The 57,671-nt window shown below is 73.3% G+C and carries 48 protein-coding genes (1 of these 48 only partly in view); 17 read left to right on the top strand and 31 right to left on the bottom strand.

The window, feature by feature from the left end:
- Positions 1-72 precede the first annotated feature (72 nt).
- The 9 genes from ACFZCF_RS17845 to ACFZCF_RS17805 form a co-directional block, all read right to left on the bottom strand.
- A complete protein-coding gene (locus tag ACFZCF_RS17845; RefSeq protein WP_388443968.1) occupies positions 73-621 on the bottom strand; it encodes a methylated-DNA--[protein]-cysteine S-methyltransferase in 549 nt (182 codons plus the stop codon).
- A 25-nt stretch (positions 622-646) separates the two neighbouring features.
- The gene (locus tag ACFZCF_RS17840; protein WP_388443965.1) at positions 647-1,447 is read right to left on the bottom strand and encodes an MGMT family protein; all 801 of its coding nucleotides are present in this window, start codon (positions 1,445-1,447) and stop codon (positions 647-649) included.
- The gene (locus ACFZCF_RS17835; RefSeq protein ID WP_388443962.1) at positions 1,444-2,034 is read right to left on the bottom strand and encodes an RNA polymerase sigma factor; all 591 of its coding nucleotides are present in this window, start codon (positions 2,032-2,034) and stop codon (positions 1,444-1,446) included. Before ACFZCF_RS17835 ends, ACFZCF_RS17840 begins: the two co-directional genes overlap by 4 nt.
- A gap of 52 nt (positions 2,035-2,086) precedes the next feature.
- The gene (locus ACFZCF_RS17830) at positions 2,087-2,863 is read right to left on the bottom strand and encodes a BTAD domain-containing putative transcriptional regulator (protein WP_388443959.1); all 777 of its coding nucleotides are present in this window, start codon (positions 2,861-2,863) and stop codon (positions 2,087-2,089) included.
- A 228-nt stretch (positions 2,864-3,091) separates the two neighbouring features.
- On the bottom strand, positions 3,092-4,312 hold the full coding sequence (gene metK, locus ACFZCF_RS17825; protein WP_388443956.1) for a methionine adenosyltransferase: 1,221 nt from the start codon (positions 4,310-4,312) through the stop codon (positions 3,092-3,094).
- Between the two features lie 34 nt (positions 4,313-4,346).
- A complete protein-coding gene (locus tag ACFZCF_RS17820) occupies positions 4,347-5,762 on the bottom strand; it encodes an adenylosuccinate lyase family protein (RefSeq protein WP_388443954.1) in 1,416 nt (471 codons plus the stop codon).
- Complete coding sequence (locus tag ACFZCF_RS17815; protein ID WP_391287198.1) at positions 5,759-7,714, bottom strand: FAD/NAD(P)-binding protein; 1,956 nt, start codon at positions 7,712-7,714, stop codon at positions 5,759-5,761. The genes ACFZCF_RS17820 and ACFZCF_RS17815 overlap by 4 nt, the downstream gene beginning before the upstream one ends.
- A gap of 48 nt (positions 7,715-7,762) precedes the next feature.
- Positions 7,763-8,776, bottom strand: a complete 1,014-nt coding sequence (locus ACFZCF_RS17810) for a methyltransferase (RefSeq protein WP_388443948.1) — start codon at positions 8,774-8,776, stop codon at positions 7,763-7,765.
- Positions 8,777-8,778: 2 nt separating this feature from the next.
- On the bottom strand, positions 8,779-10,497 hold the full coding sequence (locus ACFZCF_RS17805; RefSeq protein ID WP_388443946.1) for a class I adenylate-forming enzyme family protein: 1,719 nt from the start codon (positions 10,495-10,497) through the stop codon (positions 8,779-8,781).
- A 227-nt stretch (positions 10,498-10,724) separates the two neighbouring features.
- Between ACFZCF_RS17805 and ACFZCF_RS17800 the strand changes: the two genes are divergently transcribed.
- The gene (locus ACFZCF_RS17800) at positions 10,725-12,413 is read left to right on the top strand and encodes an FAD-dependent monooxygenase (RefSeq protein ID WP_391287197.1); all 1,689 of its coding nucleotides are present in this window, start codon (positions 10,725-10,727) and stop codon (positions 12,411-12,413) included.
- A gap of 193 nt (positions 12,414-12,606) precedes the next feature.
- Complete coding sequence (locus ACFZCF_RS17795) at positions 12,607-13,392, top strand: BTAD domain-containing putative transcriptional regulator (RefSeq protein WP_388443940.1); 786 nt, start codon at positions 12,607-12,609, stop codon at positions 13,390-13,392.
- Here ACFZCF_RS17795 and ACFZCF_RS17790 read toward each other — a convergent pair.
- The 3 genes from ACFZCF_RS17790 to ACFZCF_RS17780 form a co-directional block, all read right to left on the bottom strand.
- Entirely contained in the window at positions 13,294-14,832 is a 1,539-nt protein-coding gene (locus tag ACFZCF_RS17790; RefSeq protein ID WP_391287196.1) for an MFS transporter, read from the bottom strand. The two genes, ACFZCF_RS17795 and ACFZCF_RS17790, sit on opposite strands and share 99 nt — an antisense overlap.
- A 622-nt stretch (positions 14,833-15,454) precedes the next feature.
- A complete protein-coding gene (locus ACFZCF_RS17785; RefSeq protein WP_382801041.1) occupies positions 15,455-16,261 on the bottom strand; it encodes an SDR family NAD(P)-dependent oxidoreductase in 807 nt (268 codons plus the stop codon).
- A gap of 124 nt (positions 16,262-16,385) precedes the next feature.
- A complete protein-coding gene (locus ACFZCF_RS17780) occupies positions 16,386-17,012 on the bottom strand; it encodes a cupin domain-containing protein (protein ID WP_391287195.1) in 627 nt (208 codons plus the stop codon).
- 223 nt (positions 17,013-17,235) lie between these two features.
- Between ACFZCF_RS17780 and ACFZCF_RS17775 the strand changes: the two genes are divergently transcribed.
- The gene (locus tag ACFZCF_RS17775) at positions 17,236-18,909 is read left to right on the top strand and encodes an FAD-binding oxidoreductase (RefSeq protein WP_388443931.1); all 1,674 of its coding nucleotides are present in this window, start codon (positions 17,236-17,238) and stop codon (positions 18,907-18,909) included.
- A gap of 60 nt (positions 18,910-18,969) precedes the next feature.
- On the opposite strand, the gene ACFZCF_RS17770 is transcribed toward ACFZCF_RS17775, so the two are convergent.
- Positions 18,970-19,632: a class I SAM-dependent methyltransferase gene (locus tag ACFZCF_RS17770; RefSeq protein ID WP_388443928.1), complete on the bottom strand. Its 663-nt coding sequence runs from the start codon at positions 19,630-19,632 to the stop codon at positions 18,970-18,972.
- Between the two features lie 205 nt (positions 19,633-19,837).
- On the opposite strand from ACFZCF_RS17770, the gene ACFZCF_RS17765 reads away from it, so the two are divergent.
- From ACFZCF_RS17765 to ACFZCF_RS17755, 3 genes are read left to right on the top strand one after another with little or no spacing between them, the layout of a single operon-like run.
- Positions 19,838-20,404, top strand: coding sequence for a flavin reductase family protein (locus ACFZCF_RS17765; RefSeq protein WP_388443926.1), 567 nt, complete (start codon positions 19,838-19,840; stop codon positions 20,402-20,404).
- 26 nt (positions 20,405-20,430) lie between these two features.
- A complete protein-coding gene (locus ACFZCF_RS17760; RefSeq protein ID WP_388443923.1) occupies positions 20,431-22,011 on the top strand; it encodes a 4-hydroxyphenylacetate 3-hydroxylase family protein in 1,581 nt (526 codons plus the stop codon).
- Between the two features lies 1 nt (position 22,012).
- Positions 22,013-23,236, top strand: a complete 1,224-nt coding sequence (locus ACFZCF_RS17755; RefSeq protein WP_391287194.1) for an MFS transporter — start codon at positions 22,013-22,015, stop codon at positions 23,234-23,236.
- A gap of 79 nt (positions 23,237-23,315) precedes the next feature.
- Here the strand turns inward: ACFZCF_RS17755 and ACFZCF_RS17750 are convergent, their stop codons facing one another.
- The 4 genes from ACFZCF_RS17750 to ACFZCF_RS17735 form a co-directional block, all read right to left on the bottom strand.
- Positions 23,316-24,197, bottom strand: coding sequence for a bifunctional transcriptional activator/DNA repair enzyme AdaA (locus tag ACFZCF_RS17750; protein ID WP_388443917.1), 882 nt, complete (start codon positions 24,195-24,197; stop codon positions 23,316-23,318).
- 82 nt (positions 24,198-24,279) lie between these two features.
- Positions 24,280-25,665, bottom strand: coding sequence for a class I adenylate-forming enzyme family protein (locus ACFZCF_RS17745; protein WP_388443914.1), 1,386 nt, complete (start codon positions 25,663-25,665; stop codon positions 24,280-24,282).
- Between the two features lie 66 nt (positions 25,666-25,731).
- The gene (locus ACFZCF_RS17740) at positions 25,732-26,841 is read right to left on the bottom strand and encodes a 3-dehydroquinate synthase II family protein (RefSeq protein WP_388443911.1); all 1,110 of its coding nucleotides are present in this window, start codon (positions 26,839-26,841) and stop codon (positions 25,732-25,734) included.
- Positions 26,838-27,644 (bottom strand): 2-amino-3,7-dideoxy-D-threo-hept-6-ulosonate synthase, encoded by an 807-nt coding sequence (locus ACFZCF_RS17735; protein WP_388444923.1) that lies wholly within the window; start codon positions 27,642-27,644, stop codon positions 26,838-26,840. The genes ACFZCF_RS17740 and ACFZCF_RS17735 overlap by 4 nt, the downstream gene beginning before the upstream one ends.
- A gap of 217 nt (positions 27,645-27,861) precedes the next feature.
- Between ACFZCF_RS17735 and ACFZCF_RS17730 the strand changes: the two genes are divergently transcribed.
- The gene (locus tag ACFZCF_RS17730; RefSeq protein WP_391287193.1) at positions 27,862-29,544 is read left to right on the top strand and encodes an FAD-binding protein; all 1,683 of its coding nucleotides are present in this window, start codon (positions 27,862-27,864) and stop codon (positions 29,542-29,544) included.
- A 116-nt stretch (positions 29,545-29,660) separates the two neighbouring features.
- Positions 29,661-31,169, top strand: a complete 1,509-nt coding sequence (locus ACFZCF_RS17725) for an FAD-dependent monooxygenase (protein WP_388443905.1) — start codon at positions 29,661-29,663, stop codon at positions 31,167-31,169.
- 18 nt (positions 31,170-31,187) lie between these two features.
- On the opposite strand, the gene metF is transcribed toward ACFZCF_RS17725, so the two are convergent.
- A complete protein-coding gene (gene metF / locus ACFZCF_RS17720; protein ID WP_391287192.1) occupies positions 31,188-32,087 on the bottom strand; it encodes a methylenetetrahydrofolate reductase [NAD(P)H] in 900 nt (299 codons plus the stop codon).
- Positions 32,084-33,067: a PfkB family carbohydrate kinase gene (locus ACFZCF_RS17715; protein WP_391287191.1), complete on the bottom strand. Its 984-nt coding sequence runs from the start codon at positions 33,065-33,067 to the stop codon at positions 32,084-32,086. Before ACFZCF_RS17715 ends, metF begins: the two co-directional genes overlap by 4 nt.
- A 223-nt stretch (positions 33,068-33,290) precedes the next feature.
- Here ACFZCF_RS17715 and ACFZCF_RS17710 point away from each other — a divergent pair, with 223 nt between their 5' ends.
- Positions 33,291-33,593 carry an Ada metal-binding domain-containing protein gene (locus ACFZCF_RS17710; RefSeq protein WP_388443896.1) on the top strand — a complete coding sequence of 101 codons (303 nt, stop codon included), beginning with the start codon at positions 33,291-33,293 and terminating at the stop codon, positions 33,591-33,593.
- Positions 33,590-34,120: a hypothetical protein gene (locus tag ACFZCF_RS17705; RefSeq protein ID WP_391287190.1), complete on the top strand. Its 531-nt coding sequence runs from the start codon at positions 33,590-33,592 to the stop codon at positions 34,118-34,120. The genes ACFZCF_RS17710 and ACFZCF_RS17705 overlap by 4 nt, the downstream gene beginning before the upstream one ends.
- A 36-nt stretch (positions 34,121-34,156) precedes the next feature.
- Here the strand turns inward: ACFZCF_RS17705 and ACFZCF_RS17700 are convergent, their stop codons facing one another.
- The 3 genes from ACFZCF_RS17700 to ACFZCF_RS17690 form a co-directional block, all read right to left on the bottom strand.
- On the bottom strand, positions 34,157-37,084 hold the full coding sequence (locus ACFZCF_RS17700; protein ID WP_391287189.1) for a LuxR C-terminal-related transcriptional regulator: 2,928 nt from the start codon (positions 37,082-37,084) through the stop codon (positions 34,157-34,159).
- Positions 37,085-37,286: 202 nt separating this feature from the next.
- Entirely contained in the window at positions 37,287-38,153 is an 867-nt protein-coding gene (locus ACFZCF_RS17695; protein WP_388443889.1) for an alpha/beta hydrolase family protein, read from the bottom strand.
- Positions 38,154-38,302: 149 nt separating this feature from the next.
- A complete protein-coding gene (locus ACFZCF_RS17690) occupies positions 38,303-38,782 on the bottom strand; it encodes a winged helix-turn-helix transcriptional regulator (protein WP_391287188.1) in 480 nt (159 codons plus the stop codon).
- A 93-nt stretch (positions 38,783-38,875) separates the two neighbouring features.
- On the opposite strand from ACFZCF_RS17690, the gene ACFZCF_RS17685 reads away from it, so the two are divergent.
- Together ACFZCF_RS17685 and ACFZCF_RS17680 are read left to right on the top strand one after the other, a co-directional pair.
- Complete coding sequence (locus ACFZCF_RS17685; RefSeq protein ID WP_391287187.1) at positions 38,876-39,691, top strand: LLM class flavin-dependent oxidoreductase; 816 nt, start codon at positions 38,876-38,878, stop codon at positions 39,689-39,691.
- Positions 39,688-40,128 (top strand): deaminase, encoded by a 441-nt coding sequence (locus ACFZCF_RS17680; RefSeq protein WP_391287186.1) that lies wholly within the window; start codon positions 39,688-39,690, stop codon positions 40,126-40,128. Before ACFZCF_RS17685 ends, ACFZCF_RS17680 begins: the two co-directional genes overlap by 4 nt.
- Before the next feature lie 224 nt (positions 40,129-40,352).
- Here ACFZCF_RS17680 and ACFZCF_RS17675 read toward each other — a convergent pair whose 3' ends face one another.
- The gene (locus tag ACFZCF_RS17675) at positions 40,353-42,338 is read right to left on the bottom strand and encodes an FG-GAP-like repeat-containing protein (protein ID WP_391287185.1); all 1,986 of its coding nucleotides are present in this window, start codon (positions 42,336-42,338) and stop codon (positions 40,353-40,355) included.
- 483 nt (positions 42,339-42,821) lie between these two features.
- Here ACFZCF_RS17675 and ACFZCF_RS17670 point away from each other — a divergent pair, with 483 nt between their 5' ends.
- Together ACFZCF_RS17670 and ACFZCF_RS17665 are read left to right on the top strand one after the other, a co-directional pair.
- The gene (locus tag ACFZCF_RS17670) at positions 42,822-43,253 is read left to right on the top strand and encodes a hypothetical protein (RefSeq protein ID WP_391287184.1); all 432 of its coding nucleotides are present in this window, start codon (positions 42,822-42,824) and stop codon (positions 43,251-43,253) included.
- Positions 43,254-43,526: 273 nt separating this feature from the next.
- The gene (locus ACFZCF_RS17665) at positions 43,527-43,805 is read left to right on the top strand and encodes a transposase (protein ID WP_391287606.1); all 279 of its coding nucleotides are present in this window, start codon (positions 43,527-43,529) and stop codon (positions 43,803-43,805) included.
- A gap of 87 nt (positions 43,806-43,892) precedes the next feature.
- Here the strand turns inward: ACFZCF_RS17665 and ACFZCF_RS17660 are convergent, their stop codons facing one another.
- The 7 genes from ACFZCF_RS17660 to ACFZCF_RS17630 all read right to left on the bottom strand — a co-directional run bounded on the left by ACFZCF_RS17660 (position 43,893) and on the right by ACFZCF_RS17630 (position 50,583).
- Positions 43,893-44,420, bottom strand: a complete 528-nt coding sequence (locus tag ACFZCF_RS17660) for a hypothetical protein (RefSeq protein WP_391287183.1) — start codon at positions 44,418-44,420, stop codon at positions 43,893-43,895.
- A gap of 221 nt (positions 44,421-44,641) precedes the next feature.
- Positions 44,642-45,541 carry a GNAT family N-acetyltransferase gene (locus tag ACFZCF_RS17655; protein ID WP_391287182.1) on the bottom strand — a complete coding sequence of 300 codons (900 nt, stop codon included), beginning with the start codon at positions 45,539-45,541 and terminating at the stop codon, positions 44,642-44,644.
- A 449-nt stretch (positions 45,542-45,990) separates the two neighbouring features.
- Positions 45,991-46,371, bottom strand: a complete 381-nt coding sequence (locus tag ACFZCF_RS17650) for a hypothetical protein (RefSeq protein ID WP_391287181.1) — start codon at positions 46,369-46,371, stop codon at positions 45,991-45,993.
- 246 nt (positions 46,372-46,617) lie between these two features.
- Complete coding sequence (locus ACFZCF_RS17645) at positions 46,618-47,493, bottom strand: IS982 family transposase (RefSeq protein WP_391287180.1); 876 nt, start codon at positions 47,491-47,493, stop codon at positions 46,618-46,620.
- Between the two features lie 125 nt (positions 47,494-47,618).
- A complete protein-coding gene (locus ACFZCF_RS17640; RefSeq protein WP_391287179.1) occupies positions 47,619-48,128 on the bottom strand; it encodes a DinB family protein in 510 nt (169 codons plus the stop codon).
- Between the two features lie 171 nt (positions 48,129-48,299).
- Positions 48,300-49,064: a restriction endonuclease gene (locus tag ACFZCF_RS17635; protein ID WP_391287178.1), complete on the bottom strand. Its 765-nt coding sequence runs from the start codon at positions 49,062-49,064 to the stop codon at positions 48,300-48,302.
- A 619-nt stretch (positions 49,065-49,683) separates the two neighbouring features.
- Positions 49,684-50,583, bottom strand: coding sequence for an oxygenase MpaB family protein (locus tag ACFZCF_RS17630; RefSeq protein ID WP_391287177.1), 900 nt, complete (start codon positions 50,581-50,583; stop codon positions 49,684-49,686).
- Positions 50,584-51,478: 895 nt separating this feature from the next.
- On the opposite strand from ACFZCF_RS17630, the gene ACFZCF_RS17625 reads away from it, so the two are divergent.
- The 3 genes from ACFZCF_RS17625 to ACFZCF_RS17615 all read left to right on the top strand — a co-directional run bounded on the left by ACFZCF_RS17625 (position 51,479) and on the right by ACFZCF_RS17615 (position 57,365).
- Positions 51,479-52,660: a glutamate--cysteine ligase gene (locus tag ACFZCF_RS17625; RefSeq protein WP_391287176.1), complete on the top strand. Its 1,182-nt coding sequence runs from the start codon at positions 51,479-51,481 to the stop codon at positions 52,658-52,660.
- Between the two features lie 218 nt (positions 52,661-52,878).
- Entirely contained in the window at positions 52,879-54,663 is a 1,785-nt protein-coding gene (locus tag ACFZCF_RS17620; RefSeq protein WP_391287175.1) for an N-acetylglutaminylglutamine amidotransferase, read from the top strand.
- Positions 54,664-55,211: 548 nt separating this feature from the next.
- Positions 55,212-57,365: an alpha/beta fold hydrolase gene (locus ACFZCF_RS17615; protein ID WP_391287174.1), complete on the top strand. Its 2,154-nt coding sequence runs from the start codon at positions 55,212-55,214 to the stop codon at positions 57,363-57,365.
- Between the two features lie 173 nt (positions 57,366-57,538).
- Here the strand turns inward: ACFZCF_RS17615 and ACFZCF_RS17610 are convergent, their stop codons facing one another.
- Positions 57,539-57,671, bottom strand: partial view of a DNA topoisomerase IB gene (locus ACFZCF_RS17610; protein WP_391287173.1) — the final stretch only. 878 nt of this gene lie beyond the right edge of the window; only the last 133 of its 1,011 coding nucleotides appear in the window; its start codon lies beyond the right edge, outside the window; it ends in the stop codon at positions 57,539-57,541.

The following is a 57,671-nucleotide window of genomic DNA, read 5'->3' as shown; positions in this document are numbered from 1 at the left end:
GTCGGCTCCGCGGTCGTGGTCGGGTACGGAGGCGGGCGCCGGATGCGGGGTCGTGCTCCGGCGCCCGCCGGTTCAGAGGGCGGGCGAGGGCGTGCGGCCCGACTCCAGGTCGAGCAGGAACCGCTTGGCCTCGACCCCGCCCGCGTAACCGGTCAGGCGCCCGCCCGAGCCGACCACCCGGTGGCAGGGCAGCACCACGCAGAGGGGGTTCGCGCCGAGCGCGGTGCCGACCGCCCGCGCGGCCCGCGGCCGCCCGAGCGCGGCGGCCAGCTCGGCGTAGGTGCTCGTCTCGCCGTACGGGAGGATGCCGTCCAGCCGCTCCATGGTCGTGCGGCTGAACGGTGTGGCCAGACGCAGGTCCATGCGCACGGTGAACGCGCGGCTGAGGCCGCCGAGGTACGCGTCGAGCTCGCGGCGCGTCTCCTGGAGGATCCGCAGCTGGGCCGAGGTGGCGGCCTCCCCTGCGTCCACGGCGGCGAGGCCCGCGCGGGCGATCCGGGCCTCCGCCCGCTCGCGGTCGTCGAAGGCGCACAGCACCAGCGCGTCGTCGGTGGCCGCGAGGGTCAGCAGGCCCAGCGGGGTGTCGTGCGTGGCGAGTGCCGCGGTGACGGGGATACGCATGGGGGACCTTTCTGTGGTGCGCCGGTCAGACGGTGATGGGCCGGCAGCTCTTGCAGGCTCGGTAGCCCGCCTCGCGGGCGTCCTGAGCGGTGCGGAAGGGCACCCGGTGCGCGGGGGTGATGCGGCGGGCGTGCGCGCAGGTCGGGTGGCAGTAGATGTAGGTGGTGTCGCTGCCGAGGAACACCGTGCCCGCCCGGGACAGCTCCGCCACCCGGCGCATGTCGATCTGCTCGGCCCGACGGAGGGCCGAGCCGACCCTCGGCAGGTACGCGGCGTCGCACGGCGATCCGTTGTCGTGCGTGACCCGGTGGCACGGGATGAGCACGGCGACCGGATTGGCCGCCAGGGCGCGCAGGACCTCGGAGGTCGAGGGCGGGACCTCGGTGCGGGTCTCGCGGGCGATCCAGCCGAGCGGCCGCAGCTGCCCCGCGGGGATGCTCCGTACGGCCTCCAGGACCGCGCGCTGCTGCTCCGGCAGACCGGACAGGTCGATCGGCAGCCGGTGGGCCCGGCCGGTGCGCAGCGCGGGCACGACCCCGGACAGCGGCCTGCCTCCCGGGATCGCCGAGCGGCCGGTGCGCGCCCGGTGCAGTTCCTCGAAGCCCGTCGTGGTCAGACCCGCCGAGTCCAGGGCGGCGCCGGTGACGGCTCGTGCGCCGGCGGCGACGAACAGTCCGCCCGCGGCCGTGTCGAGGCGCACGTACGTGTCGTAGTGGTCCTGGGAGATGCCCGCACGGCGCAACACGCGCAGCGCGAAGTCCTCCGGTGCCGGGGTCGTGAGTTCGGGCAGACGCCGGGTGACGGCGTCGCCGTCGCTTTCGTTCATGTCGTCACCTCCTTCAGTGCCGGTGGCTCCGGCGCGAGCAGCCGCCGCAGGCCGGCGAGACCGCGGGAGACCTGTGCCTTCGCGGTGCCCACCGCGCAGCCCTGTACTTCGGCCACCTCTGTGTAGCTCATTCCGATCACATGGTGGAGCACGACCGGTATGCGGTGGTGCTCGGGTAACGCCGACAGGGCCGTGACCAGGCGTGACCTGTCCTCCGCGGTCGCCGCGCGTTCCTCCGGGCCGGGGTTGAGGTCCGGCCAGACGTCCATGGTCTCCTCCACGGGGAGCCCGGCGGTGGCCGGACGCCTGGTGCGCGTGCGGACGTGATTGCGCCACACGTTCGCCGCGATGGTCATGAGCCACGCACGCGGACGCAGTTCGCGACGGCGTGCGGGGGTGTACTCCCGCAGTGCCGTGTAGGCGCGCAGGAAGGTGTCCTGGCCCAGGTCGTCCGCCTCCGCGGAGGAGCCGGAGACCCGGTACAGGAACGCGTGGACCGCCCCGGCGTGCACTCGGACCAGCTCGGTGAAGCCGGCTTCGAGGTGCGCCGCCAGGAGTTCGGTCAGCTGCTCGGCCTTGTCGTCCATCACTGAGAGAAACACCGTCCCGGGCCAGGGTGTTGCGGACGTGGGTGAGCGGTTATCCGCGGACGACCGGAGCGTCCAGTTCCGAGCTGCCGACCACGACCGCCTGGTACAGGCGCCACATGCGGGGGACGGGCTCGATCCCCAGGGAGTCGCCGAGCGCCCGGCGCAGGCCGTGGAAGACGTCGCCGGCGCGCTGGTGCTCCCCGGAGCGGTACAGCGCCACCATCAGTTGCGCGTGCATGTTCTCGTGGGTGGGGTGGCGGGCGGTCAGGGCGCTCAGCTCGTCGACGAGCTCACGGTGCTTGCCGAGGGCCAGGTCGGCCTCGATGCGCTGTTCCAGGACGCCTTGCCTGGTCTCCGCCAGTTCCGCCAGGTGCGGCGAGCTGAGGGGGCCGGTGCGGACGTCGGACAGCGCGGGTCCGCGCCACTGCGCGAGGGCCAGGGAGAAGAGCTCCGACGCGGTCCGGTGGTCCCCGGCGGCGGCCGCTTGGCGTCCCCGGCGGGTCAGGTCCGTGAACCGGTGGCGGTCGAAGCCGGCCGGTTCGAGGGCGAGCTGGTAGCCCTGGTTCCTGGTGAGGAGGAGGTGGCTGTGGTCCCGGTGGGGACCGCGCAGGGCCTGCCGGATGTGGAGCACGTAGGTCTGCAGCGTGGACATCGCGCTCTTGGGCGGTGTCGACCCCCACAACTCGGTGATGCAGTCGCCGGCCCGCACCATCTGGGGCATGTGCAGCATGAGGAATGCGAGGAGCTGGCGCGGTTTCGGAGCGCTGGGAACGAGATTCACGTCAGCGTCGGACAGTAAGAGGGGGCCGAGAATACCCGACTTCATGAAGAGTTCCTATCCCCGTGACATCACGTATCGAACAGGTATCTCATTTTCTCGCACCGAGGATAGGGGGGTGCTGATTCGGCGTCAAACGGGCGTGCGGGCGAAAATTACAAGTCGATCGCTCGGTTTTCTCGGCATTCGTGAAGACGCCCCGAGGGCTATTCAACCGGCGCGGATGCCGGCGCGGCCCCGGAATGGAGGAATCCGAGGCCGCGCGCGGTCCTGCGCCTATCGGCCGGCGGCCCGGCGGAGCGCGTCGGCGCGGTCCGTCCGCTCCCAGGTGAAGTCGGGCAGCTCGCGGCCGAAGTGCCCGTAGGCGGCCGTCCGGGCGTAGATCGGGCGGAGCAGGTCCAGGTCGCGGATGATCGCGGCCGGACGCAGGTCGAAGACCTCCGTCACGGCCTTCTCGACGGCCGCCTGCGGCACGGTGGCGGTGCCGAAGGTCTCGACGAAGAGGCCGACCGGCTCGGCCTTGCCGATGGCGTACGCGATCTGCACCTCGCAGCGCGAGGCCAGCCCCGCGGCGACGACGTTCTTGGCGACCCAGCGCATCGCGTACGCGGCCGAGCGGTCCACCTTCGACGGGTCCTTGCCGGAGAAGGCGCCGCCGCCGTGGCGGGCCATGCCGCCGTACGTGTCGATGATGATCTTGCGGCCGGTGAGCCCGGCGTCGCCCATCGGACCGCCGATCTCGAAGCGGCCGGTCGGGTTGACCAGCAGCCGGTGGCCCTCGGTCTCCAGCTTGATCCCCTCCTGGGCCAGCTCGTCCAGGACGTGCTCGACGACGTGCTCGCGCACATCGGGGGTGAGCAGGGAGTCCAGATCGATGTCACCGGCGTGCTGGGAGGAGACGACCACGGTGTCGAGGCGCTTGGGCCTGCTGCCCAGGTACTCGATGGTGACCTGCGTCTTGCCGTCCGGGCGCAGGTACGGCACGCTCCCGTCCCGCCGCACCTCGGCCAGGCGCCGGGACAGCCGGTGGGCCAGGTGGATGGGCAGCGGCATGAGGCTGGGCGTCTCGTCGCAGGCGTATCCGAACATCAGGCCCTGGTCGCCGGCGCCCTGGAGGCCGAGCCCGTCCTCCGCGTCCGGCGAGGAACCGCCGACCCGCTGCTCGTGCGCGGTGTCGACTCCGCGCGCGATGTCCGGGGACTGGGCTCCGATGGAGACCGACACGCCGCAGGAGGCACCGTCGAAGCCCTTCGCGGAGGAGTCGTAGCCGATCCCCAGGACCGTCTCGCGGACGAGGGCGGGGATGTCGACGTACGCGCTGGTCGTGACCTCGCCCGCGACGTGGACCTGGCCGGTGGTGATCAGGGTCTCCACCGCGACGCGGGCCGCGGGGTCCTGGGCGAGCAGGGCGTCGAGGATCGTGTCGCTGATACGGTCGGCGATCTTGTCGGGATGGCCTTCGGTGACCGATTCCGAGGTGAAGAGCCGGGCAGACATCGCAACTCCTGGGGTCGGGACGACGGGGTGTGGGTCAGGACGTGCGGTGGCGTTCCAGGGCGTGGTCCACCAGAGCGGCGGCCGCGCCGGTGTAGGCGGCGGGGTCGAGCAGTTCCGCCAGTTCCCCGGGGCCCAGCGCGGACCCGATCCGGGGGTCGTCGGCGAGGACGTCGGCCAGCGGGCGTCCGGTGCGCCCGGCCGTGCCGGCCGCCTCGGACAGCAGCCGCTTCGCCGTGGCCTTGCCGAGCAGGGGCGCCAGCACCGCGGCGATCCGCTCGGACGACATCAGGGCGCCGGTCGCGGCCGCGTTGGCCCGCATCCGCCCCTCGTGGACGACGAGCCCCTCGCACAGCTCGACCGCCGTGTGCGAGGCGCCGCCCGCCAGCCGCAGGCACTCCCGCAGCAGCAGCCACTCGGCGTGCCAGACACCGCCCGAGCGCTCGTCCTCGGTCACCAGGCACTGCGTCAGCGCGCCCGCCAGCGCGGGAACCTGGAGCGCGGCGGAACGGATCAGCGTGGCCAGCACCGGATTCCGCTTGTGCGGCATGGCCGAGGAGGCGCCGCGTCCGGCCACGGGCGGCTCGGTGACCTCACCGACCTCGGTGCGGCCCATCGACTGCACGTCCACGGCGATCTTCCCCAGCGCCCCCGAGACGAAGGCCAGCGCCGCGGCCACGTCGGCGACGGGGGAACGCAGCGCGTGCCAGGGCAGCGGAGCCGCGGCCAGCCCGGTCTCGGCCGCGAACGCCTTGGTCAGCGCGGCCGTGTACGCGGCCGTGTGCGCGGCGCCGGCCGGCGCGCCGTCCACCACCGCGTACTGCAGATAGCCGGCCAGGGTGCCCGCCGCGCCGCCGAGCGAGACGGGCAGCCCGCCGTCGAGCAGCCGGCCCACGCGGTCCGCCGCCTCGCGCACCAGCAGTCCCCAGCCGGCCGCCTTCAGCCCGAAGGTGGTCGGCACCGCGTGCAGGGTCAGCGTCCGCCCCGCCATCAGGGTGTCCCGGTGCCGTGCCGCCAGCCCGTCCAGGGCCTCCGCCGTACGCAGCAGATCGGCCCGCACCAGGCGCAGTGCCCGGTCGCAGACCAGCATGGCGCCGGTGTCGAAGACGTCCTGGCTGGTGGAGCCGCGGTGCACGTACTCGGCGGCCTCCGGGTCCACCTCGGCGACGACCGCGGTGAAGGCGCGGACCAGGCCCACCACCGGGTTGGCGCTCTCCCGCGCGGCGACGGCGAGCCCGCGCAGGTCGAGCCGGTCCGCGCGGGCCGCCCCGGTGATCACCGCGGCGGCCCGCGCCGGCACGGTGCCGAGCCCGGCCTGGGCACGCGCCAGCGCCGCCTCCGCGTCCAGCATCGCCTGGAGCCAGGCCTCGTCGCCGACCGCCCGCTCGACCGGAGTGCCCGCCCGCACCGGGGAGAGCAGCCCGGAATCCAGTCCCGCTCCGTCGGCCGTCATGCCGGCGCCTCCGTCAGCGTCCTGCCGGTGTGGCGCCCGGACGCGTCGGCGGGGGAGAGGGCGAGGACGGCCCGCGCGATGGCGTCGGAGTCGCCCAGGGTCACCGAGTTCACGCCGGGCCGGATGCCGGCCGCCGTCACCCAGTGCACCGCCTCCGTCGGCACCCCGTACGCGAAGCGCCGCGGATGACTGCGGCCGTACGCGTCGACCAGGTGGTACGGACGTTCGGTGACCTCCAGGCCGCCCGTCTCGTAACTCGTGCCGCACGCGCCGGGGATGCGGAACGGACGGCACTGCCCGGTGGCCAGCAGCTCCCGCAGCAGCGGATCACGCGTCCGGCGCAGGTCCGGTTCCGGCAGCCGCGCCTCGACGAGCACCCGGGCGCGCACGGGATCGCCCGCCACGGAATCCGACTCGGCGACGAACGCTCCCGACGTGCCGTCGACCCGCACCCGCATGCCCGGTCCGATCAGGTCCAGGACACCCGCCTCGATCAGCGCGATCAGCTCCTCGATGCGGGAATAGGGCGGGCCGATCGACAGGAAGGCGTTGAGCGGCGTGTACCAGCCCTCCACCTGGTCCCGGTACGAGTGGCCGTCCAGGCCGCCGTGGTCGAGGGCGAGCCGCACCTCGTTGCGCAGATCGCGCAGCACGTCGAGCGCCGCCTTGAGCGGCCCGCTCACATTGCCCGCGCGGGCCTCGCGCACGTCCTGGCGCAGATGTCCGAGCATCCACCGGCGGAACTCCGCCCGGTCGGCGAACTCCCCGTCGCCGTACGGCCGCAGGATCCGGTCCCAGTCCCACCGCTCGCCGGGCGCGATGCCGTACGCGTCGAGCAGCTCGGCCACCGCCCCGGCCGCCTCGGGGCCCTCGGGCAGCGACACGAACCGCCGCACGAACTCCTCCCGTTCGGGCTCCCGGCCACGGGTGGCCAGCAGCGCCCCGTAGTAGACGCTCTCGACCTCCCGGGAGATCAGCGGCCACAGATCGGTGCCGAAGTACACGCGCTCACCGTCCACCGCGCGCTCCCGCAGCGCCGCGACGACCTTCTCCGTCAGCACGCGCGGCTCGTGACGGCCGTGCGCGCCCTTCTCGTTGGCGCCTCGGGCGTGGTACGGAACTCCCCGCCGGGAGCCCGCGACGATGTGGGGCTCCCGGCCGGACGGGCGGTAGACGAGCCGCTCGCCGACCCGGTCGAAGCGGCCGCCGCGCGCCACCGTGAGCAGCGCCATGTGGTCGAAGAAGTTCAGGCCGAGACCGCGCACCAGCACGGTCTCGCCGGACCGCACGTCCGACAGGTCCAGGTCGGCGGGGTTGGCCGGCAGGACGTGCAGCAGCCCGTGGGCCCGGGCGCGCAGCGAGAGCTGCCGCTCGGCCGCCGAGACCTCGGTCGGCACGTGGCCCTGGGAGAGGACGACTGCGTCGAGGCCGTCGAGCACCCTCCCGTCGGACAGCAGGACCTGCTGTGCCCCGTCCTCGTCCCGCTCCCGCAGACCGACGGCCCGGGCCCGGTGCACCCGCACGCGCACGTGCGCCGGGGCGCCGGCCACCACCCGGGCGAAGACGTCCTCCAGGTAACGGCCGTAGAAGGCGCGGGACGGGTAGTCGTCCGGGCCGAGCCGGCGCGCCTCGGCGAGCACGGCCTCGTCGTGCCCGGCGCCCAGCGTGCGCGCCCACGCGTACAGGCTGGGGCCCGGTTCGACGGGGCCTTCCATCTCCACGCTGTCGTCGGTGAACACGGTCACCTGGGAGGCGACGGTGTTCATGAGCAGCACGCGCGACTGTCCGGCCTGCCACACCCGCCCGGCTCCCGGCCGGTAGGGGTCGACGACGTGCACGGTGACCGCCCGGTGAGCGGAGGACGCGCGTTCGTTGGCGCACAGCCGCTCGAGAACCGACAGACCGCGCGGCCCCGCGCCGACGAGGCACAGGACGAGGTCACCGCTGGACATAGGGGTACTCCATGGGGTCGGGGGAGGGCCGGGATCGGAGGGGCCGCCTCATGCCGGCGCGGCGACCAGCAGAGTCGTCTCGAGGGCCAGCGGGTGCACGCTCTCCAGGCGCAGGCCCGCGGCGCCCAGGACGGAGCGGTAGCCGTCGAGGGTGCGCTCGCGGCCGCCCGCGGCCATCAGCAGGTGCAGGTCCCACAGCAGCGGCAGCACGGGCGCCGTCCCGTCGGTGGCGACGACCCGTTCGAGGACCAGCAGCCGCCCGGTGTCCGCCATGGCCTCCCGGATGTTGGCGAGGAGCGTCGCGCACCGCTCGTCGTCCCAGTCCTGCAGCACCCGGGACAGCAGGTACACGTCGTGGCCCGCGGGGACCTTGTCGAAGACGTCGCCCGCGACCGTCTCGTAGCGGTGGGCCTCGACGGTGGCGCCCAGGTGCCGCTCGGCCACCGGCAGCATGTGCGGCAGGTCGAAGACGGTCCCCGTCAGGTGCGGATGCGCCTGGAGCACGGCGGACAGCAGCAGGCCGCTGCCGCCCGCCACGTCGACCACGGTGCGCGCCCCCGCGAAGTCGAAGGCCGCCGCCGCCTCGGGGAAGAAGACGTTCCCGGCGTTCATGGCGCGCAGGAACCGCGGCCCCGCGTCGGGCTCGTCGCGCAGATAGGCGTGCAGCGAGGTGCCGAAGGCGTGCTCGAAGCCGGAGGTGCCGGTGCGGATCGCGGGCACCACCGCGCCCCACGCCCGGTGGAACTCCTCCCCGTACAGCAGCACCATGTCGCGCATCGACTGCTCGCCGTCGGCGACGAGGAGCGCGCCCACGTCGGTGAGCCCGTAGCCCCGCTCCTCGTCGCCGGTGAACACGCCCAGCGCCGCGAGCAGCCGCAGCAGCCGCGCGAGGCCGTCCTCGCTGGCGCCCGTGCGCTCGGCCAGCGCCGGCACGGTGCCGATCCCCGCGGCGATGTGGTCGGGCAGGGACAGGGCGGCCGCCGCGTGCAGGGCCTGGGCCCGCCACGTGCCGGTGATCAGGTCCACCACCTGACGCGCCGCCGTCGTCTCGGTACCGGGCATCGTCAGACCTTCCGTACGGGGGCGGACACGGCGAGCGCCGGGTCGCCGGTGCTGGACAGCGCGGTGCGCAGGCGCTCGCGCAGCAGGCGCTTGAGGACCTTGCCCGTGACGCCGACCGGGAGCTCGGAGCGGTCGCGCGCCACCAGCAGCCCGCCGAGCGGGGCCAGGCCCTCGCGGGCCAGGGCCTCGTTGCACGTGTCGAGCAGCGGGGCCGCGTCGCGCCGGGTGCCGTCGGTGAAGAGGACGACCGCCAGGGGGCGCGAGTGCCCCGGGGCGTCGGGGTCGTCGACCGCGACGACCGCGGTGTCCAGCGCCTGCGTCGCGAGCAGGACGACCTCCTCCGCCGGGAGGCTGTACACCGGTCCGTCGACGGTGTGGATCACGTCGGGGGTGCGGTCGAGGTGGTACCAGGTGCCGTCGCTCTCGCGGCGCATGATGTCTCCCGTGAGGAAGTACCCGTTGACCGTCGAGTCCGCGGTCAGGTCCGGCTCGTCCAGATAGCCGGCGGTGACGCTGGGCGTCTGCACACCGAGCCGGCCGGCCTGCCCGTCGGGCAGTTCACGGCCCTGGTCGTCGAGCACCGCCGCCTTGCGCACCACCTTCACGGGGAGGCCGATATGGCGGGCGTACCGGGTCGTCTCGGGCGTGTAGGCCTGCTTGAACAGCACCATGCCCATCTCCGAGGAGCCCAGCCCGTCCAGGTAGCGCGAGCCGTTCAGGGCCCGGCCGTTCTCGGTGCGCCGGCCGAGCGCGATCAGCGGGCGGATGTGCCGCTCGTGGGAGGCGTCGCCCATGCCGTGCCAGGTGTGGATGTACCGCGCGGCCTCCGGGTGGATCTCCTCGGTGGGGATCTCGGCGAGGGTCAGCGGGAACGCCAGCACGGTGGTGGGGTGGAAGAGGTTCACCGCCCGCGCCACGGCGGGGCCGGTCGCGTCGTCCAGGATCAGCGTCGGGATGCCGAGCAGGATCGCCAGGCTGAGGTAGCTGATGCCCGCGGAGTGGCTGTGCGGCAGCGCCGTGAGCAGCCGGTCGGAGCGCAGCGAGGGGAAGGACCAGAGCCGTTCCCGCTTGCCCGCGAAGAACGAACCGTGGTGGAACACCGGGGCCTTGGGCCGGCCGGTGGTGCCCGACGAGTGCGAGATCATGATGAGGTCGCCGTCGGCGTGCCGGTGCGGAAAGCCGGGCATCGGCCGGGGCGGCAGGGGAGCGGTGACGGCGAGCGCGGCGATGTCCGCGACCTCGGGCGTGGCCTTCCCGGGAGCGTCCGAACGCCAGGCGTCCGCGAGCCCCTTGAGGAGGTCGTCGTCGCCCACCAGCACCGTGGTCCGGGTGCGCAGGAAGTACTCGGCGGCCGTCGCCGGGGCCATCTTGGGGTTGCAGTGCACGGCGGCGGCGCCGAGCGAGGTGATCGCGATGTGGTGGATCAGGCCGAGCAGCCCGTCGCGGGTGTGCAGGCCCACGTGCGACCCGGGCCCCACGCCGCGGCCGCGGTACCAGTGGGCGTAGCGGATGACGGCCACGCGCAGGTCGTCCAGGGACACGCCCCGGGGCTCCTCCGTCGCCCAGGCGGGGGAGGACGTGTCGGGGTGGAACAGGAGCGGACGGTCCCGGTCACGGGCGATGCGCCAGGCGTGCCAGAAGAAGTTCCCCGCCCCCAGGTCCCGGTCGGCGTGGAGGCGCAGGCGTTGCGCGGCGGACCTGTGTGTGCCGAACAGGAACATAGGAATACCTCACACTCCGCAGTGATACGTCGATTGCTCCGGTCACCGGTGAGACATCGCGGCCCGTGACACCCCAGCGGTTCGGCAAAGGCTCGTGGCGGAGTCTCCAACCGCCTGCTAAAGGGCCGATGGAAAACCGCCCCGGTGGCCGATCTTGCTCCGTTCTTCAGAGGGGGTTGCAACGATCGCACCGGTTCGATCTCGAGGAAGGCTGGAGGCCGCGTCGGATGGACGACCCGCTGACAACCCCGGTCGCCGTCGTCGGCGGCGGACCGGTCGGATTGATGCTCGCGCTGCTGCTCGACCGGCAGGGAGTGCCCTGCGTCGTCCTCAACTCCCAAGCGGACGTGCCCGATCAGCCGCGCGGCAGCACCCACAACGCCCGGACCATGGAGCACTACCGCACCCTCGGCCTGGCCGACCGCGTCCGCGCTCTCGGTCTGCCCGCCGGACACTCGGCCGGCATCTCCTTCTTCACCCGCTACAACGCGCACGAACTGGCCCTGCTGCCCTGGCCGGGCACCGCCGAGGTGCTGAGCGCGCGGGCCGCCGCCGACCGCGCGGACCCGACGCCCGAACCCATGCACCGCGCGAACCAGATGTACGTGGAGCGGCTACTGCTCGACCACGCCCGCGGCCGCCGGGGCATCACCCTGTGCTACGGCTGGACCGTCACCGACCTGCGCGAGGGCGCGGGTCACGTCGACGTCGTCGCCGAACACGAGGGCGAGCGGCGGGTGTTCCGGGCGGCGTACGTCGCGGGGTGCGACGGCGGACACAGCACGGTCCGACGCCACCTCGGCATCCGCTACGAGGGAGAGGGCGCCCTCGACCAGGACATCCTCGGCCGCCGGTCCACCGCCGCCCACCTCCGGGTGCCCACCCTGTACCGCGACTTCCTGCGCGACCGCGGCGCGTGGAGCAACTGGGTCGTGAACGCGGACCTGGCGCTGAACCTCATCGCGCTCGACGGCGTCGAGGAGTTCTTCCTGCTCACCAGCTCCGTCGACCCGGACCGGGCGACCGACGCCGATCTGGTGGAGCTGGTGCGGCGGGCGGCGGGCGAACCCCTCCCGGTCGAGGTGCTCAGCCACCGGCCCTGGACCGCGGGCGCGGCGCTGGTCGCCGAGTCGTTCGGCGCGGGGCGCGTCCGGCTCGTCGGTGACGCCGCGCACCTGTTCACGCCCAACGGCGGCTTCGGCATGAACACCGGCGTCGACGACGCCGCCAACCTCGCCTGGAAGCTCGCGGCGGCGGTCCGGGGCTGGGCGGGCCCGGGCCTCCTGGACTCGTACGGCAGCGAGCGCCGGCCCGTCGCCCTCCGGAACACCTCGGCGGCCCGGACGCTCGGCCAGGGGCTCGGCGCCGTCGACCGCCCCGCCTGGCTGGAGGCGGACTCCGCCGCGGGCGAGGCGGCCCGGGCGAAGACGGGAGCGGAGCTGGCCGAGTACGGGATGCGCACCCTGGACACCCTGGGGGTGCAGCTGGGCGCCCGCTACGACGGCTCCCCGATCGTCGCGGGGGACGGCTCCGGCCCGGTGCCCGACTCCTTCGCCGCGTACACCCCCTCGGCGGTGCCGGGCGGTCGCGCGCCCCACCTCTGGCTCGACGACCGCCGCACGGACGGCAGTTCGCTGTTCGACAGGTTCGGCGCCGGCTTCACCCTGCTCCGCCTCGGCCCGCGTCCGCCGGCGACCGGAGGCATCGAGGCGGCGGCCCGGGCCCGGGGTGTGCCGCTGCGGACCCTGACGCTCGACGATCCGCTCGCGCGCGAGCTGTACGAGCGCGATCTGGTGCTCGTCCGCCCCGACCAGCACATCGCCTGGCGCGCCGACCGGGAGCCCGGTGACCCCGGGGCGCTCCTGGAGCTCGTCACCGGCGGACCGCTCGACGCGGCGGCGGGCCCCGGAGCCTGAACGGCGATAGCATCCGCACGACTTACGCGTCACGACGGGGCACCCCAGGGGATCGACCCTCCCCGGGCAGCCCAGGCCGACCTAAGCGACGATGGGGGAACCTCACATGGACTTTCGCGTTCTAGGCCCTTTGAGCGTGTGCGACGACGGAGGCCGTCACAGGACCCCGACGGCCCCGAAACAACGCCAACTGGTGTCGCTCCTGGCGTTCAACGCGAACCACGTGGTGTCCGTGGCGCAGATCGTCGAGGAGATCTGGGAGTACCGGCCGCCGTCGAGCGCGGTCGCCGCGGTCCACACCTACGTCATGCAGTTACGCCGCTCCCTGGACGGGGCCCGGCGCGGCCCGGGGCGCGGACCCGGCCGGTTGCAGACCCGCGACCAGGGGTACGTGCTGAAGCTGAACCCCGGCGAACTGGACCTGCACCGGTACGAGCAGCAGGTGCGCGCCGCGCGCGCCACGCTGATGGCGGGCGACTACGCCGAGGCCGTCGAGCAGCTGCGCGCCGCCGAGACGATGTGGGCGGGCCCGATGCTCGTCGACGTGCCCACCGGTCCGCTGCTCCGGGCCGCCATCGAGGTCGTCGAGCGCGACCGGCTCGACGCCGTCCCCCAGCGCCTGGGAGCCGAGCTGCGCCTCGGGCGGCACCACGAGATCCTCGGCGAACTCACCGCGCTGGTGCACCAGTACGGGACGCACGAGGGTCTCGTCGCGCACCTCATGCTCGCCCTGTACCAGTCGGGGCGACAGGCCGACGCGCTGATGGCCTACCACCGGCTGCGAGCCCGGCTGCGGGAGGAACTCGACGCCAAGCCGTCGGCGCGGCTGCAACTCCTGCACACCCACATGCTCTCCGGCCACCCGCGGCTGGAGCCCCCCTCATGCGCGCGCGGCCGGCAGTCGCTCGACCTGCTCGCCCGGCGCGGCCTCTCCACCCCGCGCGACCCGGTCCGCGACGACGGGCTCGTCAGGGCCTGAGGTCCAGGTGGCCGGCGCGGGTCCGGCCGGGGGCGTACGGGGTGCCGGTCCGGGCGGCCGGCGGCCGGGCAGCCAGATCAGGGCGCCCAGCAGCGCCGGCACCATCAGCAGGGCCGCCACCCCGTACGCCTGCCCCGCCCCGCCGGCCACCCCGGCACCACGGCCGCACACCGCCACCGCCAGCACCGTGCCCAGCGCGGTCCCGAACTGCCCCGCGCACTGCACGAGGCCCGCCGCGAGGCCGGCGCCGGCCTCCCGGAACCGGGCCAGCGCCACGACCTCGCAGGACATCCAGATCAGCGGAAGGCCGGCGCCGGCCAGGACCAGCCCCGGCAGCACGCCGGACACGTACCCCGGGGCGTGCGAGCGGGCGGCCAGCGTCCACAGCCCGGCCCCCACGAGGAGGCAGCCGAGTGCGCACGGCAGGCGGGCGCCGTACCGGGTGAGCAGCGCGCTGCAGGCCCGGCCGACGACGAAGATCCCCCCGACCATCGGCAGCAGGGCGAGGCCGGCGGCCGGCGCGCCGAACCCGTAGGTCTCCCGCAGCCGCAGGCCGCCGAGGAAGACGACCGGCGCGGCGGCCGCCGACACGAGGAGGATGCCGGCCGCTCCGCACACCAGGTTCCGGTCGCGGAGCAGGGACGCGGGCAGCAGCGGGTGCGGACACCTGCGCTGGCGGTGGGCGAAGACGGCGGCCAGCGCAGGGGCGGCGAGCGCCGCGGACACCGCGTACCGGTCGGTCCCGTGCTCGGCCAGCCGCACCAGGGCGTACGCGGCCGCGAGCAGGGCGCCGGTCAGGGCGGCCGCTCCGGCCAGGTCGAGGCGGAGCTCGCGGCTCCGGGGCGGGTCGGGCAGCGGGGTGCGGCGGGCGACCGCCAGGGCGACGGCGATCACCGGGACGTTGATCCAGAACGCCCAGCGCCAGTCGAGGCCGCCGACCACCAGCCCCCCGCACAGCACTCCGGCCACCGAGCCGACGCCGCCCGCGCCCGCCCACAGCGCCAGGGCGCGGGCGCGCCGCCGGGGCGCCACCGCCGTCACGAGGAGCGACATCGCGGCGGGTACGAGCACGGCGGCCGCCAGTGCCTGTCCGGCGCGGGCGGTGACGAGGAGCGGGCCGCTGGGTGCCGCGCCGCACAGGGCCGAGGCCGCGGCGAAGGCGGCCAGGCCGTGGAGGAAGAGCCGCCGGGCCCCGGCGAGGTCCGCGAGCCGGCCTCCGAGCAGCTGGAGCCCGCCCATCAGCAGCACGTAGACGTTCGTGACCCACTGCACGGCGTCGAGCGACATCGACAGGTCGTGCCGGATGTCGCTGAGCGCGAGCGTCACGATCCCCATGTCGGCGTTGGCGAGCAGGGGGGCGAGGACGGCCAGGGCGAGCAGCCGGCGGTCCGGCGGGGGCGCCGCGCCGCTTCGCGCGGGGGCATCGACTGGCAAGGGCATGACAACTCCCGGGAGTCGGCACCGCAGGCGGGCCCGGTGGTCCGGACGCATGGCTCAGGGGCCGTGCGACGGCACGGCGGGGCAGGAAGAGGGAGGCGGGCCGGGCCCGTGTCAGTTGCGCCGACGGCGGTGGAACGTCCCGGAGGCACCCGGGAACGGGACGGGGCGCACAAGACGGCGGCGAAGGCCTGCGCGACGAGGGCGGAGGCCCGTGAGAAGGCGGCGGGGCCCGGTGAGTCGGCGGAGCCACCGTGGACGGCACGGCCGGAAGCGGCGACGCCGCCCGGGACCCGATGCGTCAGGAGGTGGAGCTCCGGCAGGTCGGCGAGAGGGCCGCCGACGGTTCGGCGACAGGGCCGACCACCGACACGGTCACCGCCGGTGAGCGCACCGCCGACAGGGACAAGACGGTGGGGGCACCACCGGCAGGGACATCACAGAAAAGACGTCGACGGCGAGGACACGGCCGACAAGGACGCCGCCGGCGGCGCCGGCGATCCGTGCGAGCCGGATCACCGAACGCCCCCGACGGGTCCAGCCATGTCGAACGCGTGGCCGCCACGCGGCGGCCGGAGGCGTGCGGGAGGAGCCGTTTCGCGCCGGTCCTCCCGCACGGGGTCGCTCAGAGCTCCTTGAGGAGGCCGCCGTCGACGACGAACTCGGCGCCCGTGGTGCTGCCGGAACGCGGCGACGCCAGCAGGACGACGGCGTCGGCCACCTCCTGCGGCTCGACGAAGCGGCCCGTGGCCAGGTTCAGCATCTCCGGGACGACGTTGTTCAGAACGCTGTCCTTGTCGGTGCCGGCCTGCGAGGCGATCATGTCGGCGACGCCGCCCTCGTCGGTCCACCACGGCGTGCGCACCACACCGGGGGAGACCGTGTTCACGCGGATGCCCTGGGGCGCGAACTCGCCCGAGAGCACCTTGGTGATGTTGCTCAGAGCGGCCTTCGCCGCGCCGTAGTCGACGTTGATCGGCGAGGGCTGCCGGGCGTTGCCCGAAGAGATGTTCACGATCGCGCCGCCACCGCGCTCCAGCAGGTGCGGAACGGCGGCGCGGATGGCGCGCACGGCCGAGAACAGGTTGAACTCGAACATGGCACGCCACTCCTCGTCGGAGGCGTGCAGGAACGAACCACGCGGCAGGGTCACGCCGGGCGGCGGGCCGCCGGCGTTGTTGACCAGGATGTCGAGCCCGCCGAACTTCTCCACAGCGCTGGCGACGACCTGAGCCGGCGCGTCGTCGTCCATGAAGTCGGCCGGGACGTGCGCGAGGTTCGGGCCGGCCAGCGCGTCCAGCTCCGGGGTGCTCTTGCGGGAGGTGGCCACGACCTTGGCGCCCTCTTCGAGGAGCGTGCGGACGATGGCCAGGCCGATGCCCTTGGAGGCGCCGGTCACGACGGCGACCCGGCCGGAAAGCTGCAGATCCATAAGGTTCCTTCTCGATGGTCGGCCCCGCCCTGGCAGGGGAGGAGCGTGGTGCGATGTGCTCTCGTCTACGGAAACACCGCCATGCCCGAAGGTGTTGCAGGCGATGTCCACCGGGCCCGCGGGGTCAGCGGTGCCAGCGCATGACCTCCTCCGGAAGCTCCTCCAGCTCCGCGATCTCGGACGGCTTGCGGTCCATGTAGCGGGGGTCGCACCCCTGGTACCCCAGCAACCGGGCGATCGGCGCCAGCGCGGTGAACAGCACGCGCTGCAGCACCCACGGGGGCGAGGTGAACCGCACCACGTCACCGAACTCCAGCGTGGTCACCGCCTGCTGGAGCAGCCGCGGCATGCCCTCCGGCGTCGTCTTGCCGTCCTGCGCGAGCCCGAACAGCTGGCGCAGCACCAGCTGCTCGAAGCGGTCGCTGTTCTTGCGCACCTCGCAGATGTGGAAGGCCGGCTCGCCGCTGCAGTTCCACCACCGGTGCTTGATGCCGGGCTGGATGAGCACGCTCTGCCCCGGCTCCTCCAGGGTCACCTGGCGCCCCCCGATCAGGAACGCGACCTTGCCGCGCACCAGGGTGAAGCGCTCCTCGCTCACCGGGTGCAGGTGCTCGCCCGACACCGCGCCACCGGGCTCGGAGTACACGTCCATCACGGTGCGCGCCCCGCCCGTGTGCGAGGACGGCGTTCTGATCACGACCCGCTCCCGGCACCGCGGGTTCTCGTACACCTCACCGACGCTGACCGTCACCGGCGCGCCCCCTTCCACCATGCGAATTCGGCCTGGACTCCGATGGTGGCGATCCCGGCCCCCTCCGACACTCCCCATCTTGCGGTCGTATCCCGGAATCTGCCGTTCAGGGATGCGACAGCAAGATCCGGAGTGTTTTCGGCGATGACTGATTCGTACTGTCGCGGCGCAGAAGAGCGGGTGTTGAAGTGCGCCGAAAATGGCGAGAACGGGAGAGCTTCACGTGCACGACAGTAAAGGGATAGGTCGCAGGCGGCTTTTCACCACCGCGGCGGCACTCGGCGGCACGGCCGCCATGGGCGGGGTCCTCGCCCGGCCGGCCGCGGCGGAGGACGCGACCGCGGGCGTCAGGTCGTTCGCCCCGGTGAAGGTGACGTCGGCGGACGCCCAGTACGGCGAACTCGTCCACGGAATGAACCGGCGCTACGTCGGCAACCCCGAGGCCGTCCACATCGTGGACGACGTCTCCCAGGTGGCGGGAGTGGTGCAGGCGGCCGTCACCGCCGGCAAGCGGCTGACCGTCCGCTCCGGCGGGCACTGCCTGGAGGACTGGGTCTTCAACCCCCAGGTCCAGGTGGTGCTCGACCTGTCGATGCTCGACAAGGTCTACTACGACCCCGGCCGGTGCGCGTTCGCCGTCGAGACCGGCGCCCAGCTCCTCGACGTCTACGCCCTGCTGTACCAGGTGTACGGCGTCACCGTGCCCGGCGGCATCTGCCACTCCGTCGCGGCCGGCGGCCACGTCAGCGGCGGCGGCTGGGGGCTGCTCTGCCGCCAGCTCGGCCTGATCATCGACTACCTGCACGCCGTCGAGGTGGTCGTGGTCGGCGCCGACGGCCGGGTCCGCACCGTCGTCGCGACCAACGACCCGAACGACCCCCACCGCGAGCTGTGGTGGGCCCACGCGGGCGGTGGCGGCGGCAACTTCGGCGTCGTCACCCGCTACTGGTTCCGCACCCCCGGAGCCACCGGCAGCGACCCCAGGAAGCTGCTGCCCAAGCCGCCCCGCGAGGTGTACCTGGTGGCGCAGGCCTGGCCGTGGGAGAGCATGACGGAGGCCAAGGTCTCCCGGCTGGCCCAGAACTACGCGCGCTGGTTCACCGCGCACAGCGCCCCCGGCGCCCCCGAACTGGCGCTCGCCAGCTTCCTCGTGCTGACCCACAAGTCCGCCGGCCAGATCGCCATGGTCACCCAGGTCGACGCCACCGTCCCCGACGCCCGGCGGATGCTCGACGACTACCGCGCCGCGATCGGCGAAGGCGTCGACGTGCCGACGGAGGCCGTCACCCGCCCGTTCGCCGAGTTCGGCCCCATGGCCGCGTACGCCGAGCCCCGCAGGCTGCCGTGGCTGGAGGCCACCCGCTACCTCGCCCTCACCAACACCAACCTCACCGACCCGACCTTCCGGCAGGAGTACAAGTCCTCGTACATGCGCGCGGCCTTCCCCGACCGGCAGCTCGCGGCCCTGTACAAGCACCTGACGCGCACGGACGTCACCCTGCCCGGCGCCTCCATCACGCTCAGCTCCTACGGCGGCGAGGTCAACCGGCCCGCGCCGTCGGCCACCGGCTACCCGCACCGCGAGTCGTTCTTCAAGATGATGTGGATGTCCCTCTGGAACGACCCGGCCGAGGACGCCGCCTACGTCGCCTGGAACCGGCAGTGCTACGCGGAGGTCTACGCCGACACCGGCGGCGTGCCCGTGCCCAACGCCGTCACCGACGGCTGCTACGTCAACTACCCCGACAACGACCTGAACGACCCGGCGTACAACACCTCGTCGACACCCTGGTACAAGCTCTACTACAAGGACAACTACGCCCGGCTGCAGCAGGTGAAGAAGAAGTACGACCCGACCGACTTCTTCCGCCACGCCCAGTCCATACGCCTGCCCTGACCCACGCGTGAAGGCCGCCCCGGAGCTCCCGGGGCGGCCTTCCCGCGCGTGGTGCGGAACTCAGCGCTTGACGGCGAACGTCAGCCCGTCCGCGTACGGGATCACGCTCAGCTCCACCCGCTCGTCGTCGCGCAGCCGCGGGTTGAAGTCGCGCAGCGCCCGCGTCTCGGAGTCCTGCGCGGACTCGTCGAGCAGCGCGCCGTGCCACAGCACGTTGTCGACGACGACGAGGCCGCCGGGGCGCAGCAGCTCCAGCGCGTACTCGTAGTACGCCGCGTAGTTCTCCTTGTCCGCGTCGATGAACACGAAGTCGAACGTGCCGGCGGCGTCCTCCTCCTTCAGCAGCCGCTCCAGGGAGGCCCGGGCGTCGCCGACGCGCAGGTCGACCTTGTCCGCGACCCCGGCTCGCTTGCAGTAGTCGAGCGCCATGGCGCTCCACTCCTCGTTGATGTCGAGACCCACCACCCGGCCGTCGGCGGGCAGCGCGAGCGCCGTCGACAGCAGGCTGTAGCCGGTGAAGACGCCGATCTCCAGCGTGCGCCGGGCGCCGGTGGCCTTCAGCAGGGTCCGCATGAACTGGCCCTGCTCGGGCGAGATCTGCATCAGGTGCAGGGGGAGCTGCGAGGTCTCCTCGCGCAGCGCGCGCAGCAGGTCGGGCTCGCGCAGCGAGACCTCGGCGACGTAGTCCTGGAGTGCGTCGGTCAACTCGACCTGGAGTCTCATGATGGCCACCTCGTGTCGGGTACTCGAATCCGAGAAGGAATTACAGGCGTCCGCGGACACCGGTGTCAATCATTTCCGGTCTCCTGGATATTGCGCGGCAATTTCCGCCGCCCCGCCTCGATCGATCCTTTAGCGGCCACCGGCACAATGCGCCTGACAGAGCGCCGAATTCAAGGGTTCATTTCCCTTCTTTCGAGGAGTGCCGATGGGCGACACACAACGCCGCTTCCGCGACTGCCTCGGCCGCTTCGCCACGGGTGTCACGGTGGTCACCGTCGAACACGCCGCCGGCGTGCACGGCGCCACGGTGGGCTCGTTCACCTCCGTCTCGCTCGACCCCCCGCTGGTGATGGTGTCCCTGGACCGGCGCAGCCGGATGTGCGACCTGCTCACGGGCGCGTCCTCGTTCGGGGTGGACATCCTCGCCGCGCACCAGGAGGACCTGGCCCTGCACTTCGCGGGCCGGCCCCGGCCGGCGGACGCTCCCGTGCCCTGGGAGCACGACGCGGCCGGACCCCGCCTGGCAGGCTCCGCCGCCCACCTCGACTGCGTGCCCTGGGCCGCGTACGACGGCGGCGACCACGTCCTGCACGTCGGGCGGGTGCGGGACTTCTCGACCCGGGACGCCGAGCCGCTGGTCTTCCACGGCGGCGCCTTCCGCCTCCTCGACCCCGCGCCCGGCCACCACGTGTGGGCGGGCACCCTCGACGGTCCGGCGGACGGCGCGTGGTCGTCGGGCACCGCGGCGCTCCACATCCCCCTGGGCCACTGACCGTCACGACCGGACAAGGACACACCATGACGCAGCAGCAGGGCGAGGACTCCGCCTCCGCACCGGCTCCCCGCACCACCCGCCCCCTCACCGGCGACGAGTACCTGGAGAGCCTGCGCGACGACCGCGAGGTGTACATCTACGGCGAACGCGTCGACGACGTCACCAAGCACCCGGCGTTCGCCAACCCGGCCCGGATGACCGCACGCCTCTACGACGCCCTGCACGACCCGGCCCGCCGCGACGTGCTGACCACCCGCACCGACACCGGCAGCGACGGCTACACCCACAAGTTCTTCCGCACCCCCCGCAGCGTGCAGGACGTGGTCGAGGACCGCGAGGCGATCGCCGAGTGGGCCCGCCTCACCTACGGCTGGATGGGCCGCAGCCCCGACTACAAGGCGGCCTTCCTCGGCACGCTCGGCGCCAACTCCGACTACTACGCGCCCTTCCAGGACAACGCGCGCCGCTGGTACCGCGAGTCCCAGGAGAAGGTGCTGTTCTGGAACCACGCGATCATCCACCCCCCGGTCGACCGGCACCGCCCGTCCGAAGAGGTCAAGGACGTCTTCGTGCACGTGGAGAAGGAGACCGACGCCGGCCTGGTCGTCAGCGGCGCCAAGGTCGTCGCCACCGGCTCGGCCATCACCCACTACAACTTCATCTCGCACTACGGACTGCCGCTCAAGGAGAAGCAGTTCGCGCTCGTCGCGACCATCCCGATGGGCGCGCCCGGCCTCAAGCTGATCTGCCGCCCCTCCTACGCGGCCGCGGCCGCCGTCATGGGCAGCCCCTTCGACTACCCGCTCTCCTCGCGCCTGGACGAGAACGACACCATCTTCGTCCTCGACAAGGTCCTCATCCCCTGGGAGAACGTCTTCCTCTACGGAGACGTCGACCAGGTCAACGGGTTCGCCCCCAAGTCCGGCTTCATCCCGCGCCTGACCTTCCACGGCTGCATCCGCCTCGCCGTGAAGATCGACTTCATCGCCGGGCTGCTCGCCAAGGCCGTCGAGATGACCGGCACCAAGGACTTCCGCGGCATCCAGGCCCGGATCGGCGAGGTCCTCGCCTGGCGCAACATGTTCTGGGCCCTGACCGACGCCGCCGCCCGCAACCCCGAGGAATGGAAGGACGGGGCGCTGCTGCCCCGCCTGGAGTACGGCATGGCGTACCGCTGGTTCATGACCATCGGCTACCCGCGCATCAAGGAGATCATCGAGCAGGACGTCGCCAGCGGCCTGATCTACGTGAACTCCAGCGCCGAGGACTTCAAGAACCCCGAGGTGCGCCCCTACCTCGACAAGTACGTGCGCGGCTCCAACGGCTACGACGCCGTCAGCCGCGTCAAGCTGATGAAGCTGCTGTGGGACGCCGTCGGCACCGAGTTCGGCGGCCGGCACGAGCTGTACGAGCGCAACTACTCCGGCAACCACGAGGCGGTGCGCAGCGACATCTTCATGACCCAGATGGAGAACGGTCAGCTCGACGCCTACAAGGGCTTCGCCGAGCAGTGCCTCCAGGAGTACGACCTCGACGGCTGGACGGTGCCCGACCTCGAGTCCTTCCACGACCTGCGCGGCGCCAGGAAGAACTTCTGGCACTGACATGACCTCCGTCCCCTCCCAGGTGCGGCGGCGACCGGGCCCGGCCCTCGCCGCCCTCTTCCTGGCCACCTTCGTCATGGGCAGCGCCGAGCTCGTCGTCGTCGGCCTGCTGAGGCTCGTCGCCGGGGACCTCGGCGTGTCCGTGGACACGGCAGGCGCCCTGGTCACCGCGTACGCGCTCGGCATCTGCGTCGGCGGCCCGCTGCTGACGGCTGCCACCATCCGGTTCCGGCGCCGCACCCTGGCCTGGGCGTCGCTGGCCGGCTACGTCGCCGGCAACCTGCTGGCCGCCGTGGCCCCCGACTTCGGCACGCTGCTCGCGGCCCGGGCCCTCACCGGGGCGCTCCAAGGCCTGTTCCTCGGCGCGGCGTTCACGGTCGCGGCCGCCCTGGTGCCGCCCGAGCGGACCGGGCGCGCGATCTCCGCCGTCTTCGGCGGCATCGCCGTCTCCACCGCCCTCGGCGTACCGCTCGGCACCCTCGCGGCCCAACACCTGGGCTGGCGCGCCGCGTTCACGGCCATCGTGGTCCTCGGCGCGCTGGCGCTGCTGACCACGGCCGTGTGCGTCCCGCCGGTCGACGGCGCGGGCACGGGCGGCCTGTGGTCGCAGTCCCGGCACGCGCTGGCACCCCGCGTCCTGGCCGTGCTCGGCGTCGGACTCCTGCTGATGGGAGGCCAGTTCGCCGCGTTCACCTACATCACGCCCTTCCTGGAGGACGTCACCGGGGTGTCCGGCACCTGGCTGACCGTCTTCCTCTTCGCGTACGGGGCCGCGACGGCCGCCGGCACCTTCGTGGGCGGCTGGGCCGCGGACCGGGACGCGGCCCGCACCCTCGTGGCGGCGAACCTCGTCCTGGTCGCGGCGCTGGCCGTGCTGTGGGCCGCCGGCGGGTCCCTGGCGGCGGTGGCCCTCGCCCTCGTGCTGTGGGGAGTCGTCGGGTTCGGACTGGTCCCCGCCCTGCAGTACCGGGTCGGACTCCTGGCCGGCCCGGGGCGTGACCTCGCCTCGACGCTGCCGGCCTCCGCGGTCAACGCCGGCATCGCGGTCGGGGCGGTCGTCGGCGGCACCGCCGTCGCACACGGCGGCGCGAGGGACGCGGTGCTCACCGGACTGCTGGTGTGCGCGGCGGCGCTGCCGGCCACCTGGGCGTCGGGACGGCTGCGCCCGGCGGAGGCGGGCCGCAAGCCGGTCGCCGCCGACGCGGAGTCCCGCTCCCCGGGCTGAGCCGGAGCCCCTGCCCGCGGGTCCGGCCGGGCCCTCCGGGCGCCCGGCCGGAAAGAGTCGAGCCGCCCGCGGCCCGGGGCTACCTGCTCGGCGCGGCGGGCGCCGGCACCGTACGCCGTATCCGCACGGCCAGCGCGGACCGCCGTATGGGCAGCGGCAGCTCGCGCCCCAGCTGCGGGGGCTCCGCCTCGCGGACGGCCGCGGCGACGGCGGCGGCGACGGCGTCGTCCGCCGGCACGAGCCGGGCCTGCCGGAACATGGCGCGCAGCCGGTGGAGCAGCGCCGGGGCGTCGTCCCCCGTCAGCACCCCGCACACACCCTTGTCCGTCGCCGCGACGAGCACCGGCCCCAGCGACGACCCCGCCACCGTGTACCGGATGTCCGTGCCGTCGCCGCCCGCCCGGTACTCCTTCGGGGTCATGCCCAGGATCTCCGGCGCCGCCGCGTAGAAGTGACCGCCGGAGTTGAACCCCGAGCTGTACACGGCGTCCGCGATCGTCCCCGCCAGCGGCAGGGCCTCCCGCACCCGCCGGGCCCGCGCCGCCGCCAGGTAGGCGTGCGGCGTGATCCCGGTGAACGACTTGAACAGGCGGTGGAAGTGGAAGCGGCTGTAACCGACCTGGCGGGCCAGTTCGTCCAGGCTCGGCGGCACCGGCGCCTCGTCGATGATCCGGCAGGCCCGGGCCACCGCCTCGGCCGCCACGGCGTGCCGGTCGGAGTCGTCGGGACGGCAGCGGCGGCACGGACGGTAGCCCTCGGCCCGGGCGGCCTCCGGGGTCGGGAAGAACCGGACGTTCTCCCGCAGGGCCAGCCTCACCGTGCACGACGGACGGCTGTACACGCCGGTCGTGGTGACCACGTAGAGGAAGTGGCCGTCGGCGCCGGGGTCCCGGTCCCGCACCGCCCGCCAGCGTGCCTCGTCCTCGGTGTACAGCGTCGCGGCCGTCGTCGTCCCCGTCATACGTCGTCTCTTCTCTTTCGACTCGTTCATGAGGTCGTCTCCCGTCGCCCGCGCGGCCGCGACCCCCGGCCGCCGGAGCGGCTCACCAGCTGACGCAGCGGCACGCGCCGGGCGGGTGCGCCCGGTGCCGGCGGAGCACGCCGCGGTCCCGCACGGCCTTGCCGCCGGCCGTACGGGGCAGTTCCCGCAGCAGGTGGTAGCGGTCCGGCACCGGCGCGCCGCCCAGGAACCGCCGGCACCAGGAGCGCAGCTCGTCCCGGTCCAGCTCCGCGCTGCTCGCCACGTGCGCCTCGATGGGGCCGACCCCGAGGACGACGGCGTCCGTGATGTGCCGGTGGGCCCGCAGCACCGACTCGATGCGCAGCAGGTCCACCGAGGCGTCCCCGAGGCCCTGGACCCGTCCGCGCAGCCGCAGCGCGCCGGTGCCGGGATCGCGCGTGACCAGGTCGCGGGTGGACATCCAGCCGCCGGTCCAGGGAGTGTCGTCGTACACGTACGGCGACTCCTGGACGTGCACCTCCAGCACGCCGCCGACCACCCGGACCCGGGTGCCGGGCACCGGAGTGCCGATGCTCGCCGGGCCGAAGCGCCCGGTGAGGTCGGCGGCGATGATGCCCGTCTCGGTCGTGCCGTAGGCCTGGCCGACGCGCAGCCCGTGCCGGCCCCGGAACAGCGCGGGGATCTCGGGCGGCAGGGCGTCACCGCTCGACACGGCGAGGCGAAGGCGCGGCAGCCCCCCGGGCTCGGTCCACGTCAGGGGGCGGAAGTGGTGCGGATTGCCGAACACCGCGTGCGCGTCGGCCGCCGCCCGCACCGTGGCCTGCGCCGTGCGGGCGACCGGCAGCACCAGCGTCGCCCCCACCGCGAGGGAGTGCAGCACCCCGGCGATCAGCCCGAAGGAATGGGTGAGCGGCGTCAGCACGGCCACCCGCTCGCCCGCGCGCGGCATGTCCTCCAGCGAGGCGAGCCGCCCCAGCTCGTCGAGCAGTGACCGCGCGCTCCTGCCGACCGCCTTGGGACGCCCGGTGGTTCCCGACGAGAACTGCACGAGGCAGTGCCCGCCCACGCCGGGACCGCCGCCGGGGTGGCGGCGCACCAGCACCTCGCACTCGTCGACGAAGTCGTGCGGCCGCCCGCGGCTCTCCCCGAGCGACACCGAGAACCGCGCCCGCTCCGCCCCGGGCGGCAGCCGCCGCGGCCTCGGGCCGGACGGGGGCTCCGCCAGCACCACCTGGGCACCGAGCGACCACAGCGCGAACAGCGTCCACAGCTTCGTGAAGCTCGTCTTGCCGTACAGCGCGACCGTGCTCCCCGCCCGGATGCCGTGCCGCGCCAGTACCTCGGCCTGCCAGGCCGTCTCGCGGCGCAGCCTGCCGAACGTGACCTCGCGGTCCGCGGCGCGCGCCCACACCCTGTCGTCGGCGTGGCGGCCGAGCAGTTCGGCGCCCCACCAGGACCCTCGTGTCATCGCCTCCACCGGCTCCCTCGCCGCGGCGCCGGGGCCGCCGCCAGGGCGGCCCCGGACGCCTGTCGTCTACTTCTCGACGCAGAACTCGCCGACCGGCCAGCCCACGTGGCGCTTGTCGGTGGCCACATGACCCAGCAGCTGGTCGCCCTTCTTCAGCTCCGTCACGTTGAGCACCGCGGCACCCGGGCCGAGGACCCGCACGTGCCAGTCGTCCTGCACGATCAGGTTGACCTCGACGCCCTCCGGGGAGACGGCCTTGATGCCGAGCAGCGGGCGGGACTCCAGCTTGATCCGGCCCACCACGATGCGGCGGGTGCGGCCGTCGGCACCGACGGCGAGCACCGGACTGCCGGCCTTGAGCTCGCTCAGGTAGTTGGTGCGGTTGTCCGCGCCGAACACGTAGCTGTGCAGCGCGCCCGCGTTGATGCGGAACGGACGGGTCGGCATGTACGGCAGCGGGTGCGTCTCGCTCACGCACAGCACGAAGCCGTGCGCGTAGGAGCCGACCAGCATGCCCTCGTCCTTCTCGAAGTGCGTGCACGTGTCGATGCAGACCCGGTCGCCGAGCCCGAGGTGCTCGATCGACTCGACCGTGAGCGTCTGCAGCTGGAGGTCGGGAGTCTTCTCCCGCAACATCTCCACCAGCGCGAACACGTCGTTGGCGGAACGCGGCGCCACCAGGACGCCCTCGGAGCCCTTCTCCAGGACGTCGACGATGATCCGCGCCTCCTCGATGTCGGCGGCCTGGCAGATCAGCTGGCCCGGCGAGGCGTCCGCCGCGGCGATGACGATCTCCAGCGGGATCTTCGTCGGGTCCTTGAACTCCACCACGGTGTAGGGGAGGGCGCGCGCGGCGTCGCAGGCGAGCTTCAGCGTCGGGTCGTCGACGACGTTGACCCAGGCGGCCGTCTCCTTGTCGCCGCCCCGGTGCCGGCTCTCCAGCGCGCCGAGACCGTCGACGTCGGCGACCTCGCGCAGCACGATCAGGTCGTCCGGGAGCTCCTCGCCGACACGTGCGCCCGGCGCGAGGACGCGCTTGACGGTGTTCGGCAGCAGGGCGAGGCGCTCCGGGTCGCTGTCCACGACGCCGTCGACCCGCGCGTGGATCGCGGCGTCGACGACTGCCTCGCGGTGTTCGGCGGGCACGGTCCGGAGGTCGATCCAGGCGAACTTCACAACACACCTGCCATCTCGGTCTGCGGCGCGGGCCCGGAGGCGAGCTCGCCGCGGTGAATGATTGAGGCCAGCTCCCGGACCGTCTTCTCGGGCTCCGGGTCGGTGAAGACCCGTCGCCCCACGGCGAGTCCGGAACATCCCAGGTCCATGGCGGTGACCGCGAACTCGAACAGGTCACGGTCGGTGGAGCCGCCGCCCGCCACCACCACCGGCAGCGGCGAGGAGGCGATCACCTCCGCCATCCGCTCGTCGGGGGAGGCGAGCACCGTCTTGACGACGTCGACGCCCAGGTCCGCGGCGATGTTCACCACATGGGCGAGGAGCGTCGGGTCGGTCGGATCGGTCACCCGGGGACCCCGCGGGTAGATCATCGCCATGAGCGGCATGCCGAAGCGGTCGCAGGCCCCGGCCACGGCCCCGAGGTCGGCGAGCTGCTCCGCCTCGGTGTCGGAGCCGATGTTCACGTGCACGCTGACCGCGTCCGCGCCCAGCCGGACCGCGTCCTCCACATCCCCGACCAGCACCTTGGCGTCGACGTCCGGGGCGTGCGCGGTGCTCGCGCTCAGGTGCACCACGAGGGAGCACCGGGTGAGCAGCGCCGGCGCGATCATGCGCGCCCTGCCCTTGTGGACGACGACACCGTCGGCGCCGCCGTCCGCGATGGAGCGGACCAGGTCGCCGAAATCGGCGGCGGTGGCGACGGGGCCGTCGGACACGGAGTGGTCCAGCGGCACGAACAGGAACCGGCCGTCTCCCGACCGGGACAATCGTGCGAGGCGCACCGCTTTACCGGTGAGCGGCATGCTCGACATGACACCCCTCCTCGTTCCTGGGCACAGGGTTCGGATGGGATTCCGCTGTGGGTCCCGGGCTGAACTGTCGCAGTGGCCTCTGAAGAATCGAGCCAGGTGCTCCCGGGCGGGCTGACCGCAAGATGCGGAGTGCGGGGAGGGCCGCCGGATGCCTAGCGTCGGCGGCATCCGCGCGTGAACCGCACGCGGCCGTGGGAGGGGATGCCCGATGACGTACGGCGGAAACAAGGTGAGCAGGCGGGGGGTGCTCGCCGCGAGCGCCGCGCTGGGCGGCGGCGTGCTGCTGCCCGCCGGGCAGGCGGTGGCCCTGCCGGGGACGGTCCCGCCGGAGGAGGCCCGGCCGGGCGCGCTGGTGACCGTCACCCCGGAGGACGCGCGCTACCCGGACCTCGTCCGGGGCTGGAACCAGCGCTACGTCGGCCGCCCCGAGGCGGTCCACGTCCCCCGTACGACCGCGCAGGTCGCCACCGCGGTCCGGCAGGCGGTCCGGGCCGGCAAGCGGCTCACGGTGCGCAGCGGCGGACACTGCTGGGAGGACTTCGTCTTCACCCCCGACGTCCAGGTGGTCGTCGACCTGTCGGCGATGCGGGACGTGGACTTCGACCCGGCCATGAACGCCTTCATGGTGCAGCCGGGCGCCCAGCTCCTCGACGTGTACGAGCGCCTGTACCGCACCTGGGGCGTCATCGTGCCGGCCGGCATGTGCTTCCAGGTCGGCGCGGGCGGCCACGTCAGCGGCGGCGGCTGGGGACTGCTGTGCCGGCAGCTCGGCCTGGTGGTGGACCACCTGTACGCGGTCGAGGTCGTGGTGGTGGACGCCGACGGCACCGTCCGCACCGTCGTCGCCACCCGCGACGACGCGGATCCCCACCGCGACCTGTGGTGGGCCCACACCGGCGGGGGCGGCGGCAACTTCGGCGTCGTGACCCGCTACTGGTTCCGCAGCCCCGGAGCGAGCGGCACGGACCCGACCCGGCTGCTGCCCGCCCCGCCCCCGGAGGTCCTCGTCAGCGCCGTCTCCTGGCAGTGGTCCGACCTGGACGAGCGGTCCTTCTCCCGGCTGGTCCGCAACTACGCGGACTGGCACGTGCGGCACGCCGCCCCCGACGACCCGACGACCGCCGTGTGCAGCCTGCTCTCCCTCAACCACGTCTCCAACGGAGCCGTCGGCCTGATCACCCACGTCGACGCGAGCGTGCCCGGCGCCGCCCGGCTGCACGACGAGTTCCTCGCGGCGATCACCGAGGGCGTCACCGCCTCCTACGGACCCGTCACCACGCGGATGGGCGAACTCACCGCCCTGCCGGACCTGGCCACCCCGCGCCGCCTGCCCTGGCTGCAGGCCGCCCGCTACCTCGGCACGGCCAACCCCACCACCAACGACCCCACCCAGAAGAGCGACTTCAAGTCGGCCTACATGAAGGCGGGCTTCCCCGAGCGCCAACTGGCCGCGCTGTACCGCCACCTCACCCGCACGGACCTCGGCAACCCCACCGGCTCGGTCATGCTCAGCTCCTTCGCCGGACAGGTCTCGGCCGTCCCCCAGGACGCCACGGCCAGCGCCCACCGGGACGCCGCGTACAAGCTGGCCTGGATGATCTGGTGGGACGACCCCGCCGACGAGGCGGACTGCGTGCGCTGGCTGCGCGAGTTCTACGCCGACATGTACGCCGACACCGGAGGCGTCCCGGTCCCCGGCGCGGTCACCGACGGCTGCTACGTCAACTACCCCGACGCCGACCTCGGCCTGCCGGAGCACAACCGCTCGGGCACGCCCTGGCACGACCTGTACTACAAGGGAAACTACCGCCGCCTGCAGCGCGTCAAGCAGGCGTACGACCCCCGCAACGTCTTCCGGCACCGCCAGTCGGTGCGGCTGCCCGGCAACTGACCGCGACGCCCGCCGCCCGCCCCGCCGGTGCAACCCGCCGGGGCGGGCCGGTGTTCCCCCTCACGTACAGCATCCGTACGCGTGCCCACCGTGCCGACCACCCCGCAGGAGCCCCGATGCCGAACAGCCCAGCCGTGGACACCCAGGTCGCCGTCGTCGGCGGCGGGCCCGTCGGCACGCTGCTCGCCCGGGAACTGGCCCTGCTGGGCGTGGACGTCACCGTCCTGGAGAAGCTGTCCTCGCCGGACGGCTTCTCCAAGGCCGGCACCCTGCACGCCCGCACCGCGCAGACCCTGCACCGGCGCGGACTTCTCGAAGCCGTACAGCCCGGACCGCCCGCCCCACCGGTGGGCCTCGGCCGCGTGCCCTTCCACTTCTCCGGCATGTTCGACCTCGACCTCGCCCGGGTCGTCACCGAGGGCCCCGTGATGGTGGGCAGCCCCCAGGCATGGGCGCAGGAGGTGTTCGCCGCCGAGGCCGAACGGCTCGGCGCCCGCATCCGGCGCGGCCTGGAACTCGTCGGCCTCGACGAGGAACCCGACGCCATGCGGCTGACCGTACGCGACTCACGCGGCGCCACCCGTACCCTGCGCGCCTCCTGGGTGGTCGGCGCCGACGGCGCCCGCAGCGCCGTCCGCCGGCTCAGCGGCATCGCGTTCACCGGCACGCCCGCCCGCGTCGGCGCCCTGATCGGGGAGGTCCGCCTCCTTGACCCGGCGCGGGCGCCCCAGGGCTGGCAGCGCAACCCGCGCGGCTGGACCCTGGTCTGGCTCAACCTCTTCGGACGCAGCCGCGTGTGCACCTACGACTTCCGCGGCCCGCACGCCGACCGGCGGGCGCCCGTCACCCTGGAGGAGTTCCGCACCGAGGTCGAGCGGATCGCGGGCCACCCCGTACCCATGGACTCGCCGAGCGGCCTCACCCGCTTCAGCGACGCCGCGCTCCAGGCCGAGTACTACCGCGTCGGCCGCGTCCTCCTCGCCGGCGACGCCGCCCACGTCCACTTCCCGGCCGGCGGCCAGGGCGTCAACCTGGGCCTCCAGGACGCCGTCAACCTGGGCTGGAAACTCGCCGCCGAGGTCCACGGCTGGGCCCCGCCCGGACTGCTCGACACCTACGAGACCGAGCGCGCGCCCATCGCCGAGGCGGTCCTGGAGAACGTACGCGCCCAGGTGGCCCTCATGGACCCCGACCCCCGCATGGACGCGCTGCGCACCCTCTTCGCCCGGATGATGCACTTCGACGACGTCAACCAGTACCTCGGCGGCATGATCAGCGGAGTCGACGTGACGTACGACACCGGCGGCCGCGGCGACCCCCTCGCCGGCCGTTTCGCCCCCGACCTCCTCCTGAAGACCGGCGACACCCTCACCGGACTCGCCGAACTCCTCCACGACGCACGGCCGTTGCTCCTGCTGCTGACCGACTCCGAGGAGCTCCGCAGCGCCGCCGAACCGTGGCGCCCCCGCGTGAACGTGGTGACGGCGACGGCGTCCGAACCGATCGGCACGGACGCCCTCCTGGTCCGGCCCGACGGCTACATCGCCTGGTCGGCCCTGGGCGGCGCCGGCGACGCGGACGCGCTGGCCGGGGCGCTCGGCTGCTGGTTCGGGGACCCCGCGTAGCCGGGGCCCCCGGTCCCCTCAGCGGACGCGGAGCCGCCCGGTGCCCACCGACGAGAGCACCGCGCGATGGATGTCCAGGGCCGCGTCGGACCTGTTGAGCGTGATGTAGTGCAGGCCGGGCGCGCCCTCGGCGAGGAGGCGCCCGGCCATGGCGGTGGCGTGCTCCACGCCGATCCGATGGCCCTCGGCCGCGTCCCCGCGGGCGCCCTCCAGGCGATGGGCGAGGTCCTCGGGGAAGGCCGCGTGCGAGAGTTCGGCGAACCGGCGGATCTGGCGGACGTCGGTGGCCGGCATGATCTCCGGGATGATCGGGATGTCGCAGCCGGCCGCGGCCACCCGGTCCCGCAACCGCAGATAGTCCTCGACCCGGAAGAACATCTGAGTGACGGCGTAGTCGGCCCCCGCCCGGCACTTGGCGACGAAGTGCCGGATGTCGCTCTCCCAGTCCGGCGACCGCGGGTGCCTCTCGGGGAACGCGGCCACACCGATGCTGAAGTCGCCCAGCGAACGCACCAGTTCGACCAGTTCCCGGGCATACGTGAAACCGGCCGGATGAGGCGTCCAGGGCCCGTTCGGATCACCGGGCGGATCGCCCCGCAGCACCAGCACGTCCCTGATGCCCGCGTCCGCGTACTGCCCGATGACGTACCGCAGTTCGGCCACCGAGTGCCCGACGGCCGTCAGGTGGGCGACGGGCCGCAGCGTCGTCTCGGCGGCGATCCTCCGGGTGACCTCGACGGTCCGCTCGCGCGACGAGCCGCCGGCACCGTAGGTGACGGACACGAACGCGGGGGAGAGGGACTCGACACGACGCACCGAGTTCCACAGCGCGCGCTCGCCCTGATCCGTCCGCGGGGGGAAGAACTCGAACGAGAACGTGGGGACGCCACTCGCCAGCGCCTCGCGCACCGCGCTCATGACAGCACCGCCAGGCGCGGCTCCATGAAGCGGGCCGCCTCCGCCCCGTACGCGCGCTCCACGCGCTCGGTCAGATCCGCCGCGAGCAGCTTGTACTCCTGGGTGCCGACCGTCTCCAGCACGATCGACGCCAGCGCGCAGCCTAGCTGCGCCGCCCGCTCGTCGGGCCAGTCCCAGCCGAGACCGGCGAGGAACCCGGAGCGGAACGCGTCCCCCACGCCCGTCGGGTCCGCGATCTGCCCGGTGGGGACGGCGGGCACGTCGACCCGGGGCCGCCCGAACCGCTCCAGGGAGACGCCGTCCGCCCCCCGCGTGACGACCCACTTGCCGACGCGCCGCAGGACGTCCCGCTCGCTCCAGCCGGTGCGCTCGCACAGCAGGGCGGACTCGTACGCGTTGGTGAACAACAGGTGCGCGCCGTCCACCAACTCACGGGCCTGGGCGCCGTCCAGGCGGGCCAACTGCTGCGAGGGGTCCGCGGCCAGACGGACGCCGATGCGCCGGGCGGTCGCGGTGTGGCGCAGCATCGCCTCCGGGGCGTCGGCACCGACGAGGACGAGGTCGAATCCGCCCCGGCGGTCCGCCGCGGCGGCCAGATCGATCTTCCCGGCCTCGGCCATGGCCCCGGCGTAGAAGGTGGCGATCTGGTTCTGCGCCTCGTCCGTCGTGCAGACGAACCGGGCCGTGTGCAGGGTCTCGCTGATCCGGACGGAGTCCGTGTCCACCCCGGCCGCGCGCAACCAGGCCCCGTACTCCGCGAAGTCGACGCCCACCGACCCGATCAGACACGGCGTCAGACCGAGCCGCCCCAGCCCGAACGCGATGTTGGCGGCGACACCGCCGCGCCGCACGTCGAGCCGGTCGGCGAGGAACGAGAGGGACACCTGCTCCAGCCGATCGGCGATCAGCTGGTCGGTGAACCGACCGGGGAAGGACATCAGATGGTCGGTGGCTATCGAGCCGGTCACGGCGATTCGCACGACGGTCTCTCCTCGAACCCGGGGTCGATGGGAGCGGCCCGGTGCCCGGCGGGCGGCCGGGTCGCGCGGGACGCCGGGCCGTGCCCCGGCAGCGCGGGGACGCCCTGCGCGCAAGCCTGCCGCCCGCCGCTGAAGCGCCGATCGAGGCCGCTCGCCGACCGCAGCGACCTCGACGTCCGGAAACCGCCGGTACGAACGCCCCGGGACGAGGCACAGTACCCGTGTGGAAGGACGACGGACGGACGACACGGCCCCGGCGGCGACGCCGGGCGCGTACACGCTGATCGGCGGCGACGGGCGGCCCTACCGCAGCGACACCGCCGGCCGGTTCGGCGGCTACCGGCGCGGCCGGATCTACGGACGGCTGGACTGCCCCTCCGCCCTGCGGCACATCGCCCGCGGCCACTACGTGCGCCACCGCGTGTTCTTCGCCGACGAGGCCACCGCCGTCGCCGCCGGATACCGGCCGTGCGCGGTCTGCCTCCCCGACCGTCACGCGGCCTGGAGCACCGGGAGCACCGCATGAACGACCCCTCTCCCCGACTGCGCCCTTCGGCCCTCTCCGACTACGCCCCCTGGCCGGAACCCCGCCCCCACACCGCACCCGAACTCGACCGGCTCCTCGCCCTCCTGGAAGCCGGCGGACACCGCGGCGGCAGCGTCGCGCTCGGGCACAGCCGGGACGCCGCCTCGAAGGACGCCGCCGCGGCGTTCGCCGACGCCTGGCGGGCGAGCGGCGGAACCGTGGCCGCCGTCGTCGACTGGCCGGAGGACGCCGCGTCCTGGCTGCGCCAGGCCCAGCGGCTGACCCACCCCGAACCGGACGCCTGGGTGGTCGCCGCGAGCCCCGTCGGCTGGGCCCAGATGAGCCGCCGACTGCGGCACAGCACCGACTGGGACCCCCACCGCACCTTCGGCTTCGCGTCCGTCGGCGACTCGCGCCTGCCGGCCGCGGTGGGCCCGGACGTCCTGGACGGCATGCGCGGAGCGACGACGGACGGCCGGACGTGGACCGTCCGCCGGGGCTGGATCGTCGAGACCTCGGACGGCTGACGGCGCGGCGGGGCACGGGCGGGCGGCCCGGCCCCCTCACCCCTCGGCCGCCGCCATCAGGACGGACAGCTCCACCCGGGACCGGAGCTGAAGTCGGGCGTACACCCCGCGCAGGTGATGGTCGACGGTCCGGGGACTCAGGGAGAGCCGCGTGGCGACCTCCTCGTTCGTCGCGCCGTCCGCGACCAAACGGGCGATCCGCCGCTGCTGCGGGGTCAGCCCGGCCAGAGCGGAGGGATCCGGCCGCCGCGTGCCCGGGGCGCCCGTCGCCCGCAGCTCCGCACGGGCCTGCCGGGCCCAGCCGTCGGCGGCGGCCCGCTCGAAGGTGACCAGCGCGTCGCGCAGCGGACCCCGGGCCTCGCCCGGACGGCGCCGACGGCGCAGCCACGTTCCGTACGCGAACAGGGTGCGGGCCCGCTCGAAGTCGTTGGCGCCGTCGTCGTGGCGGCGCAGCGCCTCCCCGAACCAGCGCGACGTCTCCTCGCCCTGACGCGCCAACAGCGCCCGGCAGCGGGCCAGTTGCGCCGGCGCGGGCCGGTCGAGCCCGAACGCCGCCCACTGCGCGTACTGCTCCGTCGCCTCCCGCGCCTCCGCGATCCGCCCCGACGCCACCGCCGCCTCCACGAAGCAGGGCACGGCCAGCATGCGGAGCGCGAAGTGACCGCCGCTCGGGCCGGTCCTGACCAGCGGTGCGAGGCGCGCGGCCGCCTGGTCGGGAAGACCGGCACCCAGCTCCGCCCGGGCCAGTGCCCATTCGGCGAGCGTCACCGCCTGCGTCAGCCCGTGCGGACGCCCGATCGCGAGCGCCCGCTGCGCGTGTTCCCCGACGGACGGCTCGTCGCCCTTCACCGAGGCCACCAGGGCCAGGACGGCGTGCTGGTGGGCCGCCGAGTTCAGCTGGCCCGTCGCGCGCGCCGCGCGCAGCCCGTCACCGGCGGCGTGCGCGGCGCGGGTGTACCGGCCGGCGCGCAACTCGGCGTACGCGAGGTGTTCGAGGATCCGGGGCAGCAGCGAGGCCCGCTCCTCGGCCCGGGCCCGGACCAGCGCCCTGCCGTGCAGCCGGACCGCCGCCGTCACGTCCCCCAGGACCAGCGCGGCCGAACCAGCCCGCAGCAGCAGCCTCGGTTCGTCCCGGACCCCGCCGGCCGCGACGACCGAGGCGAGCGCGGCGCGCGCCCGGTCCGGGCGGACCAGGATCGCCGCCCGCAGCCCCTCGGCGAAGGCCCGCTCGGGGCCCGGGACGGCCGGGGTCAGGTCGAGCGCGGCGAGACAGGCGGCGACGTCCCCCGCCGCCCACCCCGCCTCCATCGCCAGGAACCGGGCGTCCGCCGCCTCCGCGGGCTCCCGGTCCCGCAGCGCCTTCGCCGCCAGGAGGAACGACTCGTGCGCGTCCATGACCGGCCCGCGCGCGAGCGCCGCGAACCCCCGCGTCAGGAGCGCCCGCCCCCGCGCCGCGGCGGAACGCGCGCGAACGGCCGCGGGTGGCCCCAGCCGATCGGCCCGGTGCCGTTCGTGCGGATCGGGAAGACCCGAAGAGCCGCGCCCGGGCGCGGGGTCGCTGTTGTGGCGCGGGCCGCGTCCGGGGGCCGGGTTCTGGTGGTGGCGGCTGTGCGCGGGGGCAGGGTGGTCCTCCTGATGGCGGGTGCCGGGTCCGGGGGTCGGGTTCTCGGGGTGTCGGGGGCCCTGGAGGGGATTCGGGCCCAGGTCCTGGCGCGGGTCGTGCCCGGGCCTCGGGGCGCCCTCCGGGCGCGGGTCGCCTTCGGGTACGGGGTCGTCGCCCCTGCGCGGTTCCCGGCGGGGCACGCGGTCTCCGTCGTGGTGCGGGTCACGTTCGGGCACGGGGGTGTCGTCGCGGCGCGGTCCACGGCCGACCACACGGTCTCCGTCGTGGCGCCGGTCGCCTTCCGGAGCAGGGGCGCCCTCCCCGCACGCCTCACGCCCGGTCGCGACAACTGGATGACCGTCGTGGAGGAGCGGGCCGTGCACCGGCGTCGGGCCCGCGCCGCGGTGCCGGTTCCGTTCGGTGGGCCGGGTCCCGTGGCGGGCCGCCGCGCGGCGCAGGAAGGGGTCGGGGAAGACGAGCGCGTCGCCGTGGCGGTGCAGCAGCCCGGCGGCGACGAGGCCGTCGAGTGCCTCGGTCGGCACCCGGAGGGCCCGGGCCCGGGCGAGTACCGTGCCCACGTCCGTACGACCCCGGTCCCCGCCCGCCCCGCCGGCCGCGTCCGGCGTGCCGCAGGCGCGCGCCACCACGCCCAGGAGCCGGCGCCCGTCCGCCGGGAGGGCGCTGAGCAGCCCGCCGTACACCGCCTCCACCACGCCGTCGTCCACGAGCGGTCCCGGCCCGGGGGCCCCTCCGGCGAGCACGCCGGGCGCGAGTCGGCGGACCGACTCGACGAGGACGCCCGGGTGCCCGTCCGCCTCGTCGAGGAGCCTCTCGACCACGGCCGGTCCGACGCGCCCCCCGCGCGCGTCGGCAAGCAGGGCCCGGGCACTCGCGCGATCCAGCCGCGGCAGCCGGACCACCGGCGCGTCGGCGGTGGGCAGCGGCCGGCCCGGCGCGCACGCGACGAGCCAGCCGACCCGGCTCGTGCCGCCCGGGACCGGCGTCCGCCAGTGGGCCGTGAAGGCGGCCCGGGAGTGCGCGTCCCACAGCGGGAAGTCGTCGAGGCACAGCAGGAACGGCCCCCGTCCCGGCGGGCAGACGGCGGCGAGCGCCGCCGCGATGCCGCCCGGGCCCCGGGCGAGCCGGGTCGCCCGCCCGGCCGCCGCCGCGGACGGCGTCAGCGCGTCGAGCAGGGCCCGCGCGGCGCTCCACGGCACCTGCCGCCGCGGCGCCCCGACCACGTACGACGTGCCGGCGAAGTCGCGGGCGGCCCGCGCGAGCAGAACGGACCGCCCCTCACCGGGCCCACCGGCGACGAGCACCACCGGCTCGACCCCGCCGCGGTTCACGACGGAACTCACGACGGGGCTTACGACGGCGCTCAACGCCCGTCGCACTTCGGCGAGTTCTGTCTCCCGTCCATGCAGGACGGGCCCGGTTTCGGCGGTCACGCCCGTGACGCTAGCGGCCCCGCCGGACGGCCGGAACGGAGCCGTACGGGGGTCTGGGCGAGCGCCCAGACCCCCGCACGCGCGACTGTGCCCGCGCACAGGTGCCGGGGAATCAGGAGCCCAGCGGGCACGAGCCCCGGTACTCCTCGATCGTCAGGCTCGGCCGGGGCAGCGGGCAGAGGAACTGCTCGTAGCGGGTGTCGTCGTCGATGAAGCGCTTCAGCCACGAGATGCTGTACTTCGCGATCGTCGTGTCGGAGGTGTTCGGCGTGAAGTGCGTGGCGCCGTTCAGCTCCAGGTACGCCTTGTCCAGGCCGGCGGGCAGGTTCTCGTAGAACGGTTCCGAGTGGGTGGCCACGGGGGCGATCGTGTCGCCGTCCGCGCCGATGACGAGCGTCGGCGTGCTGATCTCGGGCCAGGTCTTGTCGGTGTTCCAGCCGGTCAGCGGCACCGCGGCCTTGAGGCTCGGGCGGCTCTTCGCCGCTTCGAGGGTGCCGCCGCCGCCCATCGAGTGCCCCATGACACCGAGTCGCGAGGCGTCGACCCGGTCGCGGACCGAACTGCGCTGGGTGAGGTGGTCGAGGGCGGCGAGGAGCTGGCGGCCGCGGCTGTCGGGCTGGTCGAGCGTGGTCAGGGTGTCGATGACGAAGACGACGAAGCCCTGCGAGGCGAGCCGCGGTCCGAGCCAGGCCACCGACGACTGCGTGGCGGTGAACCCGGGCGAGATCGCCACCGCGCCGAACTTCCCGTCGGCGGTGCTCGTCGGGTAGTAGATGGTGCCGCCGCCGAAGCCGGTGGCGGAGAGCGAGGAGACCGAGGTCTGCGCGACGGTGTAGGGGCCGCGCAGCGCCTCGATGCTCGCCACGGAGGGCGCGGGACCGCGCTCGTACGGATTGCCGGTCGCGGCTCCCGCGCCCGGGGCGAGGAGCAGCGCGAGTCCGGCGGCGACGGAACAGGCCGCGGCAAGGTATCGCTTCACGACGAAGTCGTCCTCTCGTGTCGTGGTACGGCCCCCGGGGACGGGGACCGCTGCCGTGGGACGGCCTCGCCACTGTGAGGGCGACGCGGGACCCCGTCATCGGCACAATCACCGGCATCGCGCGGATCGACGGACCTGGAGGGAGGGTGTCATCGGGTGACGGGGCGTTCGTCCCTTGGGGCCGACGGGGCGACGGGGCCGCGGTAGGGGAGGGTCTGGCTGTAGACGACGTTCGTGGTGGTGCCGCCGAATCCGGCGAGTTCGTCCATGAGGGTTTCGAGGTGCTCCATGGAGGTCGCGGCCACCTTCAGGGTGTAGCAGTCGTCGCCGGTGGTGCGCAGGCACTCCAGGATCTCGCGGCGTTCGGCGAGGAGGCTCCGCAGCGGTTCGTGGCGGTTGCCCGGGTATTTCAGCCGGACGACGGCGAGGACGGGGTAGCCGACCTTGGCGAGGTCGATCTCGGCGCGGTAGCCGGTGATGACGCCCGAGGCCTCCAGGTTGCGGACCCGTTCGGTCGTGGCCGAGGGGCTGAGGTTCACACGGCGGCCCAGTTCGCTGAGGGAGACGCGGGCCTCCCGTTGCAGCTGTTCGATGATCGCCCAGTCGACGTGGTCGAGATTCCCGGTCATAGGGGGAAAGTACCAGCAGAATCACGGAAGAACAGCCGTCACGCAGGGAGTTCGCCGTTCTGTGTGCCGTGATCACCGGGATAGCCTCGGGTCATGCAACTGGGCGTCAACGTACCGAACTTCGGCCCCGGGACAGATCCCGGAATCCTGCGGCAGTGGGCGCGGCTCGCGGAGGGCCTCGGCGTCGGCACCCTCATGGTGTCGGACCACGTGGCGGTCACCCCTGATGTCGCCGCGCGCTACCCGGAGCCGTTCTACGAGCCGTTCACCACCTTGGCGTGGCTGGCCGGTCTCACCACCACGGTGCGGCTGGGCACCACCGTGCTCGTTCTGCCCTACCGGCACCCCCTGTTGGTGGCCCGCATGGCCACCAACCTCCGCGACCTGAGCGACGGTCGCTTCGTCCTCGGGGTGGGCGTCGGCTGGGCGCGGCAGGAATTCGAGGCGCTGGGCGTGCCGTTCACCGCGCGGGGCCGGCTGACGGACGAGTGCCTGGCCATCCTCCGCGAGGCTCGGGACGCCAGGCGCGGCGAGGGTGACCTCCCCGTCTGGGTCGGCGGCCACAGCGAGGCGGCCCTGCGGCGCGCCGTCAGGTTCGGCGACGCCTGGCACCCGCTCAGGCTCCCCGTGCCCCGGATGCGCGAGATCCTGAGGAGGCACGCCCTGCCGGGGTTCGCCCCCCGCATCGCCCTGCGCGTCACCGGCTCCCCGGTCGGGGCCCCCGACCGGCCCGCCGGGGTCGGCACCGTCGAGCAGATCGTCGGCGACCTCCACCAACTGCGCCGGTTGGGGGCGGACACCGTCGTCCTCGACCCCTACCACGGGGATCCGGAGGAGACCCGCCGACCCGACGCGGCCTGGCAGGCGCTCACCACCGTGGCCACCCACTGGAAGGACACCGCATCATGATCACCGCTGCCGACGAGCCTCTCCTCCGGCGAGCCATCGCCCTCGCCGCCCACGCCGTCACCCTGGGCGACGCGCCGTACGGTTCCCTTCTGGCCGGACCGGACGGCGCCGTCCTCGCGGAGGCCCACAACACGGTCCGCCGGGACGACGACATCACCGCTCACCCGGAACTGAAGCTCGCCCGCTGGGCGGCCCGCGAACTCGCCCCGGAGGCGGCCGCCCGCACCACCCTCTACACCAGCTGCCAGCCGTGCGGCATGTGCGACGGCGGCATCGCCCGCTCCGGCATCGGGCGCGTCGTCTACGCCCTGTCGACCGAGCAGCTCATCGCCCTCAACCCGCCGTCGGGAGCCTGGCCGGCCGTCCCCCACGACGGCCCGGCCTTCCACGAGGAGGCACAGGCCCCCGTAGCGGCCTACTACCGACCCACCCGCTGACGCAGGCCCCCACCCCCGCGGAGGTATCACCACCGTCGCCGGCACCACCCGCCTGGACGCCCACCGCGACCGTGCCGGCCCACGCCAGGGCCCGATGTCGGCCCCTGGTGAGGCGTCCGCCGACTCGGCCCGAACAACTGAGGGTCCGCGTCGAGCGCCACCCGACGCACAGTGCGCCGCGGGGCAGTCGAACGTCATCGTCTCCCCGCGGCCCGGTACGGACGTCAGACGCAGCGTCCGTGCATCCAGTCGGTGAGGCCCGGCGTCCACGAGGTGGCCAGACGGGTCACATCGGCGTCCAGAGCCCGCTGCCAGGAGGCGTAGTTGCCGGAGGCGGGCAGGGGCGGTTCCTGCCACTTGACGACGTCGTACCAGTCGGGGAAGCCGGTGAGGGCCGCGGAGAGGCCTGCCGCGTCGACCCGGCTCTTGAGCTCCGCCGCAAGCTGCGCGTCATGCGTGTAGATCATGATCTCCTGGGAGGCGATGCGCTCCGCGATCGGTGCGAGCACCTCGTTCCATGCCGTCTCACGGATCGGCGGGTCGCCGCTGAGGAGGTATCCCTTCGTCTCCGGCTTCACCTCCACCAACACGACCATGCCGAGGGCCTTGGCGCTGTCGAGCCACTGGCGGAACGTGTACACCGTCTCACCCGTGTAGGGGCCGCGCGTGATGGTGCGCCCACTGAGCGGGTTCGACCCGCTCGCCCAGGTCAGCTCCGAGACGGGAGCGGACGATCCGCTCAGCCCGTTGGTGGTCTCGTTGTGCCACATGACGGCCTTGGAGCCGTTCTTGGTCAGCCGCAGATCGGCCTCCACCCCCGCCGCGCCCCAGCTCTTCTCCTGGGCGAGGCCCCGGGGGTGGTTCGCCGCGCGGATCTGGTCCTCTCGCCAGCCGTCCTGCTCCGTGGGCCACCCGCCGTGCCCGAACACCGCCGGACAGTAGGGCAGCAGGGTGGGGCTGGTGTACCCCTCCATCATGTGGACCTGGTTGAAGGTCCAGTTGCCGGGCTCGGACTCCCAGCTGTGCAGGGGACTGTTGAGGTTGCCCTCGGACGTGGCGGTGAAGGTGATCGTCTTCACCCGTCCGTCGGCGTACCCGTAGAGGGTCGCCAGGTCGTCGCGGCCGTTTCCGTCGAAGTCACCGCTGACGATCTTCATGCGCGCACGATCGTACGAGCCCACCGGGAGGGTCAGCATGTCCCGCCGGGCGCCGAACTTCCCGTCCGTGCCGAGACGGAAGCCAATCACCGCGTCGTGTCCGTCCGCGTAGTCGTACCAGGCGGCCAGCTCGTCACGTCCGTCACCGTCGAAGTCGCCCGCGTGCAGACTCGCCTGCCGGAACGTCCAGCCCGTGGACTCCCAGCCGTGCACGGGCTCGGCGAATCCGCCATCGGTCCGCCCGGCCCAGTACATCAGCTTCACGCTGCCGTCCCGGTACCCGTACAGCGCCGCGAGGTCGTCGCGTCCGTCCCCGTCGAAGTCACCGGTGGCGAACTTCATGCGGTTGACGTACCAGCCATCCCCAGGGGCCCGCTGGAAGGAGGAGAAGTGGGCGCCGAAGCCGCCGTCCGGGCGGGCGAGCATCGTGAAGAGTCTGTCGCTGCCGTCTCCGTAGGCGTACCACACGGCGACATCGTCGCGTCCGTCCCCGTTGAAGTCGCCGGCCTGGGCGGTCATGGCGTCGAAGTTCCAGTTGCCCGGTGCCGCGGTCCAGGAGTGCAGAGGGCTCCCGAAGGTGCCGTCTCCCCGTCCGAGCCAGGTCAGCAGGGTGACCCGTCCGTCCTCGTAGCCGTAGACGGCCGCGAGGTCGCCCACACCATCCCCGTTGAAGTCGCCGGTGAGACGCTTCATGTTCTCGACCCAGTAGTTGCCCGCCGGGGTCTGCCAGCCCACACCGGGCGCGGCGAAGGCGCCGTTCGAGCCCGCGAGGAAGGTCCGTACGGCGTCGTGTCCGTCCGCGTAGTCGTACCAGGCGGCCAGATCGCTGCGGCCGTCACCGTCGTAGTCGTGACGGGCACCCGTGCCGGCCGCCCGGACACCGGTGGCCGGTTCGGCGGCCTCGACGGTCGGCGAGCCCGCCGTACCGTCGAACGCAAGGGCCGTCCCCGCCGGTTGCCCCGGCGCGGCGGTCGCGCCACCGGCACCCGTGGACAGGCCGAACAGCGCGAAACACAGCACGGCCGAGCCCACTGCTATGGAAGGTCTCCTCATGCAGCTCTTCACATCCCTTGTCGTCGAACGAGAAAAATGCACCCCTCGGTGGGGGTGCATGGAAGGGCGGCCTCGCCCGGCTGGATCGTTCATCTCGCCACGATCACGGCAAAGACGACGGCCGACGCCTGCGGGGCCGTCGGTCATTAGACCATTCAAGACCCGCCGGTGAAGCGGTCTCCACGGGCCTCGCCGGCCTGTGAAGCGTGGCAGGGACCGGCGAGCGGCCGGTACCGGCCAAGAGTCGCGGCAGCTGCTTCAGCGCGAGATGCCGGAGGAGCCGTCACGACCCCGAGACGGCGGCCCGCCTCGACAGGGCGACACCGTTCCGCCCACGAAGACGCCCCCCGCGTCGTCACTCACGGTCCGGGACGTAGGTGCGTCCTCCCGGCCCGCCGCAAGAACGCCCCACACCCCACACCCCAACAGTCCCTCCGGAGGCAAGCGATGGCACACCGTCTGAGTCGATATCGAACCCTCGTCATGCCCGATTACGGCGGATTCGATCTGTACGACGCGGACTTCGACGTCCGTGATGACGATCTGATCAAACTCGCACGTGCTCAGGGAGCCGCGGGAAACGGACGCGAGATCTGCGTCGTCTGCGCCCAGAGTCGATGCCCGGTGGAACTCGTGATCGAGACCTGGACGGCGGAGCCGGCCGTCATCGGCGACTGCGAGGGTCATCAAGAAATGCGGCTGGACATTCCTTCCGGACTCTTGGTCATCTCCGAACGGACCCGCGGCGCCTGGGATGTACCGGTACCGAAAGGGACGTACTCGTCGCGGATTTCCTTCTTCGGCCGAGAGACTGCCCGCCGGTCGACCGCACTGCAGGCCGCCCATGAGAGAACGGAGCGATACCTCCTCCACCTGTGGCCGGCGCAGAGAAGCGCGCAGGCGCTCCTTCGCTAACGGCGCCGGCTGACCATGGTGCCAAGCGCCGCCTCCAGGGGGCGTGGAAGAACGGACGCGAATGCGCCCCACCCGCCGATGGTGACTTCCTGTGTGTGCGGACCCGAACTCCGAGACGCTCCGCCGGATCCTGTCTCCGAGCGACAGCCGCGGGACGGCGCTCTGTCGACGGGGCCCCTATGAGATGTCGAGGGTCTGTGTGAAAGTGGATCTTGGTCTGGGACGATCAACGGGCGGGACGGGGAGATGTGACCATCAGAGGCAAGGGCTGTTCTGGACCCGTTGTTGCCGACCGCACGGAAGCGCGGCCGGCCGGTGGAGTGGACACGACGCGATCAGATCAACGCGATCCGGTGGCGCACGCGGACAGGCACGCCGTGCCGTGACATACCCGAGCGGCACCGGCCGTGGGAGTCCGCTTACAGCTTGTTCCGGCGCTGGCAGCGCGACGGCACCTGGGCGCGTGGATGGGAGAAGTCGCAGGCTCGCGCGGATGCGGCGGGGCCGATCACGGGGGAAAGACCTGGAAGATCCTCCGCGACTGCCGGTTGAAGGGCGACGGAGTCCATCACGCAATGAACGGCATCGCCCGTCTGCACAACCTCGCACTCAGCCGGCAGGCGAGCGGTAGATGAAGACCTACCCTGCCCAGATCTCCGGCCCCTGCTTGACGATGACGAGCCCGTAGGCCCGGTCGGATGGCCAGAGGTCCACCTGGTACAGAAAGTGGTCACCGGGACCGCCTTTGGTGTCGGCCGACGGTGGTCCGGCCGGGACGTAGGAGACCCGAGCACGGAGCAATCCAGCGGGAACAGCCAGGCCGGGCCCGTCTGCAGGTTCGGTCACGGGGCTGGACACGGTGAGCCGGCCGGTGGGTACGTCAAGGTCGGTCTCCACGATGTGCTCGGCCGCCGGGTCGGTCGTCGGCGCGGACTCGTGAACAGTGATGATCGACTCGACCATGTCATCCCGAGCCGTGCCAACAGAGATCGAGTGCGGTTCCACGCCGATGCGGTGAACGTAGACCGCTTCGTCCGTCCAGCCGGCGGGTGCCAGGTCCGGATCCATCGCGTGCTCGGCGATCCACGCGTCATAGGGATCAAGGTCTTGGACGTAGAACTGCCCGTGCTCGGCATCGATGATGAATCTCAGTGAAGCGTCAGCCACCAGCGCAGGCTATCGGAGCCGGTGAGGGACACTGAGGAGGTGCGATCCAGTCGGCCGGCCCAGGGCAGACAAGACCGAAGACCCACCGGAACCCCACCTCGATCGCTCAGTCGACCCCGTGTTTCAGGCTGTCGGCTGGCCTGCTGTCGGATTCTGGCGAGTGGTCCGGGCCGGGCCTGCGCTCGGACCGGACCGGACCACTCACCACGTGCTACTCCTCGCTAGGCGTGGTGGCGTGACGGGTGGAGGTTGATGCGCTCACGGACGACGGGGAAGCCGGCCTTGGTGAAGTGCGCGGCCATGGGGAAGTTGGCCTGGTCCGTCGCTCCGGTGATGAACTCCGCACCCTGCTCGGCGAGGACGTGAGTGCACTCCGCCAGGAAGTCGTAGGCGTAGCCGTGACCGCGCTGCTCCGGGACGACTCCGATGAAGCCGATGGTCGGGCCGGAGGGGTTGTGGGCCGGTACGTGGATGCCGGCCACGTCGCCTGCCGGTGTGTGCGCGATCTGCCACCACTCCCGCGGGGAGGGGCACCAGCGGAAGAAGTCGAGTTCCTCCTGGGCGGCCTGGTCGAGGCCGCCCTCTTCGATGGCCCTGAGCGCGTGGGCGTCCAGGGTGACGGAGTGGATGCGGCGCAACGCGTCGAAGAACACCGAGTCGTCGGGTTCGGTGCTGAAGCGCTGGCGTCCGGGTCGCTGGGGGAGGCCTTGCTCCGGGGTCCAGCGGTAGAGGAAGCGTTCCACCGTGAGTGCGTAGCCTGCGGCTCGTGCGGCGGCGAAGCGTGCCTCGGCTCCGGCGCGCAGGCAGGGGTTCTCCCGCCAGCCGCCGGGCAGGTTGATCTCGAGTTCGACCTGCCAGGGGGCGGAACGCAGGAGTTCGGCCCCGGCCTCCTCCTCGCCCTCGGCGACGTCGAACCAGTTGATGTTCACGGGCTTCGGGTCGTCGGGGCCGCCCCACCAGGCGCCGCGTGCGACGACTTCGCCGTCGCGCAGGGCGACGCGCTTCCAGTCGGGGCGGAACCGGGTGCGCCGATGGCCTTCACGGGCGCCCAGGGGGTCGGGGAGTGCGTCGAAGAGCGGGGCGTCGCTCGCGGAGAGCGCGCGGATGACCAGATCGGTCATGGATTTCCTCCGGGATACGGACTGCTCGGAGCGCTCCCGGTCAGGACTCGTGTACTGCTACGCCGGGACAGGGGAAGAGGGAGCGCTGAAAGGTGTGAATCGCACGGCACTCGCCTCCTTCCGTTCGTCTCAGGGCGTGACGCCACACAGTACGGGCTCTTCCAGGGGGCCGTCCACGGATTTCCGCGCCCCCCTCGGACTGCGCTGGTCCATAGGTGAGGTCGTCGCCAAGCTCGCCGCCGCCTCAGCCACCACTGGCTTCGAGGCGCTCTCCCCTCATGATGATCACCATGTACGGCCGGAGTGCTGGTCTGCCGCGTAGCGCCCCGTCTGACAGCCGAGTCCAGGGTCGGGTGGCCCGCGCCGCGGTACCGCGTCCACGGCCGGCCACAGCGGGATGGGTACGTCGCACCTACGGAACATCCAAGCGTCCACCGCGTCGGGGGCCCTCAGCTGCCGGGTGACCCGGTCCGGCCGACGCGCAGCGCCCAGAGCACGAGCGGTACTTGGAGAGGAAGCCGGGCCAGTGCCGCCGCCCGAAACGGGGCGGGACGGTGGCGCCAGTCGTACGCCATCTTCACGTTCGCCGGGAACACGGCGGTGAACAGTCCCGCCGCGGCCAGTGCGCCCACGCGCCGTGTGGACGGCGCGGCGATCGCGGCACCGACGGCGATCTCCGCGACGCCGCTGAGGTGGGTCCACGTCCGCGGTGAGCCGGGCAGGGCTCGGGGCACGATGGCGTCGAACTGCCGGGGAGCTGCGAAGTGCGCCACCCCGGCACCGATCAGCAGGCCGCTGAGGATCCGGGTGGACGTCGTGGAAGCGGGCATCTGTCGTCCCTCGTCAGGAGCCGTTCCCTGGAGCGGCACGGCAAGTTACTCCTCAGTATGGCCAAAGGTGCCGGCAAGGGGAACCGCACTCACCGTGACGTCGACCCGAATGAGGACGGAGGTAGGGAGCGTGGCCTGCTTTGAATCGCCAAGATCGGCGAGCAGGTCGGCACCACCCGACGAGGCATGATCACCGCGAGGCGGTGGCCGTCGACCCGTGACACCTAGATGATCGATTCCAAGAGGTCAGTGGTTGTAGGCGGCCAGTGAGCGTAGTACGGGCTGGCTGGTGTGGTCGTTGTGCCAGATCACGGCCGTCAGCGCGAGGATGCGTTGCATGACGCGGGCGATAACACCGCCCGGTGTGCGGCCTCGGTGCTGATCGAGGTCAAGCTGGCCCTTGAAGGTCCCGTTGACCGACTCGATGACCTGCCGCAACGGCTTGAACAGGGGTGCCCCGGCCCGCTCCGGCTCGCCCTTGCGGGCCGGCCTCAGCAACCGGATGTCCTGCTCGGCCAACTGGTCCTCGAAGACGCGGCCGAAGTAGTTCTTGTCGCCGACCAGCGTCTGCCCGGACCGAGCGGCGACCAGTTCCGGTTCGGCGGCGAGCAGGTCCAGCAGGGTCTGGCGTTCGTCGGCCTTGGCCCCGGTCAGGGCGAAGGCGACGGGCAGGCCCTGCAGGGTGCGTACCAGGTGCAGGCACAGACCCCAGAAGAAGCGGCTGTGGCCGGCGCAGTAGCCGTACTCGGCCCATCCGGCCAGGTCGGAGCGCTTGACGGTCTCGCGGGAGTGTCCGCACTCCACCGGCGTGGAGTCCACGATCCAGACGTCATCAATCCATGCAGAGGTGTCGGTTGCCAGTAGCCGGGTCACCCGCCGCAGCAGCTCGGTGGCCTTGCGTAAGTGCCTGTTGTAGCCGGGGTGCTGGGGCAGGTAAGGGAAGAGGTGCCGCGGATGGGCGCGGGCGTGGCGAAGCCACTTGGCCTCGGAGGTGAAGCCCAGCACGGCCTGCATCATGGCGAGCGTGACCAGCTCGGCATCGGTCAGTAGCGGGGCGATCCCGACCGACGGACGCCAGGGCGTCAGGTGCGGTGAGTCCTTCAGCAGGTCGTCGGTCTTCACCTAGGGTGCGGTGGCGAGGGAGTTCAACTCTGTCCTCACACACTGACGTTGGACTCCCCCCTTCCCATCCCGCGGGTGGTTCTCTGGAACGGCTCAGCAGGTGGAGACAGGTGGCCCCTGCGGAATTAGGCGCCCACGGTCCCGTCGACACCTTCACGCAGAAAGTCCGCGTGCCCGTTGTGGCGGCCGTACTCCAGGAGCACGTGCACCATCACCATTCGCAGTGATACCTCCTCGCCCCATCGCGGCTGATACCCGGCCTGGTCCAGGGACTCGGCCTCCCGCTCGATACGGCGCGAGGTCTCCACCTCGGCCTCCCAGGCCACGAACGCCTCGTCTCTGGTCGACGCACTCGCGTCGTACGCCGCCTGGAAGTCGATCTCGTCGGACCAGACCATGGGTGCGTCGTGGTCCTCGAACACTCGACGGAACCAGGCACGCTCCACCTCCGCCATGTGCCGCATCAGACCGAGCAGCGAAAGCGTGGACGGCGGCATCGACTGCTGCCGCAGCTCCTCGTCGGTGAGTCCTTCGCACTTCATGGCGAGGGTGGCGCGGTGGTAGTCGAGGAAAGCCCGCAGCATGTCGCGTTCGCTGCCAAAGTTGGGCGGTCCTATGCGGTTGTCGCTGGTCACTGGTTGTGCTCCTCGTCCGTGCCTGCGCTCAGGGCCAGTATCTACTCCCGTTGACTGTCCCAGAGGAGGGCCGTCAACCGGACCTGGTTGTTCCCTCGGAGATCGCCGAACACAGGAACCGGAAAGGCTCATTGGACCCCGCAGCCGCAACTACCCCTTGGATTCGTTCATCTAGGGCTCCGACGTCACCGCCGCGCTCCGCGTCTGACCCGGCGTCGTCGGCCTGCGGGCGGCCGGCACGGTGTCGGCCGGTTCCGTGGCCGGTACGTCCCACGGGGGCGGCGCGGTCTGGTCCGTCCAGGCGGCCAGCGCATCTCCGTCGAGACAGACGATCCCGCACATGGCGGCGTACTCGGCGGCGGGCGCGGTGAAGGAGCTGGTGGTCACGACGATGGCCACGTCGGCCTCGTGGACGGTGAAGCAGGTGCCCCCGAACCGCTGGAGGTCCTGCGAGCCGACGCGGTTGTCCTGTGCGTAGTGCTTGCACTGGAGGACGAGGCGTCGGCCGTCGGCCGTGACCGCGAGCACGTCGGCGCCCAGGTCGCCGGCGCCTCCGACGACTTCCACGGCGGTGCACCCGTCCCGCGCGCAGAGTGCGGCGACGGTGTGCTCGAAGCCGTCGGCGTCGACCGCCGCGTGGTCCAAGGCCTCGGATCCGAGGCCGGGTACCTCGGCGGTGGCGGGCGGGGGAACGCTCGGCGCACCCTCTGGCGCCCCCGCGAACGCCGCCCGCCTTCTGGCCGCGGCCAGCCCCGCGACGAGCGCGCCGAGGACACAGAGCCCCACGACGACGGCGACCGCGACGTGTGCGGTCTTGACGAGAAGACCCAGGCCGCCGACGCCTATCCCCACGAGCCCGAGCGCCAGCAGCAGGTCGCGCCCGAACCGCCCCCGGCCCCGCCGCCTCACGTCCGCACCCGCTCGCGTGGTCCTCATCCGGCCCCTCCCTCGTACGCCGACGGCTTCCCCCATACCCGCCTGTAGGAATGCCGGATGTCCGTGAACACCCACCTCAAACGCCGGACTCGTTGTGGGCGGTCTCCGCCGCAGGGCCGGGTGTGCCGCAGAGCGCACGCCCACGCCCGCGGGCACCAGGTGTACTCCCCGGGGCGGACGTTGCTGCCGTCACGCCACCTTGGGGGAGGGGAGACCCGCAGCGGTGGCCGCGGGGGCGGGGCGGGGGCGTTCGGAGTCGCCTGGGGAGTACACCTGGTGCCCGAGGGCGTGGGCGTGCGTCTGGGGGACGCCGAGGAAAGGGTCTGCGGCCCACCCCCAGGCCAGGCAGCGCGGACCTGCGGCCCTGCGTCTGCGGCCGTTCCCGCCGAGCGTGCTGGTTCACACGCCTCCAGGGGCCGCGCCGGATCACCGACCCCACCTGCGCCCCCACGGCCGACGCCTTGCGGCCGGCCAGGGGCGTTTCCGCCCGGGAGCTCGTCGACGCCGGGGTGGCTCCCAGCTCCACGAGCGGCTGCGCCCGGCCGGCCCCCGGCCGGGGCCGGTTCTCAGGAGCGGCGATCCGTGGCCCGATGTCACGGCTCCGGCCGGATCGCCCCGCTCAGGGGGACGGCGGCACGTACGGGGGTGCCTCCTCGACGGGGACCGCGGTCGTCGCCCAGCGGATCGCTGCGGTGATCGCTCGGCCACCCGGGCGGGCGACCGGCAGGAGGAGGCGCGTGGCCAGGGGCAGATCGATGGCGGACCGGGCCCACGGCGGGAGCAGCTCCGCCGCCGCCGCGGCGAGCAGGGAGTACGGGAGCAGCACGGGGCGCGGCAGCGGAGGGTCGGCCAGCAGGTAACGCGCCGTGGCGCGCGACTCCGCCGTGGCCCGCAACTCCGGCCGGTAGCGGACGAGGCACTTCACCAGCTCGTCACGGGTCTCCGGCGGGCGCGTCACTCCGAGCCGCCGTGCGACGTGTGCCATGTCGGCCACGTAGCCGTCCAGCCCCTCCCGATCCAGCGGGTGCCGGCCGTACCGCTGGTGGGCCCGGAGGAAGCAGTAGGCCTCGGCGGCGTGCACCCAGGTGAGGAGGTGGGGATCGGAGGCGCGGTACGGCACGCCGTCCGGTGATGTTCCGGCGACCTGTTCGTGCACCCTGCGTACCCGCTGCACCGCGTGTTCGGCGTCCTCGCTCGTGCCGAAGGTGGTCACGGCGAGGAAGGTGCTGGTGCGCTGGAGCCGACCCCAGGGGTCCCCCTGGAACCCGGAGTGGGCCGCGACGGCCGCCATCGCTTCGGGGTGGAGTGACTGGAGCAGCAGCGCGGCCAGGCCGCCTATGTACATGGACGCGTCCCCGTGCACGACCCGCACGGGCCGCTCGGGGGGGAACCATCGGGGCCCGGGCGTCCCGTGGATGCGGGCACGCTTCTCATGTGCCGTCGGACCCGCGACCCGGTGCAGCAGCGCCTCACCGGCTCGTCGCCGCAGTCCCGGCACACCATGGGTCGGAAGGGTCACACCTCCAGTATGTCGTCGACCGCCGGTCGCGGAAGAGCTTCGGACGGGCCGGTGCCTTGAGGCGCAGGCGGCTGTCGGTTGCCAGCCGGACAGTTGCTCCTCCCGCGCGGCACCCGGGCGCGGAACGTTGCGCAGTCGACGCAGTCGGCGCAGTTCGCCTCCGTGGCCTCTGTGGCCTCCGTGGATCCGGGCCCGGCCGCCGGCCGGTACGGGTCCTGCCTCCGAAGGCCGTACGCCGGTCGGGCGGCCCCAGCTTCGGCCCTACGAACCCCTGAGCACCCCTGCGGCCCGAGGCCCCAGAGGCCCCCGGGCTTGGGGCGCGCCCCATCGACCGCCTCCGTGGAGACGTCGTCAGCCCGGGCCGGCACGGGCGCGACCTCACAGGCCGGGACGGCGGCCGATCAGCCGAAGGCGCTGGTCGGTCGCTCGGTACGGACCAGCTGCGCCCCGCGCGCTTCGTCGGGCAGCGTGGGGGCAGCGTTCTGCCCCAGGCAGCCCGGTGGGCCGGGCGTCCCCACCGTCGTGCCTCACCGCCCCTGACACCCCCGCCCCGGCTGCGGAGTGTCGACGCGCGACCGACGCGCATGACGTGCCGGAGACGGCTGGGGCGGTGGGTGGGTTAACCCTGCGTTCCCGGCGCCTACGTCCCGCGATGTGCGCGCCGTCGGCGTGCACAGGCCCACACCCCCGAGACCCCCGCCGCGAGCCTCGCCGCAAGGCAAGCGCAGTCCCGCCACACGACGCTGCGCCGTACCGCTCTCCCGAGCTTGTGAAACCACAAACGTGCAGGCGGGCATGGTTCCGCCGGAGCAGGGCAGGCGCTCCCACATCAAGGCGCCCCGGTGACAGCCGGGGCCCGCCGCAAGAGATCTCCGCCAGACCACAGGGAGCCACCGTGACCGTCAGAATCGGGGTCGAGGAAGAGTTTCACGTGATCGACATCGAGAGCGGGGAACTCGTCCCACGCGCCGCCGCCGTCCTCCACCGTCTGGCACCGCACGGCGACGCCTTCGCCACCGAGCTGCCCCAGTCCGTGGTGGAGTCGAACAGCGGCGTGCACTCCACGCTCGACGGCCTGCTGAAGGACCTGAAGACCACCCGGAAACAGCTCGACCGGGCCGCTTCGGGCCTGGGCCTCGCCGTCGCGGCCGCCGGCACGATGCCGCTCGCCAGGCCCGAGGCCGTACCGACGGCCCTCGACCCGCGCTACCGGCGCATGACCGCGGAGTACCGCCGTCTCGCCGACGAGCAGCTGATCTGCGGCGCCCACGTCCACGCCGACATACCCGACCGCGACACCGCGGTCCGCGCCATGTGCGTCGTCGCCCCCTGGCTGCCGCCCCTCCTCGCCCTCTCGGCGAGTTCGCCGTACTGGCTCGGCGAGGACACCGGGTACGCGAGCTGGCGCACCATGGTCTGGCAGCGCTGGCCCACCGCCGGGCCGCCCGGATGCTTCACCGGCGCGGACGACTACGACCGCGCCGTCGACGGCCTCGTCGCCTCCGGCGTCATCAGCGACCCCGGCATGATCTACTACGACGTCCGCCCCTCCGCCCACCTTCCGACGCTGGAACTGCGCATCGCGGACGCCTGCCCGCGTGTCGAGACCACGGTGCTGGTCGCCGCGCTCTTCCGGGCCCTCGTGGTGGACGCCGTCGCCCACATCGAGCGGCACGGCAGGTCCGGATGCGACGGTCACCACGAGTGGCTGCGGGCCGCCACCTGGCGCGCCGCCCGGTCCGGCCTCGAAGGCGAACTCGTCGACCCGGCCACCCGCCTCCCCGCACCCGCCCCGACCGTTCTGCGGGGCATGCTCCGGCGGCTCCGGCCCGCTCTGGAGAGCTGCGGCGACTGGGAGACGGTCCGCTCCCTCACGGAGGAGACGCTCGCCCGCGGCACCGCCGCACGGCGGGTGCGGGAGCAGGCGTACGGCGGGGACCTCCTCGCGGCCGTGGACCACCTCGCCGCGGAGACCCGGGGCGCCTACCGCCGGCCTTCCGACGGCCACTCCGCGTCCCGAGCCACCGGTACGGCACCGGCGCTCCCCGAGGAGCGGAAGACCGCGGGCATTCCCTGAGACCGAGCCGGGCCGGGCCATGCCGAGCCAGGCTGGGCCGGGCCGGATCGGACCGGGCCCAGCCACGCGAAACCCCACCACGCCATTCCAAACCCTGACCCACGCCGTGCGCGCCTCCAGCGCGCCACGACCTGAGAAGCCTGAGGAGCCACCATGCGAGATACCGCCCTTCCCCGCGCCGCCGTCGGCGGCGCCCGCCCGGCCCCGGGAGGTCGCCCGTGTGCGGCCTGAGCGGGGAGATCCGCTTCGACGGCGGACGACCGGACATCGCGGCGGTCGAGCGCATGAGCGACCGCCTGGCGGCTCGGGGACCCGACGGCCACGGACTGTGGTCGCTCGGCTCTATAGCTCTCGGACACCGGCGACTGAAGATCATCGACCTGTCCGAGCGCGCCGCGCAGCCCATGACCGACAGCGACGCCGGACTGACCTGTGTGTTCAACGGTTGCATCTACAACTACCAGCAGCTCCGTGAGGAACTCCGCGGCCTCGGCCACCGGTTCGACACCACCTCCGACACCGAGGTCGTCCTCAAGGCGTACCGCCAGTGGGGCAACGACTTCGTCTCCCACCTGGTCGGCATGTTCGCCGTCGCGCTGGCCGAGCACCGTACCGGCAGGCTCGTCCTCGCCCGCGACCGCCTCGGCATCAAGCCCCTCTATCTCGCCGCCTCGCCCGGACGGCTGCGCTTCGCCTCGACCCTCCCGGCGCTCCTCGCCGGCGGCGGCGTCGACACCTCCCTCGACCCCGTCGCCCTGCACCACTACATGAGCATGCAGTCGACGGTGCCCGCGCCGCGGACCGTCCTCGCCGGCGTACGCAAACTGCCGCCCGCGACCGTCCGCGTCGTGGAACCCGACGGCACGCACCGCGACATCGTGTACTGGCAGCCCGACTACACCCGCCGCTCCGAGTTCTCCGGCATGAACGCGGACGACTGGCGGGACGCCGTCCTCGACTCGCTCCGGACCGCGGTGCGCCGCCGGATGGTCGCCGACGTCCCGGTGGGCGTCCTGCTCTCCGGAGGGCTCGACTCCAGCCTCATCGTCGCCCTGCTCGCCGAGGAGGGACAGCGGGACCTCGCCACGTTCAGCGTGGGCTTCGAGTCGGAAGCGGGCGAGGAGGGCGACGAGTTCCGCTACTCCGATCTGGTCGCCCGGCACTTCGAGACCGCCCACCACCAGCTCATGGTGCCCTCGGACCGGGTCTCGACCGCCCTGGACGGCGCGGTGCGGGCCATGAGCGAGCCGATGACCAGCCATGACGTCGTCGCCTTCCACCTCCTGTCCGAACTGGTGGCGAAGGAGGTCAGCGTCGTCCAGAGCGGGCAGGGCGCGGACGAGGTGTTCGCCGGTTACCACTGGTACCCCGCCCTGGCCGCGACCGACCGCGCCGGCGAGCCCGACCGGTACGCCGAGGTGTACTTCGACCGGCCGCACGCCGAACTGGCGCGCATCCTCCAGCCGCACTTCCTCCTCGACCACGACGCCTCCCGCGCGTTCGTCGAGGCCCACATGGCGACACCCGGCGCCGAGACCGCGCTGGACGCCGCGCTCCGCACGGAGACGCACGTCATGCTGGTCGACGACCCGGTCAAGAGGGTGGACAACATGACGATGGACTGGGGCCTGGAAGCCCGCGTGCCCTTCCTCGACCACGAACTCGTCGAACTCGCCGCCGCGTGCCCGCCGGAACTCAAACTGGCCGACGGAGGCAAGGGCGTCCTCAAGGACGCCGGCCGTACGGTCCTGCCGCGCGACATCGTCGACCGGCCCAAGGGGTACTTCCCCGTTCCGGCCATCCGCCAGATGGCCGCCCCGGTCCGTGACCGCGTACGGGACGCCCTGTCGTCGCCCTCGGCCCGCGCCCGCGGCATCTTCCGGGACGACTACGTCGCCGCGCTCCTGGAGGCGCCGGAGGAGCACCGGACGAACCGGGGCGCGAACGCCCTGTGGCAAGTAGCTTTGCTGGAGATATGGCTGCAGACGCACGGAATCGACTGATGGATGACCACCTCCCGGCGGCGGAAGGCCACCTTTCGGACGTGGAACGTGACCGCGGGGCGGAGCAAGGCCACCGGAGGGCGGCGGAGGCAGCGGATGTAGCCGCCGCCCGGCCGGAGGCCGACGGCCCGCGAAGTGCCGACCGCTCCCGAAGTGTCGACGGCTCCCGAGCGGCCGACCGCCCCCGACGGCCGGCGGAGGAGGGCCACGCCCGACCGGAACAGGCCCGCCCGCAGCCGGAAGGGGGCCGCCCCCGGCAGGCAGAGGGCAACCCCCGGCAGGGAGGGGGCAGCCCCGGGTTGGAGGGGGCCGGCCCTGGGCCGGAACGGGCCCGCCCTCGGGCGGAAGAGGCCCGCCTTCGGCAGGCAGAGGGCAGCCCCAGGCTGCAAGGGGCCCGCCATAGGTCGCAGGGGGTCCGCCCCCGGCCGGAGGCGGACCGCCCGAGGGGTGCCGACCGGCGCCCCTGGGCGGGCGGCCACCCCTCCTCCGCCCCGGCCGCCCAGGCGCTGGCCGACCTCGCGGGCCCGGTCGAGACGGCACCGGGCCTGGTGGCCCACGCCTGCTGGTACCCCACCGGGGATCCCCGCGGCGAGCACGTCGCCTTCATCTGCGACCGGGGCGGCAGCCCGCAGCTGTGGACCGCGCCGGTGGACAGCCCGGAGGCACGGCTTCTGGACGCCGGACCCGACCACGTCATCGAGGTGGCCTGGTCTCCGGACGGCCGCTGGATCGCGTACACCACCGCCCCCGGCGGCAGCGGTCACACCCGGGTCCTCTGCGTACGCCCCGACGGCACCGGCCGCCGCGTCATCGCGGGCGCCGAACCCGGCACCTCGGCCTACCTGGGCTGCTGGGCCCGCGACGGTTCGGCCCTCGCGGTGACGATCGCCCAGCCCGTGGGCGCGCCCGTCGAGCAGCCGGGCGAACGGCCCCCGGGCTGGACCGAGCGCGACGGGCACGCCACGCTCCTCGACGCCGGCCCCGGAGCCGAACCGGGCTCCGGCCTCGGCTCCGATCCCGGCTTCGGCTCTGGCTTCAGCGTCGGCTTCCGCCCCGCTCCCCACCCTGCCCCGGGCTTGGGCCCCGCTTCCCACCCCGTCCCGGGCTTCGGCCCTCACCCCAACCCCAGCACCACCCCCACCCCCACTCCCACCTCCGCCCCTACGCCCGCCCCCGTCCTCGGACGGACGGTCGGCCCGGCACGCGTCCGTGACCGGCTCAGCGCCTACCTCGTCGATCCCGACGGGGTGCGCGCCCCTGTCCTCCTGACGGAGGAGGACGAGGCGGCGACCCTGCGGGCCTGCGACCTCAGCCCCGACGGCAGCCTCGCCCTGCTGCGGCGAGGGCCGCGCGGTCGGCGCGAGGCCGTGGTGGTCCGCGTCGCGGACCGCACACCCTTGTGCGTCCTCCCGGTCGCCGACGGCGACCCGTGGATCGGCCGCTTCTCCGACGACGCGCGGACGGTGTGGCTGCGCAGCGACCGCGACCGGGAGTTCGCCGCCCTCCTGGCCCTGAGCCTGGACGCGCGGGGAAGGCGCACCGACCTGCGTGTCGTGGCCGAGCGGGACGGCCACGATCTCGAACACCTCACCTTCCTGGACGCCGGTCGCGCCGCCCTCGCCTGGAACGTCGAGGGCACCAGCGAGGTGGAGACCACCGTCCTTCCCGACCACGCACCCCCAACGCCGACGGGAAACGGAAGCACTTCACCGGCGCCCCCGGCAGCCCCACCCGTACCGCCCCGGGCGGTGGAGCTGCCCCACGAGGTGGTGACCCGGCTGGCTCCGGCAGGACCGTACGGCATGCTCGTCGCCCAGTCCGGGTCCCAGCGGCGGCCGGGCGTCTGGTACGTGCCCGGCGCCGCGCCGCCGACCCGTACGCCCTGGTCGGCACGCGACACCGACACCGTGCCCCCCGGGCCGGCCCCGGTCCGACCGGTGCCGCTGCGCCCCACGGGCCGGGACGGGCTCCGGCTGGCCGGCTGGTACCACCGCGCCCCGGGCCGCGCGCCCGGCGAACCGGCACCCTGCGTCATCCATCTGCACGGCGGCCCGGAGGAACAGGAGCGTCCGGTCTTCCAGCCGCTGTACCACGAGCTGACCGGCCGGGGGCTCGATGTCTTCGCGCCCGACGTCAGGGGCTCCTCCGGCTGGGGCCGCACCTTCCGCGACGCCGACCTGGGAGAGGGGCGGTTCTCCGCTATCGACGACGTGGCCGAGTGCGTGGCGCACATCATCGGCCGGGGGCTGGCCGACCCCCGCCGGCTGGCCGTCATGGGCCACTCGTACGGCGGCTACCTCACCCTCGCCTCCCTCGTCTGGCACCCCGAGCTGTTCCGCACGGGCGTCACGGTGTGCGGCATGTCCGACTTCGCCACCTTCTTCGCCGGTACGGAGCCGTGGCTGGCGGAGTCGGCCGCGCACAAGTACGGCCACCCGGACCGGGACCTGGCCCTGCTCCGCGCCCTCTCGCCGATGAGCCGCGTCGACGCCCTGCGCGTCCCGCTGCTCGCCGTCCACGGCGAACACGACACGAACGTGCCGCCCCGCGAGTCCGAACAGATCGTCCGCGCCGCCCGAGCACGCGGCCTGGAGGCGAAACTCCTGCTGCTGCGCGGCGAGGGCCACGACTTCCGTCGAGCCGACAGCCGCCGCCTGTTCCGCCGATCGGCGGCCGACTGGATCCAGCGCCACCTCACCTGAGGACGACGGCACCCGCCCCACCCGCCGTACCCGACAGGAACCGTTCCCCCAACCCCGGCCACCCACCTCCACGTCAACCTCCACGCCTACGGCGCGTCCGCGCGGCCTGCCCCGCACCGTGCTCCGTTCCTTCCGGGGCCGTACGCCTCCCGTACGGGAGGCGACCTCGCCGCTCAGGTGAGGAGGCGCAGCACCGCCCGCTCCACCGGGCCCCTGGTCGCCGGGTGTCCGTAGCCGCCGTCCTCACCCAGACGGCGCAGGGCGGGGGCCACGGTGACGCCCTCCTCGAAGCGTTCGATGACGAGC

Source organism: Streptomyces sp. NPDC007945, assembly GCF_042958885.1.
In the GTDB taxonomy this organism is placed as follows: Bacteria; Actinomycetota; Actinomycetes; order Streptomycetales; family Streptomycetaceae; genus Streptomyces.
This window is presented reverse-complemented; position numbering and strand designations above follow the sequence as displayed.

Coding starts and splice junctions, on each gene's coding strand:
- ACFZCF_RS17845 (WP_388443968.1), bottom strand. CDS start 621: ATGCGTATCCCCGTCACCGCGGCACTCGCCACGCACGACACCCCGCTG.
- ACFZCF_RS17840 (WP_388443965.1), bottom strand. CDS start 1,447: ATGAACGAAAGCGACGGCGACGCCGTCACCCGGCGTCTGCCCGAACTC.
- ACFZCF_RS17835 (WP_388443962.1), bottom strand. CDS start 2,034: ATGGACGACAAGGCCGAGCAGCTGACCGAACTCCTGGCGGCGCACCTC.
- ACFZCF_RS17830 (WP_388443959.1), bottom strand. CDS start 2,863: ATGAAGTCGGGTATTCTCGGCCCCCTCTTACTGTCCGACGCTGACGTG.
- metK (WP_388443956.1), bottom strand. CDS start 4,312: ATGTCTGCCCGGCTCTTCACCTCGGAATCGGTCACCGAAGGCCATCCC.
- ACFZCF_RS17820 (WP_388443954.1), bottom strand. CDS start 5,762: ATGACGGCCGACGGAGCGGGACTGGATTCCGGGCTGCTCTCCCCGGTG.
- ACFZCF_RS17815 (WP_391287198.1), bottom strand. CDS start 7,714: ATGTCCAGCGGTGACCTCGTCCTGTGCCTCGTCGGCGCGGGGCCGCGC.
- ACFZCF_RS17810 (WP_388443948.1), bottom strand. CDS start 8,776: ATGCCCGGTACCGAGACGACGGCGGCGCGTCAGGTGGTGGACCTGATC.
- ACFZCF_RS17805 (WP_388443946.1), bottom strand. CDS start 10,497: ATGTTCCTGTTCGGCACACACAGGTCCGCCGCGCAACGCCTGCGCCTC.
- ACFZCF_RS17800 (WP_391287197.1), top strand. CDS start 10,725: ATGGACGACCCGCTGACAACCCCGGTCGCCGTCGTCGGCGGCGGACCG.
- ACFZCF_RS17790 (WP_391287196.1), bottom strand. CDS start 14,832: ATGCCCTTGCCAGTCGATGCCCCCGCGCGAAGCGGCGCGGCGCCCCCG.
- ACFZCF_RS17785 (WP_382801041.1), bottom strand. CDS start 16,261: ATGGATCTGCAGCTTTCCGGCCGGGTCGCCGTCGTGACCGGCGCCTCC.
- ACFZCF_RS17770 (WP_388443928.1), bottom strand. CDS start 19,632: ATGAGACTCCAGGTCGAGTTGACCGACGCACTCCAGGACTACGTCGCC.
- ACFZCF_RS17765 (WP_388443926.1), top strand. CDS start 19,838: ATGGGCGACACACAACGCCGCTTCCGCGACTGCCTCGGCCGCTTCGCC.
- ACFZCF_RS17760 (WP_388443923.1), top strand. CDS start 20,431: ATGACGCAGCAGCAGGGCGAGGACTCCGCCTCCGCACCGGCTCCCCGC.
- ACFZCF_RS17755 (WP_391287194.1), top strand. CDS start 22,013: ATGACCTCCGTCCCCTCCCAGGTGCGGCGGCGACCGGGCCCGGCCCTC.
- ACFZCF_RS17750 (WP_388443917.1), bottom strand. CDS start 24,197: ATGACGGGGACGACGACGGCCGCGACGCTGTACACCGAGGACGAGGCA.
- ACFZCF_RS17745 (WP_388443914.1), bottom strand. CDS start 25,665: ATGACACGAGGGTCCTGGTGGGGCGCCGAACTGCTCGGCCGCCACGCC.
- ACFZCF_RS17735 (WP_388444923.1), bottom strand. CDS start 27,644: ATGCCGCTCACCGGTAAAGCGGTGCGCCTCGCACGATTGTCCCGGTCG.
- ACFZCF_RS17730 (WP_391287193.1), top strand. CDS start 27,862: ATGACGTACGGCGGAAACAAGGTGAGCAGGCGGGGGGTGCTCGCCGCG.
- ACFZCF_RS17725 (WP_388443905.1), top strand. CDS start 29,661: ATGCCGAACAGCCCAGCCGTGGACACCCAGGTCGCCGTCGTCGGCGGC.
- metF (WP_391287192.1), bottom strand. CDS start 32,087: ATGAGCGCGGTGCGCGAGGCGCTGGCGAGTGGCGTCCCCACGTTCTCG.
- ACFZCF_RS17705 (WP_391287190.1), top strand. CDS start 33,590: ATGAACGACCCCTCTCCCCGACTGCGCCCTTCGGCCCTCTCCGACTAC.
- ACFZCF_RS17690 (WP_391287188.1), bottom strand. CDS start 38,782: ATGACCGGGAATCTCGACCACGTCGACTGGGCGATCATCGAACAGCTG.
- ACFZCF_RS17685 (WP_391287187.1), top strand. CDS start 38,876: ATGCAACTGGGCGTCAACGTACCGAACTTCGGCCCCGGGACAGATCCC.
- ACFZCF_RS17680 (WP_391287186.1), top strand. CDS start 39,688: ATGATCACCGCTGCCGACGAGCCTCTCCTCCGGCGAGCCATCGCCCTC.
- ACFZCF_RS17675 (WP_391287185.1), bottom strand. CDS start 42,338: ATGAGGAGACCTTCCATAGCAGTGGGCTCGGCCGTGCTGTGTTTCGCG.
- ACFZCF_RS17670 (WP_391287184.1), top strand. CDS start 42,822: ATGCCCGATTACGGCGGATTCGATCTGTACGACGCGGACTTCGACGTC.
- ACFZCF_RS17655 (WP_391287182.1), bottom strand. CDS start 45,541: ATGACCGATCTGGTCATCCGCGCGCTCTCCGCGAGCGACGCCCCGCTC.
- ACFZCF_RS17650 (WP_391287181.1), bottom strand. CDS start 46,371: ATGCCCGCTTCCACGACGTCCACCCGGATCCTCAGCGGCCTGCTGATC.
- ACFZCF_RS17635 (WP_391287178.1), bottom strand. CDS start 49,064: ATGAGGACCACGCGAGCGGGTGCGGACGTGAGGCGGCGGGGCCGGGGG.